Origin of the sequence: Salipiger bermudensis (assembly GCF_017309175.1) — a bacterium.
Lineage (GTDB): Bacteria > Pseudomonadota > Alphaproteobacteria > Rhodobacterales > Rhodobacteraceae > Salipiger > Salipiger bermudensis.
Genome location: NZ_JAEKJV010000022.1, coordinates 1 through 57671, shown reverse-complemented (window position 1 = coordinate 57671; position 57671 = coordinate 1). Strand labels below are relative to the sequence as shown.

The following is a 57671-nucleotide window of genomic DNA, read 5'->3' as shown; positions in this document are numbered from 1 at the left end:
TCGCCCGCCCCAACTGGCGCGCGGCAATGCAGGAGATCATTGCCAAGCTGCAAAGCGATCCCGCATAGTCCCGAAAAACAAGACCGCGTAACGAGGACCGGGCAGAATGAGTGACTATTTCGAGGATATCCGGCGCGCCGTCGCCGATCGCGATGGCGCGGTGGACTATGACGATCTCGCCTTCGGCGTCCTCGCCCGGGTCTGGCGCTCGCCGGTCAGCGAATACAACTTCGGCGCCGTCGACACGATTGACGAGACCGCCTCGGGCTGGATCGACATCTCCGATCCCCTGCGCCAGACCAACCTCGCGGTCTACGAGGGCGACAACGTCTCGTTCTATATCGGGCTGATCAACCGCGAGACCGATGAACCGGTCTATTCCTGGACCCGCACCCTGGGCAAATCCTGGTATGTCGACCACGAGGTCGAGATCGAACTCGACGGCATCGACCAGGGTGAGGCCAAGGACACCGCCTCATGGCGCCTGTTCTACTCTGACTTCTTCCTCCAAGAGAGCGAGCGCTTCGTGGGCGTCGACGGCTATGACAGCTACCTGCTGACCCAGACCCGGCATTCGCTCTACGACTGGGAGATCTGGGATTACGATTTCGGCCATCTCTCGCTGACCTCCTCCTATGCCGGCCCGGGGCAGGCCGAGCCCGAGGAGGGTGAGCGGACCATCGAGACGGTCTACATCACGCCCACTTGGTCCAACCCGTTCTTCAACTTCATCGGCGAGGTCACCTACCCGGCGCTGGTGGCCGGCGAAAACAGCGGCCTCGATCCTGCCGGCCCGATCCCGGCCACCACCGGCTGGGACGAGATCGTCATCGGCACCGGCGAGTTCGACGGCACGATCTCGACCATCGCCAATGCCGCCTTCAACTACATCGACCTGCCCGACGGGGTGTATTACAGCTCGCGCTACTCCGAGGCGGTGGCCCCCGAGGTCTCCGACACTTCCGGCCGCGTGGTGGTGCCCGAATACGAGGTCTTCGCCCGCGCGCCGGGCTATGCCGTTCCGATCGACGCGCTGGCCACTGTCATCGACCCCGACAGCGAGGGCCAGCTCGAGCTCTACGCCGGCTATTACGGCGCCCCCGACCTGCCCGCCTCGGCCTATGGCGAGGTGACCGTCGCGAACGGCATGCTCTACTACCGTCCCGGTCCGGAGTTTGAGCAGATCAATTTCGACTACGTGCAGTTTTACGTCATCGACCAGGACGGCAAGTGGGCGAGTGGCTCCATCGACATCACCTCCTACGAGACGATCCTGGTCGGCTATGGCGGCGACAACCCCTATGGCGACATCAGCTACAGCCATCCAGAGCCCGGCGATGACGATTTCACCGAGTCCATGCTCGACGAGACCTACCGTGGCGGCCAGGGCAAGGATTACCTCAACGGCGGCTGGGGCAACGACACGCTGATCGCTGGCGACGGCAACGACTTCCTGCACGGCGATCTCGGCGGTGACAGCCTCGACGGCTCCTTCGGCCGCGACACGCTGATCGGTGGCGAGGGCGACGACACGCTGCGCGGCGGGCCGGGACAGGACATCGCCTATTTCCTCGACCCGCTGAGCGCGGTCACGGTCGAGCGCTCCGGCGAGGCACTGCTGATCACCTCCTCGGAGGGGGCCGACCTTGTCGGGCCCGATGTCGAGACCCTCGCCTTCGACAGCGGCAGCTGGGAAAGCGTGACGGAATACAGCTTCGCCGAGCTCTACGGCGAGGATGTCACCCCCGAGCCCACCCCGACCGAGACCGTGCGGGTCTATGGCGGCGATGGCGGCGGGCGCATCGTCGGCAGCTCGATCGGCGATTTCCTCTACGGTGACGGGCTGCAGGCGCGCTACTTCATCGACACCGCCAACGCGGTCTACCGGCTCTACCAGGCAACGCTCGACCGTGCCCCCGACACCGGGGGTCATGCCGCCTGGACGACCCGGATCGCGATGAACGAGGCGGCGCTCGAGGACATCGCCAGCGGCTTCGTCAACAGCGCCGAGTTCCAGGCGACCTACGGCGCGCTCGATGACGACGGCTTTGTCGAGCTGCTCTACCAGAACGTGCTCGGCCGCGCCGCCGATGCCGGCGGTCTCGCCAACTGGACCGGGCAACTGGCCCAGGGCACGAGCCGCGCCGAGGTGGTGCTGGGCTTCGCAGAGTCGCCGGAGTTCCGCAGCAGCACCGCCGCCGAGGCCACCGCCTTCGCGGTGCAATCGGACCCGGCGAGCTGGAGCGACGAGGTGTTCCGGCTCTACCAGGCCACGCTCGACCGCACGCCCGACCTCACCGGTTTCGAGCTCTGGTCCGAGCGGCTGAGCGAGGGCCGGCCGCTGGTCGAGGTGATCCGGGGCTTCGTGGGCAGCGCCGAATTCCAGGCCCGCTACGGCGCGCTCGATGACGAGGACTTCGTGAACCTGCTGTATCAGAACGTGCTCGGCCGCGAGGCCGATGCCGGCGGGCTGGCCAACTGGACCGGGCAGCTCGCCGACGGCATGGACCGGGCCGCAGTGGTCATGGGCTTTTCGCAGAGCTCCGAATTCGCCGCCGCCACCGCGCCCGATCTCGCCGCGTGGCTGCACGCGCAGGGCCCCCATGACGAGCTTGCCGGGATCGGCGGCAGCGACCAGATGTTCGGCGGCCGGCTCTCGGACGTGTTCCTGTTCTCGCCGGAGCTGCCGGGCGACACCACGATCCGCGATTTCGAACCCTGGGACGTGCTGAACCTCTCGAGCTTCGGCTATGCCGATGCCGCCGAGGCACGGTCGCATTTCACCGCGACCGAGGACGGGCTGCTGTTCTCCGACCGCGGCGTCGAGCTGCTGGTGCAGAGCCTGCCCGGCGAAGCCCTGCCCGATCTTGCGACGATTTATATCGACATCGGCACCGCGGCCTGATGCGCCCCGGTCGTCCGTCGCCCTGCCCGCTCCAGGCAGGGCGACGGACCGGTCTCAGACCATGATCGAGACGTCCTCCATGGTGGCGAGATCGGTGTTCATGAAGATCACCCGCACGCCCTGGTCGGCGAAGATCACGTCATTGGCGGTCTCGGTCAGGTTGCTTGCCACCGCCGCGGCGCTGCCATAGCCGAAGCCGGTGAACTCGAGGCTGTCCCAGGCGTCGAGCTGCAGCACCCGATCAGAGCCCTTGTCGGCGGCGTCGAACTGGAACGTGTCGGCCAGGAGTCCGCCATGGATCAGGTCGTTGCCGGCCCCGCCGCGGATCGTGTCGCCCTCCTGCGCCGCCATGAAATCGTGGAACGGCTGCGCGGTGTTGGCGATGAACTCGCCGCTCTGGGCAAAGCCACGCACCACCTCTTCGCGGCTCATGCCCTCGGCCAGCTGCGTGTTCCAGTTGGCCAGACCGCCGGCATCCGGGTCGCGGCCCAGGACGTTGTTGTAGAGCAGGGTCACGAAGGCGGCGTTGTTGAGCGCGCCATAGACGTTCTGGAACTCGGCGCTGTTGACGAAGCCGGCGGCGACATCAGTGTAGTCCATGCCTTCACCGAGCCGGCCGGACCAGTTCTCGAGCCCGGTGAGATCCGGGGCCCGGTCGAGCGTGGCCTGGAACAGCCGATAGACATCGTCGGCGAAGGGCGCCGCCTCGGCGGCGACATAGGCGCTGGCGGCGTCGTTGGTGTTGGTCTTGAACTCGGCGCTCTCCGAGAAGCCACGCACCACCACGGCCCGCGAGGTGCCGGTCTCGAGCTGCGCCACCCAGCTGTTGAGCCCGTTGGCATCGGCCTCGCGGTCCAGCACGTTCTGATAGAGCAGGTTGACGAAGGCGGCATTGCCGAGCGCGCCATAGGTGGCTTGGAACTCGGCGCTGTTGACAAAGCCCTCGATGACCTCGAGCAGGTTGGTCTCGCCGCTGGCGAGCTGGCCGCTCCAGTTGTTGTAGCCGGTGCTGTCGGGCGCTCGGTCCAGCGTGGCCTGGAACACCCGGAAGATCCTTGCACCGGTGGCGTCCGAGACATCCTCGACCTCGCCGCCGAGCAGCAGGTCGGCGCCGGGACCACCGTTGATCTCGTCCGCCCCGGCGCCGCCGATGACGGTGTCGTCGCCCGCGCCGCCCAGCACCGTGTCATCGCCCTCGAGCCCGCGGTAGTGGTCGGCCCCGGCCAGCAGGTTGATGCTGTCATTGCCCACCGTGCCGACCAGCACGTCGTCGCCGGTGCTGGGCATCAGCGGCCCGGGCCGGATATAGATGGTCTGATCCGCAACAGAGCCGGCATAGGGCGTGCCGGCAACCGGGGAAAGCGACAGGGTGAAGGCCTCGGTGCCCTCTTCCACCGAGTCTCCCAGCACCTCGATCCCGACCGTCGCCACGCTCTCACCCACGGCAAAGCTGACCTGCGTGTCGAGCAGCCGGAAATCGCTGCCGAGCATCGCCGTCTGGTTGCTGGTGCTGACATTGAAGTCCAGCGCCGCGGTGGCCGGTACGGACAACACGATGGGGATCTCGTAGGTGAAGAAGGACACCCCCTGCTCGCGCAGGATCATCGGCTCGATGCTGGCGATGCGGTTCAGCCCGACCCCGTCATCGTCGAGGATGGTGCCCAGGGCCCGGACCGAGGGCGCCCCGTCCGCCAGGCTGGCATTGCTGACGTTCGACAGCTCGAGAAACACCGTCTCGTCGCGCTCGTCCTCGCTGTCGTAATACTCGGTATGGATCGCCACGCGCTTGTGGGTCTCCCCCGGCGCAAAGGTCAGCGTGCCGGTGTTGTAGCCGTTGTCCAGGCGGTAATCGAGATCATCCTCCTGAGCGGTGCCCAGGATGGTCTGGTAATCCACCGTCACGTCGCGGGTCGCCGCTTCGGAGAGGAACACGTCGAAGAGCAGCGCGCCGCCCTCCACGGTGCTGGCCGGGGTCAGGGTGATCGAGGGCAGCGGCGCGGTGTCATCGTCGAGGATCAGCGCCTCGCCTTCCACCGCAACGCCGTCGAGCTCCGACACCGAAGAGGTGTCGACCCGCAGGCCGAAGCGTTCGGAGAATTCAGCGGCCGTGTCGCCCTCGATCGGCACCGAGACCACCTTGGTCTCTTCGCCCACGGCAAAGCTCACGCTGCCGGTCTGCGCCTCGTAATCCTCGCCCGCCCGGGCGGTGATGTCGAAGGTCTCGTAGGACAGAAGCATCGCGTCTTCCGCCGGTCGCGACAGGCGCAGCTCGAACTCGGCATATTTGGTGCCGTCATCGCCCTCGGTCAGCACCACGTCCGAGACCAGCAGCGCGAGGTTGTTGCCGACGCCGTCATCGTCGAGGATCACCCCGGTGGCCCGCACCTGCGTCTCGCCGCCGGCAAGGCTGGCATTGTCCGACACCCCCGTCAGCCGCAGCACGACGCTCTCGTCGCGCTCATCGACATTGTCGTAATACTCGGTGTTGATGGTAACCATCTTGCGGGTCTCGCCCGGTGCGAAGGTCAGCGTACCGGCGTTGTAGCTGTGCTCCAGCGCGTAATCGAGATCGGCCCTCTGCGCCGTGCCCAGCAGGGTCTGGTAATCCACCGTCACCACCTGGAACGAGCTCTGCGACAGGCTGACCTCGAACAGCAGCGCATCGCCTTCGGTCGCGGTGGCGGCAGACACCGAGACCGAAGGCTGCGGCGCGGTGTCGTCGTCGAGCAGCACGGCCTCGCCGGTCAGTCCCTCGACCCCGACATCGAGCGCGTTCGGCTCGTCGACCACGAGGGCAAAGCGCTCGGTCATCTCCGCCAGCGTGTCGCCGAGCACCGGCACCGAGACGGTCTTGACCAGCTCGCCCGCGGCAAAGCTCACGGTTCCGGTGGTCTGGGTGTAATCGTCCCCGGCGGTGGCCGAGATGTCGCGGGTGCGGTAGCTGACGGTGAAACTCTCGGGCGCCGGACGCGACAGGCGCAGCTCGAACACCGCCGCCTTCTCGCCGCTGTCGCCCTCTGCCAGCGTCACGTCCGAGACCAGCAGCGCCAGATTGCTGCCGTCGCCATCATTGTCGAGGATCACCCCGGTCGCGCTCAGCTGGGTTTCGCCACCGGCGAAGCTGGCATTCTGGCTCAGGTCGCTCAGCCGGACCGAGATGCTCTCGTCGCGCTCGTCGATCGAGTCGTAATACTCCGTGGCGATGACGATGGTCTTGTGGGTCTCGCCCGGGGCGAAGGTCAGCGTGCCACTGTTGTAGCTGTGGGTGAGCGCGTAATCGAGATCGGCGGCCTCGGCGGTGCCGAGGAAGGTCCGGTAGGACAGGCTCACCGCGTCGAAGGTCGACTCGGAGAGCGTCACGTCGAACACCAGCCCGTAACCTTCGGTGCCGTGGGCCGCGCTGATCGTGACCGAGGGTTGCGGCGCGGTGTCATCGTCGCGGATCGTTGCCTCTCCGGCCAGTGCGGCAGGGTCGATATAGGGGGAGAGCGGCGGGTCGACCACCAGCGAGAACTGCTCGCTGGCCTCGGCCTCGGTGTCGCCATAGATCGGCACCCGAACCGTGGCGACCTGGTCTCCGACGGCAAAGGTGTGGCTGCCGATCGTCTCGCCGTAATCCTCGCCGGCGGTGGCCGAGATGTCGCGGGTGCGGTAGTTGACGGTGAAGCTCTCGGTCGCCGGGCGCGACAGGCGCAGCTCGAACTCGGCGTAATTGCTGCTGCCGTCGCCCTCGACGACCGCCGGATCAGAGACGAAAAGGGCCAGGTTGCTGCCGACGCCGTCGTCGTCGAGGATCACCCCGGTCGCGGTCAGGTGATCCGCGCCCCCCAGGAAGCTCGCGTTCGACGACAGAGCGGTCAGCAGCAGCTCGATGCTTTCGTCCCATTCGTCGGCGGAGTCGTAATACTCCGTATCGATCGACACCGTCTTGGTCAGCTCACCGGGTGCGAAGGTCACGGTCCCGGTGTTCCGGCTGTGGTTCAGGCCGTAATCGAGATCCTCGTTCTGCGCGGTTCCGAGACGGGGTTGATAGGACAGCGTGACCGGATCGACAGCCGGCTCGTCCATGGTGATGGTGAATGTGAGCGCGTCACCTTCATCGGCGGTGGCCGGGCTGACGGAAACAATAGGCATGGAAATTCCCCCTCTGAAAAATTCAGTCTGACTGGATACGGTGTCGTGAAATGGTGCGCCAAAACGGCTGACGAAAAATATTACCCAGAGGGAAGCAGATTCCCTTCAAGCTGGCAATGTCGTTCGTAGGGAAATCCTGCAGAAAGACTGAAGCAAATCGGTAACGCCGGGTCCAGAACGCCCGCCATATGCAAAATTCTCCTTTGAGATCACGGCGGACTTGGCTTCCATGCCGGGTGGGGACACTGCCACGCAGCGTGGCAACAGCGCGCCGAAACACGCGCCGACCTTCCGAGAAACGGCAAACGCATACAGACGACTAAAAGGACCCATTATGCTTATCACTTTGTCCGGTGACTCCTACGGCTTTTTCGACAACGCATTCTATAATCTCGACACAGACGATTTCGACGTCGACTTGGTCTCGGCCAGTTCGAGCCGCGTGGTGGTCGAAAACCCCTCGACCGGCGCCGTCACGGCCTTTGTCGGAAGCGGTCTCGTCGCGTCGAGCAACGACGACGACATTCGCGGCACCCTGAGCGCGCTGGAATTTTACGATGCCGATGGCGACCTGGTCGCCAGCATGACCGGTATCAACTGGGAGCTGCGCGCCCTGATCGCGGCGCTGGACGATGCGCTCACGGATGGGGACGACGACGCGCTGATGGCGCTCATCGGACGAAATGGCGAGGTCACGGTCGACGCCACCGCCGCCACCGGCCGAACCGATCTCTATCTCGACAATCTTGATGTGCCGATCACCTTCATCGGCGGCGGTGCGGATGACGAGGTCGCCACCGGCGACGGCTCGGATTTGATCGAGACCGGCGACGGCGACGATTACATCGACCCCGGCGACAACGATGACGAGGACACGGTCGATCCCGGTCTTGGCGACGACACCATCGACGCCTTCAGTATGGATGACGGCTTTCTCAATATCGACCACGCCGAGATGGTTGAGTCCGGTCATGGCATGCGCTTCGACATCGACGGCAATGCCAACACCGCGCTGATCACCAAGACCGGCGGCAACGGCACCACCACAATCTACGATGTCATGAACGCGATGGAGGCCGACGGCCTGGCGCTTTCGGGCACCGCCTCGGACGACACCTTCAACGCCACGGTCAGCAATGATGGCTGGCTGGCGCTGAAAGGCGGCCAGGGCGACGACAGCTTCGTGCTGGGCGAGTCCTTCGGCACCGTGCGGCTCGACTACAAGACCGACAATTCCGGCAACACCCCGACCCGTGGCATCGTCATCGACATGGGCACCGGCATCGTGTCGGAGGACGGTTTTGGCGGGAGCGACACGATCACCACCGCCGCACCCTATGTCGACGAGGTGACCGGGGAGCTCTACTTCTCCGGCAGGATCGAGATCCGCGGCACCGCCCATGCGGACAGCATGACCGGCAGCGCCCGCGACGAACGCTTCATCACCCTGGGCGGCAACGACACGGTGAGCGGTGGCGACGGCTGGGATACGCTACGTTTCGACCGGAGCGGCATGACCGGCGCGGTCGCCGTCGATCTCGAGGACGGCACCGCCATGGGCAGCTGGCAGGGCACCGACTTCCGGCAGACCATCTCCGGGATCGAAGATCTGCGCGGCACCCGCGAGTTTGGCGACAAGCTGTCGGGCAGCGATGCCTCCGAGAGCTTCTTCGGCAATGGCGGTGACGACGCGATCTTCGGTGACGGGTTCGACCCGACCTACGCCATGGACGAGGCGGCATCCGTCTACCGGCTCTACCAGGCGACGCTCGACCGCGCGCCCGACCTCAGGGGCCTGACCAACTGGAGCGAGCGGCTGTTCACCGGCGAGAGTGGCCTGCAGCAAGTTGCGACCGGCTTCGTCAACAGCGCCGAGTTCCAGGCGACCTACGGAGCTCTCGATGACGCAGGCTTCGTCGAGTTGCTCTATCAGAACGTGCTGGGCCGCGCCGCCGATGCCGGCGGCCTCGCCAACTGGACCGGACAACTCGCCGACGGCACCAGCCGGGCCGAGGTGGTGCTGGGCTTCTCGCAGAGCGCCGAGTTCACCGACACCACCGCCGCCGAAGCCCGCGCCTTCGCCAATGCCAGCTCGCAGGCGGGCTGGGGCGACGATGTCTACCGGGTCTACCAGGCGACGCTCGACCGCGCCCCTGACATCACCGGGTTCAGCAACTGGAGCGGTCAGCTCGCAGAGGGCCGTGCCCTCGACACGGTGATCAACGGCTTCGTCAACAGCGCCGAGTTCCAGGCCACCTATGGCGCGCTCGATGACGAAGGCTTCGTCGAGTTGCTCTATCAGAACGTGCTGGGCCGCGCCGCCGATGCCGGCGGGCTCGACAACTGGACCGGACAACTTGCAGAGGGCACCAGCCGGGCCGAAGTGGTGCGCGGCTTCTCTCAGAGCGCCGAGTTCGTCGCTGCCACCGCCGAGGACTTCAAGGACTGGATGCGCGGTCTCGAGCACGACGCCGGCGACCCCTACCACGACTGGCTGAGCGGCGAGACCGGCGACAACGCGCTGGCCGGCGGCCTGTTTGCCGATGTGTTCGACTTCGAGCAGGAAGACGGCGGCAGCCACCTGGTGCTCGATCTCGAGGCCTGGGACTACATCTCGCTGGGCGGGTTCGATTACGGCTCGGCCAGCGCCGCGCTCACCCATATGAGCCAGTCGGGCAGCGATGTGCTGTTCTCCGATCAGGGCGTCGAGATCACTTTCCAGAACACTCGACTCGCCGACATCACCGACGACATGATCATGGTCTGATCACCGGATCGACACACGACCCTGCGCCGGCCTCCCGGTCGGCGCAGACCTTCCTGCCGCCCCTGACCTGTTCCGGCCCGCCCCATCCGCACGCGGGCGCGCGCCGGTGGTTGCACCGGCAGATCTCCCCCCTTCGAGCCCCGACCCGCTTCTCGCCCTGCCCTCCGCTTTGCGGGGAGGGCCGGCCTTCTGCATTCCGGACGGGCGGATCCCGCACAAACAGGGGGCCTGACACGCAACCGGCCCGCGAAACGCGGGCCGGAGCTTCGGATCGGGACCGGCGGCGAGGCTGCCGCCGCGCCGGCTGTCAGGATCAGGACACGTTGTAGAGCACCCGGCGCATCTCGGCCATCGAGGTGTTCAGGAAGGTGATGGTCTGCCCTTGATCGCTGAACACCACGCTGGGCCCAGACTGCACCATATGCGCGATGGCATCGCTGCCGTTCCGGTAGCCGAAGCCCGAGAGTTGCAGCTCGTCCCACGGCTCGAAACCGTGGATCAGGTCGTTGCCTCCCTCGCCTTGGCGGAAGATGAAGATATCCCCGCCGGTATCCGCGTTCATCGTGTCGTTGCCGGCACCGCCCTCGATCACGTCGATCCAAGTCGGTTCGGCGGTGCGCATGAAGGTGTCTAGCGCCGGGGCGGTGTTTATCTTGTACTCCGCCGACTCCGAGAAGCCGACCACGACCTGAGCGCGGCTCATGCCGTTCTCGAGCTGGGTCACCCAGTTGTTGAGCCCGCCGGCGTCGGCGGCGCGACCCAGCACATTCTGGTACAGCAGCTCGACGAACCCTTCGTTGTCGAGCGCACCGTAGGTGGCCTGGAACTCGGCGCTGTTCACAAATCCGTTGGCCACCTGCACCAGAACGAGGTTGTTCTGCAGCCCGGCGGTCCAGCCCATGAAGCCGCCGGCATCCGGTGCCCGGCCAAGGGTGGCACCGTAGAGACGGTAGACCTGGCCGGCGACCTGCTTGTCGTTGGTGTGGACCTCCTGCACGCCGGTGCCCTCGTCATAGATCACGCTGTTGCCGGCGCCGCCGATCAGCAAATGGCTGTCGCTGCCGTCACCGGTGATCACCGCCGCATCCGAGGCCGGGCCGGCATCGCTGTCGACGAGGATGCCATAGGAGCTGGCGAGGTTGCCGAATTCCTGGCTGTAGATGAAGCCGTTCAGCACCTGGGCACGTCTCACGCCGTTGTCGAGCCGCTCGGTCCAGCCAGCCAGGCCGCCGGCATCGGCCGGACGTCCGAAAAAGGCGGCGTAGAGGGTCTCGACATATTCGGTGTTGGTGGTGTTCTGGCTGACGAACTCAGGACTGAAGACGAAGCCTCGGGCCACGTCCGCTCCGGTCCGGATGCCGGTATAGAGCCGGTCGGTCCAGTTGTTGAGGCCGGTCGGGTCGGCCTCGCGGCCAAGGATCGTCTCGTAGAAGCGGCCGACGAAATCCTGGATGTCGTGCAGCGACTGAGCGCCCTGGTAAGCCCCGGTGCGATAGCTGTCGCTGACCACGTCGTAGGGGTTCTCGTAGCGGAAGATCATCGCCTGCTCGCGGTCCGAGGTCGCACCGCCGGAGATCAGGTCGAGCAGGCCGTCGCCGTCGATGTCGCGGGCCACCGGCGAGCCGGTATAGATGTTGTAAACCCGGTCGGAAGCGGTCACGCCGCTGATCTGCTGTCCATTGCTGTTCAGCGCGATCATCTGCGAGCCGATCGAGACCAGGATCTCGAGCCCGCCGTCGCCATTCATATCGACAGCGATCGGCTGGTTGACGATCGGCGAATCCTCGGCGGGGTCGGTCCCGTAGGGTGTGATCTCGGTGTTGAACAGCGCCGCGCCGGAGGATGACCAGGCCTGGACATGGCCCGACATGGTGGCGGCGATGATCTCCTTGCGGCCATCGCCATCGAGGTCGGCGATCAGCGGCGAAGCCAGCACTCGGCCGTCGGTGCCCAGTTCGAAGCGCAGTGTGCCGTCGGAGTTCCAAACCCGGACGTGCTGGCCGCGGCCATCCTGGAAGAAGTCGCCGGTGCCCTGCACGATCTCGAGCGTGCCGTCCTGGTCGAGATCGACCAGCTGCGGCGACGACCACAGCGACTGCTCGTCAAACTGACCACGGAACGCTGCCGAGGTCGAGTTGCCGATCTGGTCGGTCCAGCCCGGCACGATCGGGTTGGTATAGCCGGTCAGAACCTGCAGCATGCCGCCTTGTGTGTTGAGGCCGGCAGCGGCGTTGACGCTGATGTCGGAGGACACGACCAGGTCGAACAGCCCGTCGCCGTCGATGTCGCCGATGCCCGGGGTGGAGCCCGAGGTGTCGTGCAGGTTGAACTCACGCTCGAGCGCTCCGGTGCGACCGTCAAGGATGTAGAGGTAGTGGTCCCACGAGGTAAAGATCACCTCGCGCACCCCGTCGCCGTCGATGTCGAAGATCCGCGGCGTGCCGTAGACCCCATCGGAGCGGTTGTCGTCACCGAAGGTATCGCGGGTCACGAAGGACCACTTGATCGAGCCATCCGCATTGAGAGCGTAGATTCCACCCATGTCGCCGGGCTGGCTCATCACTTCGAACTCGTCGCGTCCGTTGTCGGCCCCGACACCCACCACGATGTCGACAGAGCCGTCGCCGTCAACGTCGGAGAACACCGGGGCGGTGCTGACCGAGCTGGTCTCGTAGCTCTTGCCGGTGGCGGGGTCGATGCCCGGCGCGGCGGCGAAGGTCTGGGTCCACTTGATCGCGCCGGTGTCCTCCAGCACGATCAGGCCCGCCGGCAGGATCTCGTTGCCCTCGGCATCGAGCCTCTTGGTGGTGCCGGCGAAGATCTCGTCCTTGCCGTCATTGTCGATGTCGTAGACCGTGACCGAGGCGTTGTGCACCGGGCCGAAATCCAGCGGCATGCTCCAGGTGTTCACCGGCAGGTCAAGCGACAGGTCGTAGCGCATGGTGTAGCCGTTCGGGGCGCCCTCGGGATAGGCCTCCCAGTTGACCCGCAGGAAATAGTCGCCCTGCTGCAGCGCCGTGTAGCTGAAGCTGTCGGCCGGGCCGCGGATCACCTCGCCCGACGCGGTGTAGAGCGTCAGGTTCAGGTTGGGGACGGTGCCGTCCGGGAAGGCCAGCGAGTCGAGCGAGAAATCCATCACCCCGGGGCCGGTCTCGAAGCGGTACCAGTCGATCCCGGTGCCGCTGCGGGTCTGGGTGCCGGCGCCGATCACGGTGGCGGTCGCCATCGTGTCGTTGCCGTCGGAGGGCTGTTCGACCGGCAGGTCGACGCTCAGCGAATAGTCGAGGGTGACGCCGTTGGGGGCGCCGTCGGGATAGCGCGCCCAGAACACCTTGAGGTAATAGGTGTCGTCGGTGCCCGCGAGGTAGTCGAGCGCCTTCGTCGCCTCGGCCTCGCCTTGCCCCGCGCGCAGCAGCGTGCCATCGGCATTGTGCAAAGTGAAGCTGAGGTTCTGGCCCGCAGTCGGCGTCACCGAGAACGACATGTCACCCGAGGGCGTATCGATCCGGTACCAGTCGACCCCGGTGCCGCTGTGGATCGTGGTGCCTGAGCCGGTGATCGCCGTGGCGGTCTCGAGTGTGTCATTGCCGTCCGAGGCCTCCTCCTCGGGCAGGTCGACATCGAGCGAATAGGTATAGGTCACCCCGTCGGGATGGTTGCCATCCGCATACTGCGCCCAGATGACCTTGAGGTAATAGGTGCCCTCGGAGGCGAGATAGTTGATGTTTTCGGTGGCTCCGTTCGACAGGCCGCCACCGCTCGCAAGCACCGGACCGGTGGGATCGCGGTAGAGCGAGATGTTCATGTCCTGGATACGACCGGCGTATTCCGAGAGCGGCGTCATGTCGATATTGATCTGGCCCGAGACCACCTCGAACTGGAACCAGTCCATTCCCGAGCCGGTCACCTCATGCGCCCCCTCGGCCAGGGTGGCCGCGGTCTGGTAGGTGTCATTGGGTTCGTATGCCGTCGAAAGCGCCGCGTAGTCCGGCTCGAACTCGCCAAAAAGATCGTTCATGAAATGTCTGTCCTGTCCCGGTGCCGCCAGAGATGTCCCGACGCTGCTCGTTTCCCGTCCGGATTTAGCCTCTCGAGCCTTTCCGGTTGGTTTACATTGACTGTATAGAGCGCAACTCGGGCAAGAATCTGACGAAAATAATCAGCCGATAGGGCATATGGGCAACGCCTGCCAGCGTCGGTGTTTCGCAGCGAAACATCGCAGGCGACGTGGCTCAGCTCTCCCGCCGTGGGTACTCGAACAGCTCAAAATCCGTTGCATAGAGCTGCTCGACGATCCGCCGCAGCCCCGGGTCCGCATAGAAATCCTGTCGACTGTCCTTGCGCGAGGAGGCGTTGCGGCGCAGTCCCTCCAGACCTGCGGGCAGCGGCCGGTCGAGACGCGCCGCCACCTCCCTTGCGAAACCGTCCAACTCCTCAGTGCGACCGATCAGATCGGGGCGGTAGATCTTTGGACGGATATGAAGCGCCTGCGGCATCCAGTGAGGATCGAGGCTCTCGGCCCCAAACGCCTCGGCGTAGTCTTTTAGATAATGCAGGAAGCGTGCGAAGCCCTGTGGGGTGCCGGCATCGCGATCCCAGTCCATGCCCGCCAGCGCGTTCATCCGGATGCGCTCGGGCAGGAAGCGCCGATCGTCCAGTTCGTGGCTACGGCAGAGGTAGAAGAAGCCCGACAGCGCCCGCGCATAGGGATCGCGCACCGAGGCCAGCGACAGGCCGGGAAAGTCCAGCACGTCCTCGAGCGCCCCTCCTGCCTGAAACGCATTGCCCCAGAGCCCGGTCTGCGAGGTCAGGAACAGCGCGAAGTCCGGGTGCTGGTTGCCGGTCTCGGTCTGCGCCACGTGGCAGGAGAAGGGCTGGCCGTACTCCAGCTCGAAGAGCAGGTTCAGCACGAAGGTGTTGCCGGATTTTCCGTTGAGCTGGTAGCGCCAGCCGCGGTCGGGCGGAAACCAGATCAGCTGCACGAAGCGCTGCGCCGCCGCCACCGAGCCGAAGGCCCCCGGGCAGGCGGCCATCAAATCCGCCACCGGCGCCGGCGGGGTCTCGATCTGGATCGGCTGGAAAAGCTTGTCCTGCATCAGCCTCTCCCCTGCCCCTTCACCCAGCCGAGGAAGGCCGCGTCGGGGTTGCCGAGGCGCGGGCGGCCGGTGTCTTCCCACCAGGCCTGCCAACGCGCCACCAGCGCGTAGACATCCGCCCCCGGGGCCAGCGCCCGGGCGGCCTCGAGCGTCGCGGGGTCGAGATGTGGCGCGGCGGGGCCCGGGCGGGCCGCCCGCTGCCGCTCGACCACGATCATGTCGTCGGGCGCCTCGCTGAGGCGGTAGTCCGGCAGGTTGGCCTCGGCGATCATCTTGCGCAGCGCGGCGCGGAACACCCGCACCGGGGCGGTGGAGCCCGACTTCTTGTGCAGCGTGCCGACCGAGACCTGCCAGCGCGGCTGGCGGCCGCAATGCTTGCGCGCCAGCTCGTAGATGCGCCGCTCGAGCGGTTTGCGCAGGCGGAAGTAGTCGCGGCTCAGGGTCAGCACCGATTTCGCCAGCACCGCGCGGAACAGCCAGTCCGAGAGCGTCACCGTCACCGAGATCATCCGCCCGCCGCGCGACCGGCGCACGATCTCCCAGCTGTCGATCAGGCCGAAGCCGCGGGTGGTCTCGACGCCGCCGGTGGCAAGGTTGGTGGTGATGCGGGTGCCGGCCAGCCGCTCGAAGGCATCGCGCAGCCTGGCATAGCCGTCGCCGCTGGTGTCGCGGTTGGTGGCGACCAGCAGGTCATGCGCCTTGAGATGCAGCGTGCGCGACACCTCGCGCCCGGCATTGAGCGCCGCCATCAGCTGGCTGACGCAGTAGATCAGGATGTCCTTGTCGTGGATCGTGGCCCGCCCCCGCACCGAGGGCGTGACCTCGATCTCGGTGCCGTTGTGGGCGTAGCTCAGCACCCGCCGGTCGGGCCGGGTCGAGAGCGAGAAGATCGGGTGCTCCATGGTGCCCAGATCGTCCTTGGGCGCGGCATCGAAAATGTCGCAGACAAAGAAATCGGCGGTCGGATGACGGTCGGGCAAAAGCCCTCCGCCGGGGGTGTCTGTCGCTGCGCTCATCGTGCTCTCGTGCCTGCCCTGCCCCCGGTTTTTTCCGCCTGCGCGCTTTCGGGGTTTCAGTGACACCCACCCTATTTTTATCCACAGCCCCCGTCCAGCCCGTCAACGGGGGATCAGAGTCGCCAATGCGTGGGATCAGAGTCGCCTCAACGTGGGATCAGAGTCGGGTGGGGTCGAGTGATGCGGAAATTTACCATTTTCTTCAATCGGATACGCGACACCTTCCCACAGCGTAACGATTCAACTAACAAAAAATAACTGGAGATTTGAGCCACACCGCCCTGTCCCGGCCTTGGGAAGGGCTTCACAACCCTGCGAATCTACTGAGAAAACCAAGGTGCGTTCAGCTTTTCCTTCCATGTTCTGCATTTTTCGGTATCCTGAGAAAAACGGCGAACATGGCAGGCGAGCATCCAGATGAAGACCGATCCCAAGAACGATCTTCCCCCCTATTTCAACATCGATCCAGACACCGCGCTCGGCACCCTTGGCGGCCCCTTCGAAACCGAAGGCTTTGCCCGCATCGCACAGGCCTGCGAGGCCGGGCGCCGCGATCTCGCCGGACGCGGCCTCGAAGAGGATGGCAGGCGTCAGCTGCGGCTGTTCTCGACATGGGAAATTACCCGCTACCTGATCCCCGTCGCGGTCGGGCATTTCCGCCGGGTGCTGAAGCAGAACCCCGAGCTGCCGCAGGGCCGCTCCGAGACCGAGGGCGGCGCCAAGTGGTTCACCCTCGACGAGGTGCTGCGGCTGCGGGCGCATTTCGCGGCCGAAGGATCCAAGGCCAAGAACTACAAACCCTGGCGCCCCGAGGGGCTGCCCGCCAAGATGGTCGCCGTGGCCAATTTCAAGGGCGGCGTGGGCAAGACCTCGACCTGCGCTCACCTCGCCATGTCCGCGGCGCTCGACGGCTACAAGGTGCTGGTGATCGATCTCGACAGCCAGGGCTCGATGACCTCGATCTTCGGCGGCAAGGTCGAGGACGAGTGGCAAACGGTCTTCCCGCTGCTCGCGCGCCATTACGGCCAGCACCTGCGTACGGAGAACCAGCGCCGGCTCGACCGTGGCGAGGCGCCGATCCCGCTCGACGACACGCTGACCGAGGCGCTGGACACGCAGGCCCAAAGGCTGGTTCAGAAGACCCACTGGCCGAACATCGACCTCATCGGCGCACAGCTCAACTTGTACTGGGCCGAGTTTCAAATTCCGGTCTGGCGGATGCAGGCGCGTGGCTGGAAGCTCTGGGACGCGCTCACCGAAAGCCTCGAGGCGGACGGGCTGCTCGACGACTACGACGTGATCTTCCTCGATACCCCTCCGGCCCTTGGCTACCTGACGATCAACGGGCTGGCCGCCGCCGACATCCTGCTGGTTCCGCTCGGCGCCTCGTTCCTCGAGTTCGACAGCACCGGCCGCTTCTTCGACATGCTGCACTCCACCTTCTCCTCGATCGAGGAGGCCGAGAACATGGCCGCCCGCGCCCTGGGCCGCGAGGGCCTGTCGTTCCAGTGGGATGCGGTGCGCGCGGTGATCACCCGCTACGACGGCACCCAGCAGGCGGAGCTTGCGGCGTTGATGCAGGCCTATCTCGGGCCGGTTCTGTCGCCGCACCGTCAGGATTACACCGCGCTCATCGGTCAGGCCGGCGAACAGGTGCGCGGCATCTACGAGGCCGACTATCGCGACTTCAACCGCGAGACCTATGCCCGCGGCCGCGAGACGTTCGATGCTACCTATGCGGCTCTGAAGCAGCTGCTTCTGGGCAGCTGGCGGCGCGACGAGCAGATGGCGGAGGCCGCGGAATGAGACCCTGTTTCGCAGCGAAACATTTCGGCGCGCGGTCGCGTCGGGCTCTTTTAACCCCGGTGCGGTCCTCTGCGGCCACCCCCCGTTTCTGAAAGGACCCCGCGGATGGCCAAGCGCAAGAGACTGTCCCCCCTCGGCCCAGACCCTATGGGCAGCCCCGAGGACACCCCGCTCGAGACCAAGTCGATGTTCACGTCGGCGCCCCGGCGCGCGGCGCCGATTGCCGATGTGGCGGCCGGGGCGGCGGCCACGGCCGCGCTCGAGGAGTTGAGCGAGCGCTGGAGCAGCGCCCGGCTGGACGGGCGCTTGGTGGTGGAGCTGCCGCTCGAGGAGATCGAGCTGACCTATCTCGAACGCGACCGCATGGCCGAGGACGAGGACGAGACGGCGGCGCTGCGCGACAGCCTGCGTGAGCGCGGCCAGCAGACGCCCATCGAGGTGGTCGCCCTGCCCGGCCGTGCCGCCTATGGGCTGCTTTCGGGCTGGCGCCGCTGCCGGGCGCTGGCGGCGCTGCGCGACGAGACCGGCGAGGCGCGGTTCGGCACGGTACTGGCGCTGCTGCGCCGGCCCGAGGACGCCCCCGCCGCTTACCGTGCGATGATCGAAGAGAACGAGATCCGCGCCAATCTCAGCCATTACGAGCGTGCTCGCATCGTGGTGCGGGCGACCGATCGCGGCGTGTTTGCCGATGACGAGGCAGCGCTCTCGGCACTCTTCGCCTCGGTGCCACGGGCGCGGCGCTCGAAGGTCCGCTCCTTCGTCGGGATCGTGCGGGCGCTGGATGGAACGCTGCGCTTCCCCGAGGCGCTGAGCGAGCGCGTCGGGCTGGATCTGGCGCAGGCCCTGCGCGACCGGCCCGAGTTGGTCCGGCAGATTTCTGCTGCTCTGAAAACTGACACACCGCAGGACGCCACCGCCGAACGCGCCGTTCTCAACGGCTTTCTCGAAACCGAAAAACCGGTCGAAGACCCCGCGCCCAAACAGAGCCAAACCACCCCATCAGAGCCGAAACCGTCGCCCGAAATCCTCGGTGAATGGTCCGGTTTGACCCTGCGTCGCCGGGGGGCCCGACTGGAGCTCGACGGGGCGGCGGCGGATGCCGCTTTCGAGGCGGATCTGGCGGCCTGGCTGGCGCAGCGGCTCAGCCGCTGAGGCTGCGCGGCCGGGGTGTTTCGCAGCGAAACATTTTGCCCGCGCGGTGCCGGTTCGCGGGGTCTGGGGAGGTGGCTTGCACAGCCCTGCCCGACCCCGTAAGCCGGATCGGAATTATCTTGGAGACGGTCCCTTGTTGCTCGGTCGGGTCTATCGCATTTTCCTGCGCTACGCGGAGATGAACGTCGCGCTCGACCGTCCCGGCACGCCGCTCGTGGGTCGCGACGGCACGGTCTACGGCGAGATCACCCGCATCGCCCTGCGCCGCCACCGCATCCATGTGGAGGGCTGGGCCGAGGCCGATCGCATCGGCCTGTCGGTGAACCGCACCCGCGCCTGGACCGAACCCGATCTGGCCCGCGCCGGCAGCAGCCAGCGCGGCTTCGCCCTCGACATTCCCTGCGAGACGGGCGCCATCGAGTTGCTGGCCGAGCGCGGCGGCGAGCCCCCCGAGCGCCAGTCCCTGCCCGGCTTTTCCCCTGCGGCGCTGCTGCGTGCACGGCTGCCGATGGCGGCGCGCTACCTGGGCTCGCTGGCGGCGCTGGCACCGGTGATCTACCGCTGGAAATGGCAGGGCGATCTCGGCGCCCGCGAGATTGTCAAGGAACGGCTCGGGCTGGTGCCGCGCTCGGACGCGGTCGAGATGATCCCGGCCCTGCTGCCGGATACGCCCCCTGCCCCGCTGCCCGAGCGCGATGCGACGCTGATCCTGCCGGTCTACAACGCCTTCGACCTGTTGCCCGAGGTGCTGGCGCGGATCGCGGCCCATTCCGGAACCCGCTGGCGGCTTCTGGTGATCGACGACGCCTCGCCGGATCCACAGGTGCGCCCCTTCCTGCGCGACTGGTGCGCCGGGCACTCTCACGTGACGCTGCTCGAGAATGCCGAGAATCTCGGCTTCATCGGCACGGTCAACCGCGGCTTTGCCGAGGCGCTGGCGCAGTGGCCCGACGATCCCGTGGTGCTGATCAATGCCGACGCGCTGGTGCCCGAGGGCTGGCTGCCGCGACTGCTGGCGCCGCTCTCCGAGCCCGACGTGGCCTCGGTCACGCCGATGTCGAACGACGCCGAGATCTTCACCGTGCCGGTGATCTGCCAGCGCAACGATCTTGCGCCCGGAGAGGCCGACGCGCTGGACCGCGTGGCCGCCGGGTTCGACCCGAAAGCCGGGCTTGCGGCGGTGCCCACCGGGGTCGGATTCTGCATGGCGCTGTCGCCGCGCTTCCTGGCGCAACTGCCCGCCTTCGACACCATCTTCGGCCGCGGCTATGGCGAGGAGAACGACTGGTGCCGTAAAGCCGAGGCGCTTGGCGGGCGGCATCTCTGCGCCCCGAACCTTTTTGTCGAGCATCGCGGGGGCCAGTCCTTCGGCAGCGCTGACAAGCAGCGCCTGCTCGAGCGCAACCTGCGCATCCTGTCGGGCCGCTATCCGGGCTATGATGCCGAGGTACAGGAGTTCATCCGCCGCGACCCGCTCAACACGCCGCGCCTGGCGCTGGGGCTGGCGCTGGCGGCGCAGCGCCAAGACGGCCCGGTGCCGGTTTACCTCGCCCATGCCATGGGCGGCGGCGCCGAGAGCTACCTGCAGGACCGCATCGCCGGCGAAGTCGCCGAGGGCGGCTCGGCTCTGGTGCTGCGCGTCGGGCAGGGGCATCGCTGGAAGCTCGAGCTTTACGGCCCCAGCGGCATGACGCAGGGGCTGAGCAACGATTTTGCGCTGATCGAGAGACTGATTGCGCTGCTGCCCGAGCGCCGTATCGTCTATTCCTGCGGCGTCAACGAGCGCGACGCGCTGGAGCTGCCGGACCGGCTCCTGCAGCTCGCGGGGCAGGGCGGGGCGCACCCGCAGCCGGTCGAGGTCCTGCTGCACGATTTCTTCCCGGTGAGCCCGTCCTACACGCTTCTGGGCAGCGATGGTCTCTATCATGGCGTGCCGGTGGCGGGTGGTCCGCTGGCTGAGGATCCAGCGCATGTCTACGAACGCCCCGGTGGCGTGAAAGCGTCGCTCGGCGAGTGGCAGGCGGCCTGGGGCCGGCTGATCTCGGCCGCCGAGCGCGTGGTGGTGTTCTCCGGCTCGAGCCGGGACATCCTGACCGAGGCTTATCCGCAGGCGGCGGGGCGGATCTCGGTCGAGCCGCACGTTTTGCCCGCGCCGCCGCTGCGGATCGCGCCGGGGGCGGGCGCTGAGGGTGCCCTGGTGATCGGCGTGCTGGGCAATATCGGCGTGCAGAAGGGCGCGGCGCTGCTGCAGGATCTGAGCCGCGAGCTGGCCCGGACGGGGGCTGCGCGGCTGGTGGTGCTGGGCCATCTCGATCCGAACTACAAGCTGGCGGCGCCGAGCCTGGTGCATGGCAGCTACGAGCTGCGCGACCTGCCGGGTCTGGTGGCGCGCTACGGCATTTCCGGCTGGTTCATGCCGTCGATCTGGCCCGAGACCTTCTCCTTCACCACCCACGAGATGCTGGCCACCGGCCTGCCGGTCGCCAGCTTCGATCTCGGCGCCCAGGGCGAGGCGGTGGCACGGGCGGTCGCGGCTGGCGCGCCGGGGGCGCTGCTGCCGGTGCCGGAGCGAGCCGGGCTCGATCCGGCGGCGCTGCTGCCGGTGATTGCCTGCGGGACGGGACAGATCAGGGCGGGGGTGCGGCATGGCTGACGATTGCGAGCTGATCCTGCATGTGGGGCTACCCAAGGGGGGCAGCTCTGCGTTGCAGACCGCGCTGAGCATGACCCCGGATCTGACCTCCGCGTCGGGCCGGCAGCTGCGCTACACCGCGCTGCGCCAGCGCGGCGGGCTGACGAGCATCCGCTATGGCGAGGACCTGAGCCGCGACGCCCGGCGGTCGCCCTATGGCTATGTCAGCTGGCCGAACATGAAGGCGGGAGACGCGGCCTCGCCGGTCTTCGAGGCGCTCGGAAAGGTCATGGCGGCGGGCCGGGAAGGCGGGTTCGTGCCTATCGCCTCCTGCGAGGGGTGGGTCAGCCGGCCGCATATCTTTGCCAAACAGCTGCAGATGTGGGGCAACCCAAGGGTTGAGGTGGTGGCTTTTCTGCGCCCGCCGTTGGACTGGGTGAACGCGGCCTATTGGCAATGGGGGATCTGGCATCAGCCCGATCTTGATCTCTGGCTGAAACGCGGCAACTTGCCCTACGAGTTCGGCCCGGCGCTTGAGCACTGGTCGAAAATTCCCAATCTGCGTTTGCGGCTGGGCAATGCGCGGCCCGACGTGGTCGCGAAATTCTCCGAGTTCTATGAGATCAATCTGCCCAATGCCTCGAGCAGCAACACATCATCGCCGCCGGCTCTGATCGGCTTCCTGTTGCGCAACCGGCAGTTCCGGTCTTCGGGGCACGACGCCTCGACCGAATTCGTCTTCCAGCGCTGGTGTCCGCCGGTCGGGGGCCGCAAGCCCTGGGCGATCCGGGTGCGACATGTCTGGCAATTGCGCCCGACGGTGCAGCGCAACCGGGCTGCCCTGCGGCGCATCGCGAGCGAAGCGGAGCTGGCCGACATCTTCTCGGATACGCGCTGGACCGATGAGAAACCCTATCATGCGGCGTTGCGGGAGGGGGGCTCGGCGCTCGATGACCGCACCGAGATGGCGGGTTTGCGGGAGGCGCTGCTGGAGGGGCTGCGCCAGGCCTGCGCCGCGGGGGGGGGGGCGATGCCGGAGGTTCCGGACTGCCCGGCGGAGAGCTCCTCGACACGCGAATGGGACGACATGTTCTGTCCGCTCATGGAGGCGCTTTTGCGGGCCGACCTCGCCGTGCGCGAGGCGCAGGGCGGGCGGGAGCTGCGTGGCCTGAAGGCCCGGATGATGCGCAGCTTTCCGAAGCTGTTCGGAGGCTAGTCAGCGGTGCATCAGCTCGGCGTGGTAGCGCCGCAGCAGCAGAAGTCCGAGGGCAAGACTGACGAGTGAAATCCCCAAGACATAGATTCTGGAGACGTAATAGGCGTCGTATTCAGGGTAGAACCCTTCGCGCATCAACCCGACGACATGGACAAGTGGATTGTACCACAGGTAGCTGCGGTAGGGCTCGGGGATGGTGTCGAAGAGGTAGAAGATGCAGGAGATGATGAACAGCGGTCGGGTGATGATCCCCCAGGCCCGCTGTGCCAGTGGAAACCGGGTGAAAGCGTAACAAGTCAGCGTGCCGAGACCAAGCCCCAGCAGGGCAGCGAGGGCGAAGGACTCGAAGATCAGCGGGAAATCCAGCGTGGTTCGGGTCTCGTAGATCAGCATGATGCCACCGAAGATGATGTAGCTGACCAGAAGCTGGGTCATCACGTCGAGGATGAAACGCCCGAAGATGGCATCGACGAAGGTGACCGTGGGGTAGGCCAGAAGTGGCTTCGAAAAGTTCAGCGCGCTGGCAATCTTTCCCTGCAGACCGACATACATGACGAATGGCAACATGCCGGTGGCGTAGAAGATCGGGAAGTTTTCGCCGAGGCCGGGGCTGCGGAGGAAGGCGGAGAACACCACGGTCATCACCGCAATCCCGCCGATCGGTTCCAGAACCGCCCACAGATAGCCGCCTGGAGATCGGCCGTAGCTGGTGGCCATCTCTCGCAGGATCAGAGCGCCGATGGCGCGGGCGCCGGGGAAGGAGCGCTTGGTGGCCGCGGTGGGGCGCGCCGGTGGGGCGAAATCTTCAGAGCTCATGAAGCCTCGGGAATGTGGTATCTTGTTCCTGTCCGGTGTATTAGCATCCTGCTCTGGCAATTGACATTCCAATGGGGACCGATTGACACAACCCGCCAAGGACAAGGCTGCCGGTCCGGCTCAGGGCCAGCCGCAGGAGGGGCAGGCCGCCGCGCAGCCGCCCAAACCCGCCGGACAGACCGCTCCCGGACAGACAGGCCCCACACAGCCCCGCCCCGCCGGGGTGGCGAATCCGGGCGCTCCGGCACAGCCACGCCCGCATCAGCCGGGACAACCGCAGCCAGGGGGAGCCATTCCCCGGCCTGGCGGACCGAACCAGCCCGGGGGCCCCCAGCAGCCGAAGCACCCTCCCGGCGCGCAACAGCGCCAGCCGGCCGGTGCCGCCCAGCCGAAGCGACGCCACTGGCTGCTTCTGGCCAGTTTCATCGCCTGCGTTATCCTGCCGGCCATCGTCACCGCGCTCTACCTGTGGCTGGTGGCGGCGGACCAGTACGCCTCGCGCGTGGGGTTCACCGTGCGCCAAGAGGAGGCGGCCTCGGCCACCGATCTGCTGGGCGGGTTGTCCAACCTGTCCAATTCCAGTTCGTCCGACACCGACATCCTTTACGAATTCATTCAGAGCCAGAAGCTGGTCAGCGAGATTGACGAGGAGCTTGACCTGCGCACGATCTGGTCGCGTCCCGAATGGGATCCGGTCTTTGCCATCGACCCGGAGGCCTCGATCGAGACGCTCGTCGATTACTGGGAGAATATGGTCAAGATCTCCTACAGTGCGGGTCTGATCGAAGTCGAAGTGCGGGCCTTCCGGCCCGAGGATGCCACCGCGATCGCGCAGCTGCTGCTCGACAAGAGTTCGGACGTGATCAACGAACTCAGTGCCGTGGCGCGCGAGGATTCGATCAGCTACGCCCGCGAGGAGCTGGGCGAGGCGGTCGATCGTCTCAAGGAGGCGCGCGAGACGGTGACTCGGTTCCGCAACGAAAACCAGCTGGTCGACCCTCAGCTCGACCTGCAGAGCCAGGCCGGTCTGCTGGGCAATCTGCAAGCCCAAGAGGCCGAACAGATCATCGAGCTCGACCTGCTGCGCGACACCGCCCAGAGCAATGATCCGCGCGTGGCACAGGCCGAGCGCCGGCTCGAGGTGATCCGAACCCGCATTGCCGCCGAGCGCCAGAAGCTGGGCTTCGACAGCGGTGGCGGCGTCGGCACCGCCTTTGCCGACCTGGTGGGCGAGTACGAGCGCCTGGTGGTCGACCGGGAGTTTGCCGAGCAGTCCTATGTCTCGGCTCTCGCGGCCTATGACAGCGCCCGGGGCGACGCCAAGCGCCAGAACCGCTATCTCGCGGCCTACATGCAGCCGACCGTGGCACAGACCCCGCAATACCCGCAGCGCGGGGTGCTGTTGCTGGTGGTGACGGTGTTCCTGTTCCTTGCCTGGTCGACGGTGACGCTGGTGGCCTACTCGGTCAAGGACCGCCGCTGAGGGCCGGTTTGCAATGATCCGCTTCGAGAACGTCACCAAGACCTTCGTCATGGACGGCAAGCGCAAGACGGTCATGGAGAATGTCTCCATGACCTTCCCCGACGGGCGCTCGGTGGGGCTGCTGGGCCGCAACGGGGCGGGCAAGTCGACCCTGCTTCAGATGATCGCAGGCACCATGCCGCCAACTTCGGGGAAAATCGTCACGACGGGCCGCATCTCATTCCCGGTGGGTTTCGCCGGTTCGTTCCATGGCGAGCTCAGCGGGGCGCAGAACTGCCGCTTCGTGGCACGGATCTACGGCGTGGACACTGACGAGCTCATCGCCTTTGTCGAGGAGTTCGCCGGACTGGGCGTGCATTTCCACCTGCCGCTCAAGACCTATTCCTCGGGGATGAAATCGCGGCTGGCCTTCGGCACCTCGATGGGGATCGCCTTCGACACCTATTTGGTCGATGAAGTGACAGCGGTGGGCGATGCGTCCTTCAGGGCTCGCAGTGACGCTTTGTTCAAGCAGCGCATGCGCAATGCCGGCTCGGTGGTCGTCAGCCATTCGATGAACCAGATCCGCCAGCTTTGTGACGCGGTGGTAATCCTCGAAAATGGGCATCTGGTGTTCCATGACGATGTTGAACGCGGCATCGCCGAACATGAGCAGAATATGAAGCGCCGGGCTTGATTGGAGCCGCGACAGTCTTCAATTGCCTCGTTGCTGCACCCCTCCAATCCTGAGGAGCCGTCCTCGGAGTTGCTTTGTACAAGAACAGGCTCTGTTTCGCAGCGAAACAGGGTCAGACCCGCCCCAGCGCTGCGGCGAGGTATAGGCTGGCGGTGGTGAGCCGGGTCTGGCGGTGCAGACCAAGCTGGTGGAACGCCCGCGGCCGGGTCAGCCCGGGATGGCGCGGGGCGTTGCGCAGATCTGCCAGCAGGGTCTGATGCTCCGGGGTGAGCAAGTCTCGGACCCGCTCCAGTGCGGCGAGATTGGCGCCGAGCCAGTTGGCATAGGTGCGGCCAAGCACCTGCCGCACCCGCTGCAGTCGCGGTGCCAGCCCTTGATGGGCGCCCATGGCGTTGGCGTGGTGCTGGCGGTAGTAGAGCACCTTCTCGCGGTCGATGACGATCTCGCCCCCCGCACCGCTGACCAGCTGGTAGAGCCACCAGTCGTGATAGGGAATGCCCTCGGGCATGCCGGCGCGGCGCACCAGCTCGACGGCGCCGGCGCTCAGCACCGCGCTGTGGCCGCTCACCACGTTCTGGGTCAGCGCGTTGCGGAAGCAGGGGGCGCGGCGCGGCAGGCGCGAGCGGCCGATCACCCGCAGCTGTCGGTCGGTGTGGTGGCTCTGGGCGCCGTAGAGCGCCACCGGTCCGGCATTGTGCAGCGCGCTGAGTGCCAGTCGAAGCTTGCCGGGCAGCCAGACATCGTCCTGGTCCGACAGCGCCACCGGCCCGGCGGGCAGCTCGGGGTGACAAAGCATGGACAGGAAATTGGCGGCGTGACCACGCCGGGGGCCGGAGAGGAGGCGGACCTCGCGGTTCGCCGACTCGCGGTCGCGGAAGGCGGTGATGATGTCGAGCGTGGCGTCGCTGGAGCCGTCGTCGCTGATCCAGAGATCCCAGTGCGGATGGTTCTGCGCCAGGTAGGACTGCAGCTGTTCCTCGAGATGCGCGGCGCCGTTCCAGGTGGCCAGAAGGATGGTGATCCGGGTCTCGGAGGAGACGGGATGGGCGGGCGGCATCGAGAGCTTTCCTGACGGTTCGTTCGGGCCCCAGTGATGCCGGAGCAAAGGCCCCACCGCAACCGTTCGCTCGGGTTTGAGGCAAATGCTGTCGGCATTCCGCATTTCGACCGCAACAGCTGCGCGCCTGCGACTTGGGCCTGCGGCAGTCCGGGCGCGGGGGCGCGATCTGCGGGGAAGCGGATGGGGATCTTGCGCCATGTGGCGACCGGGCTGTCCGGTCCCGAGACGCATATGGCGGCGCTGAGCGGCCTGCTGGTGCAGGACACTGAAGGCGGGCTGCGGCTCTACAGCGCCAGCGGCGCTGGCGGTGGTCTGCTCGTCCGCGATGCCGGGTTGGCGTTGCAGGAGACCGAGAGCTACGGCCCGTCCTCGGGGCTCGATGCGCCGCGCTTTCTGGTGACAACCGAGATCGGCGGGCAGGAAATGCTGCTGGCGCCGGGGCGCTACGGCACCCGGATCGAGGCCTGGGAGCTGGGCGCCGATGGCGAACTCGGAGAGCGGGTGGAGTTCACCCTCGCGGGAGCCGAGCCGCAGGCGCTGCTGGCGCTCGAGACGGTGCAGGTCGCGGGGCAGGGCTACATCGTCACCGCCTCGCGGCAGAGCGCCGGGCTTGAGGTCTGGCAGGCCGACGGCCAGACCCTGCGGGCGCAGCCGCAGGACGTGTTGGCGCAGGCGCCGGGCACCGGGGCGGTGAGCGCCATCGACAGCCTGACGCTGGCCGGCGAGACCCGGGTGCTGGCGCTGTCTTCGAGCCAGAACAGTCTCTATTCCTACGCGCTCGGCGGCGGTGGGCAGCTGACCGACGTGGCCCTGCTCGACCTGCAGGACGGGCTCTACCTCGACACGCCCACGCGGCTCGAGCTCGTCGAGCTGGCCGGGCAGAGCTATGCGCTGATCGGTGCCTCGGGCAATGGCGCGATCGGGGTGGTGGCGCTCGAAGCCGGCGGAAACATGCGGGTGACCGATCTGGTGGGCGACGATCTGCAGACCCGCTTTTCCGGGGTGACGGTGCTCGAAAGCGTCACCGTTGGCGGGCAGGTCTACGTTGTGGCCGGTGGCGGCGATGACGGGCTGAGCCTGATGACGCTGCTGCCCGGTGGTCGGCTGCTGCATCTCGACACGCTGGCCGACGATCTCGACATGGCGCTGAGCAACCCCGCGGCACTGAGCCTCGTGGCGGATGCGACGGGCATCGACATCTTTGTCGCCGGCGGGTGGCCCGAGGGGGAGGAGGGGCAGGGCGACGGGGTCACCCGGCTGCGCGCGGATCTTGGTGAGATCGGCGCGGTGCAGGGGCCGGCGACGGCGGCCCAGACCCTGACAGGCGGCGCCGGGCGCGACCAGATCCATGGCGGCGGCGGTGATGACCGGCTGTCCGGCGGGGCGGGCGACGATGTGCTGATTGACGGTGCCGGGTCGGATGTGCTGACCGGCGGGGCGGGGGCCGACGTGTTCGTCTTCACCGCCGACGGGCAGACCGACCGGATCACCGATTTCGAGCCCGGCACCGACCGGCTCGACCTGTCGGGGCTGGGGCGGTTCTACACCATCGAGGCGCTCGACATCCGCAGCACTGCCACCGGGGCCGAGATCACCGTGGGCGGCGAGACGGTGCGCATCGACAGCGCCGAGGGTACGCCGCTAGAGGCCTCGGACTTCGCCATCGGCGCGTTGCGCGACCTCTGGCACATCGACAGCGCGGCGATCCCGGCGGCGCCGCTGTCGATGACCGGCGGGGCGGGGGCCGATCTGCTGATCGGGCGTGACGGCGCCGACACGCTGGCGGGCGGCGACGGCCATGACGTGCTGCGCGGGGCAGCGGGCGACGACCTGCTGATGGGCGCGGCCCCCGACCCGGTCTTCGATCCGGCCTCGGGGCAGGTCTACCGGCTCTACCGCGCAACGCTCGACCGCGCCCCCGATACCACCGGTCTGCTGAACTGGAGCGGGCGGCTGATCGACGGCGAACGCAGCCTCGTCTCGGTGGCCACCGGCTTCGTCAACAGCGCCGAGTTCCGCGCCACTTACGGCGCGCTCGACAACGAAGGCTTCGTGACGCGGCTCTATGAAAACGTGCTGGGCCGGGCGCCGGATGCGGGCGGGCTTGCCAACTGGACGGCGCGGCTTGAGGACGGGATGAGCCGCGAGCAGGTGGTGCTGGGCTTTTCCGAAAGCGCCGAGTTCCGCGCCGGCACCGCTGCCGAGGCCTCGGCGTTCAGCTGGTCAGGGCTGCAGGCGGACCATGTGGACGAGGTGTTTCGTCTCTATGACGCCACGCTTGGCCGCGCCCCCGACGCGGGCGGGCTGCTGAGCTGGAGCGGGCGGCTGGCCGAGGGACGGGAGCTGGCGGAGGTCGCCACCGGCTTCGTTAACAGCGCCGAGTTCCGCGCCACGTATGGCGCGCTCCACGACGCGGGCTTCGTGACGCTGCTTTATGAAAACGTGTTGGGCCGGGCGCCGGATGCGGGCGGGCTTGCCAACTGGACGGCGCGGCTCGAGGACGGGATGAGCCGCGAGCAGGTGGTGCTGGGCTTTTCCGAAAGCGCCGAGTTTCGTGCCGCCAGCGCGCCGGAGCTGCTGGCCTGGATGCGTGCGCAGGGCATCGATGATGAGCTCGATGGCGGCGCCGGGCGAAACCTGCTGATCGGCGGCGCGATGTCGGATTGCTTTCTGTTCCGGGCCCAGGAGGACGGCCAGCACCAGGTGGCCGATCTCGAACGCTGGGATCTGCTGAGCTTTGAGGGGTTCGGTTATGAGAGCGTCGAGGATCTGCGGGCCCATCTCACAGCTTCAGAGACCGGCGCGGTGTTCGAGGATCAGGGCGTGCGGGTGGTGTTTTCCGGCATCGCTCCACCGGACATTCACGATGATATGGTTCTACTCTGAGGGCAGGTCTCGGTCTCGCCGTTTTTTCCGTGCAGGACGAGCCTGCATAGAACAACCGAGAGGACCGCATGTCGAGCAGCAGCACCCCGACGGCCTTCGAGCAGATGATGCTGGAATATACCAACCGCGCGCGGCTCGATCCGCAAGGTGAGTTCGATGCGCTGATCCTCGATGCCGCGACCGGCACCGCGGTACAAGGCAACATCACCAATGCGGTGGGCTATTTCGGGGTCGATCTGGCGCTGTTCGAAAGCCAGCTTGCGGCGTTCGAGGCGGTGGCGCCGCTGGCTTGGAGCGGGGTGCTGGCCGATGCGGCGGTGGCGCATTCGCAGGCGATGATCGACTATGCTAGGGCCTATCCCGAGCTCGATGCGCAACAGCACCAGCTTCCGGGCGAGGACTCGGTTGGCACCCGGATCACCGATGCCGGTTACTCCTGGTCCTCCTACCGCGAGAACATCTTTGCCTATACAAGGGATCCGCTTCACGCCCATGCCGGGTTCTACATCGACTGGGGCTGGGGTGAGGGCGGTATGCAGGATCCTGCGGGGCACCGGATCAACATCTTGGCGGACGGCGTGACCGAGCTGGGGCTCAGCGCGCTGGCGGCACCTGAGGGGCTGAGCGTGGGGCCGTGGGTGGTGACACAGGATTTCGCCAGCCGCTGGGATTACCAGCCGCAGCTGGTGGGCGTGGTGATCGACGACGCCGATGGCGACCGGTTCTACGACATGGGCGAGGGGCTGGGCGGCATCACCGTCACCGCCACCGGATCCCGTGGCACCTATACCACCACCACCTGGGCGGCGGGCGGCTACCAGATGGAGTTGCCGTCCGGCCGCTACGACGTGGTCTTCACCGGCGCCAGGATCGAGGGCGAGATCGTTCACGAGGTGACCATGGGCTCAGAGAACCTCAAGCTCGACGGCATCGCCGGGGATGCGACCGAGGTGGTGATCGAGACGGTGATCTATGGCACCGGGGCGGATGACGTGCTCACGGCGCTTGATGGCCATGATCAGAGCCTGATCGGCAGCGGTGGTTCCGACACGCTGGAGGGCAGCGACGGTGACAACCTGCTGATCGGTGATCGGCTCGAGGCGGCGTCCGCGCCGGAACTCGCGGGGCAGGTCTATCGTCTCTATCTCGCCACGCTGGGGCGCGAACCCGACGCCACCGGGCACGACGCTTGGACCGAGCGGCTGCTGACCGGAGAGCAGAGCCTGACGCAGGTGGTGACCGGCTTCGTCAACAGTGCCGAGTTCCGCGCCACCTATGGGCCGCTCGACGACGCGGCCTTCGTCGCCCTGCTTTACGAGAACGTTCTGGGCCGGGCGCCCGATGCCGTCGGGCTCGACAACTGGGTAGCGCAGCTCGTGGTGGGCATCAGCCGCGAGCAGGTGGTGCTGGGTTTCTCGCAGAGCCTGGAGCTGATCTCCTCGACCAGAGCAGAGGCGCAGCGCTTTGCCGCCGCGCATTCCGAAGCCGGCTGGGGCGACGATGTGTTCCGCCTCTACCAAGCGACGCTGGATCGCGCCCCGGACCTGACCGGTTTCGGGAGGTGGAGCGCCGAGCTGGCCGGCGGGGCGGAGTATGCCGATGTGGCGGCGGGCTTCGTGGAGAGCCCGGAGTTTCGCGCCACGTACGGTGCGCTCGACGACGAGGGCTTCGTGACGCTGCTCTACGAGAACGTACTGGGACGGGCGGCCGATGCCACCGGCCTGGTCAAGTGGACCGGCCAGCTCGAGGCCGGCACGAGCAGGGTCGCGGTGGTCGAGGGCTTTGCCCAGAGCGCGGAGTTCATCGCCGCGACCACATCGGATTACGAGCAGTGGATGCGCGATCAGGGCACCGATGACAGGCTCTCTTCCGGTGGCGGCAGCGATGTGATGATCGGCGGCACCGGCGCGGATGTGTTCGTGCTGGCCGCCGGCGAGACGGTGACGGTGGTCGATCTCGATCCATGGGATACGCTGGAGCTGACGGGCTTCGGGTTTGCCGGCAGCGCCGACGCGATCGCAGCCTTCGAGACCGTGGGCGCCGACCTGGTGCTGAGCGAGGCGGGCTCGGATCTGATGTTGGAGGGGGCCGCCTCGGCGGGGGTGAGCGACGAGCAGATCCTTCTGGCCTGACCGGAGGGCGTGCGGGCCACGTCGCGTTGCGGCGGCGGCGCGCGTTCCTGCAGGACATCGGTAAGGGGCAGTGCCTACCGTCGCGCCGGTCTTTCGGTGCGCGGGGAGCTTTGCATGTCCGATCTTTCACCCAACCTGTCACTGCCCTACCTGGCGCCGGCGCAGGCTCAGAAACACGTCACCCATAACGAGGCGCTGGGGCTGCTCGATGCAGTGGTGCAGCTGGCGGTGCAGAGCCGCAACCAGACCGAGCCGCCGACCGATCCGGCCCCGGGTGCGCGCTACATCGTGCCGCCGGGGGCCACCGGCGCCTGGTCGGGGCAGGAGGGCATGTTGGCGCTCTGGGATGGCAGCGCCTGGCGCCTGCTGGCGCCGGCCCCGGGCTGGCGCGCGCGGTTGCTCGACGAGGGCGGCGAGGTGGTCTGGCAGGACGATGCCTGGCAGGTGCCGGTGACGCCGCTTCTGGGAGTGAACGCTGCCGCCGACCCGGTGAACCGGCTGGCGGTCGCCGCGCCGGCGACGCTGCTCAGCCACGAGGGGGGTGGGCATCGGCTCAAGATCAACAAGGCACAGCCCGGCGATACCGCCAGCCTGCTGTTCCAGACCGGCTGGTCGGGCCGGGCCGAGATGGGCTGCGCCGGCGAGGAGGATTTCTCGATCAAGGTCTCGGCCGACGGCACGGGATGGCAGACGGCGCTGCGCATCGCGCGGGCCAGTGGCCGGGTGACGCTGCCGGAAGGGGCGGAGGTCGAGGCGCCGCTCACCGGCGCGGGCGTGGTGGGGACGGTGTCGCAGCTGGCGGGACAGTCCACCGGGGCGCTGCTCGGGCGCGGCGAAAGCGCGTCCGGAAGCTGGTTGCGGCTCGCCGACGGCACGCAATTGTGCTGGCACAGTGTCGATTCAAGCGTTGCCGGGGTGGTGAGCTGGACCTTCCCGGTGGCGTTTTCCGCCGCCCCCGTGGTGCAGGCGGGCGGCATGGCGGGCAGCCCGCACCTGGTGTCGGCCGGGGCGGTGAGCGCCACCGGGGCGGAGTTGTCTGCCTGGGATCTCGCCGGGGGCCGCGCTGCGATCGGTTGCGGGCTGTTCGCGGCGGGGCGCTGGTACTGAGCGTTTCGGGCCGGGACAGGCTCTGATCGCCGACGCCCGCAGGGGCGCCGGCGGGTCCGTGTCAGCCGCGCGGCTGCTCGTAGATCACCGCGACCAGCCCGTTGCCCTCGAGCGCGTCGGGCTCTTCCGCCGCCGGCATCTGCCAGCAGAACAGGCTCTGTGTCTCGGGCCATGTTTCGGGCTCGACGGTGCGGAAGATCAGCTCGCCCTGCATGTCGATCTCGCGCGTGTCGGAGGACAGCACGAGCTGGCGCAGCTGCCGCGGCGGAATGCCCTCGCCGAAGGCGATCTGCGTCGACACCGGGGGCAGGGCCTCTCCGGCGCCGGTCTCGATCTCGATCGCCGGGCCGGAGCCCGAGGTGACGATGATCGCCGCGAGGGCGCGCCCGGATCCGCTGACCCGCGGCGTCAGGCCGAAGGGCTCGTAAGACACCGCGATCTGGTTGCCCTTGAAGGTGGCGCTCGGGGCGTTGTCGTTGGGGATCGTCACATGCAGGTTCAGCGGGTCGAAATGCCGGGCCCGTTCGGGGTTCTGCACCGGCGGACGGGCCTGGCGGTGCAGCACCATGACGTGCTCGGCGATCCGCATGGGCAGCTCGGTATCGACCCGGTAGCGGCTGTTTTCCGAGTACCATTCGGCCGGCTTGTACTGGCCGCGGGCCAGCACCGGCAGCAGCTGCTGCACGTCGAGAACCGGCACCTGGTAGGCGGCGAAGAGCCGCTTCAGCGCCGGAATATAAGGATCGTCCATGAGGTTGAGCTGGGCGCAGTTGCGCATCAGCACGGGCACCAGCGGGCGGCGCTCGCGGATACAGACCTGGATCAGCCATTCGACGTGGTAGAGCAGGCTCTCGAGCGACTGGCCATCGCTGTGATGGTTGTACTCGTTGATGCCGTACTCCCAGAACACCGCCGCCTCGGGCGGGCGTTTGGCCCAGCTCAGCAGCCGGTACAGCCCCATCGCGGTGGTGCTGGCGCCGAGCGACAGGTTGGTGATGTCGACGAGGCTGTCGAAATTGCGCCGCAGCAGGTTGACCCAGCCGCCGGCGAGAATCGAGTTGGGCCCGCCCAGCACCATCGCCGGCAGGCGCTCGGGCGGGCGCGCCTCGAGCGGCATGGAGGCGTTGACATGGGTGAGCTGCGGGCGGCAGCGTGCCAGGATGTCGAGCGGCACGCCAAGCTCCTTGAAGAGCGTCATCTCGGCCACTGCGGGCTTGGCGAATTCCTCCTCGAAGGAGCAGGCCACGAGCCGGCCACTGCCGCCGGAGCCGGCTTCGACGGCCTCTTCCAGCCGGGCGCGGAACGCCGGCCAGTTCACGTCGGGGGAGTACTTGTCGATGAAGCTCCAGTAGTCTTCGGACAGGCAACCCTGCTTGAACATCTGGTTGTGCACCGATTTCAGCCAGGGCTCGGCCTCGCGCTCGAACACCACGAAGACCGGGTCGAACTCGGCGAAGGCCTCGGCCATGATGCGGACGATCTCGGGCGCGCGCGGGTAGATCCCGGTCTCGCGGTAATGCTGGGTCAGCGAGCCCAGCGGCAGGCCGGGAAGCCCCTCGTCGGTGACGCAGATCACCGATTGCGGCACGTCGCGGAACGCCGCCGCCCATTCGTCGGCCCGCTCACGGAACTTGGCCGGCCCGATCAGGCCCATGGTCAGCGAGTGGGCGGCGAATTTCAGCGGGTTCGAGCTGCCGTCGGCGAGGTTGTAGCAGGCCATGTGCTCGGAGAGCTGCTCGGAATGGTCGAGCAACCAGCGCTGCAGCGAGCTGCTGCCGGTCTTGTGGTAGCCCAGGTGGACGACCAGGCGCTTCTTGGCGGGGGATTGTTCCATGGCACTCATGCTTTGGGCTGCTGCAGGTCCGCGAGGATCTCGCGCAGGCGGCCGCCATAGCGCTTGGCGATGGCCTTGGCCGAGAAGTTCTCGCGGATGTGGTCATAGGCGGCGAGGGCCTTGGCCCGGCGCGCCTCGGGGTCGTCATAGGCGGCGCGCATCTGCCGCGCGGCGTCCTCGACATAGGGCTCGGCCCAGACCGCCCCCTTGCGCACGAAGATGTAGTCGCCGGGCCGCAGCTCGCTTTCCTCGTAATCGACCATCCAGGCGGTGTCTTCGGTGCAGAAGTCCATGTTGCCGGAATAGGCGGTGCAGATCACCGGCACCTTCAGCGCCATCGCCTCGATCATGCCGAAGCCCCAGCCCTCGGACTTGTGCAGCGAGATGTAGCAGTCGGAGCCGGCCTTGAGCTGCAGCAGGTCGCGGTAGCTCAGGGTTTCGTTCATCACCACGATGCGGGGATCGCTGCTCATGATCGCATCGACCTTGTCCCACAGGTTCACCTGCACCGGGTCGAACACGCTGTCGCGGTTCTGGGTCTTCACCACGAGCCGCGCGTTGGGCACGCCCTCGAAGGCCTTCTGGAACGCCTTGAGCACCGAGACCGGGTTCTTGCGCTGCACGAAGGAGAAGCTGTCGAAGGCCACCAGGCAGACATAGTGACTGTCGTCGAAGCGGAAGCGGCGATTGACGAAGGCGCGCGAGGCCTCGCGGGTGATGTCGGGATGCTCTTCGAAGCACATGCCCACATTGACCACCGGCTTGCCCTTGGCGTCAGGCTGATAGATCTGCACGCCGTACTCGGTCGAGACCCAGATCTCGTCGAGCATTTCCATGCCGAGGTAGTGGCAGTAGGCGGGCTTGTCGAGCTCCCAGAAGAAGTAGCCGATGTTGTAGCGGCCCGAGAACACGTCGGGCTGGTAGGCGTAGGCCAGCGGGGTGGATTCTGCGTTCAGGTGGATCAGGTTGATCTTGGCCGGGCCGTACTCCTCGATCAGCGTGTCCGAGGAGAAGCCCTCCGGCGCCGGGTTGTCGAGGTCGAAATCGACGCCGCGGATATTGAGCCCGGTCTCGCGCAGGATCGCCGCCGACAGGCGGGTGGCCTGCCCCAGGCCAGAGGCCTTGGCGAGGGGCCCGATGAGCTGCACGTCGACCTCGTCGCGGGTCTGGTCGGGCTCGGGCAGGGCGGCGGCCTCGTAGCGGTGGCCATCCTGGTCGCGGGTCAGGAAGGAATAGCTGTCGAGATCGAAGAACGCCTTGCGCAGCGCCGCGGCATAGCGCGCGCGCGGCAGGGCGACCTCGGCCGGAAGCGCGGCGGTATCATCTTTGTCGGCGTCGGTCTCGTCCGCGTCTGCGCGGACGCGGGCATCGGCCCCGAGCAGGCCATTGACGAAGGTCTCGAGATCCGAGGCGCCGCCGGGGTTGTCCTCGTTGGGGGCCAGCAGCGCGGCGATCTGGGTGCGCGGCACGTAGCGCAGCAGGTCCGGACGCTGCGCTGCGTGCAGCAGGATCGCCAGCATCAGGGTCTTGCGTCCCTCGGCCGAGCCGGGATCGAGGAAGTGCAGCTTGGGGCTGTCGAGGAAGTAGCGCTCGGTGAAGTAGCTCAGCGGGAAGGCGTCGAGCCGGCGCGAGGGGTGCACGCCGCGCAGCGCGTCGGCGTAGCGATCGGGCACGAGGCAATCCTCGAAATACATGTGTGTCACGTCCTGGTGGACCCACCAGAACAGGAGGTCCATGTAGCGGTCGCGGTTGTTGAGATCGAGCCGGCCCATCAGGTCGGTGCGGCCCGACAGGCGCCACCACATGATCCGGCTGAGCGTGAAGCTCTGCCCGGCCATCACCAGCGGCGCGTTGAGATAGTCGAGCTGCTCGGACGAGAGCGGGATACGGCGCTTTTCCTGGCCGCGATAGGCGGTGAGATACCAGTAGAGGAAGCGGTCCTCGCTCTCGAGCCCCTTCTCCACGAGGTAGTGCTCGTCCATGCGGTAGCGGTAGCGCACATAGTCGAGATAGGCCGGCTGGCCGCTCTCGGGGATGTCGGGGATCAGCCGCTCCTCGGTGAACATCCGGTGATGCCGGCTGAGCGGCGGCTGCTGCACCGGCGGCAGCGCGCCCTCGGGCACCGGGGTTTCCTCGAGCAGCTCGAGCAGCGCGGTGAGCTCCTTCTCCAGCGCGAAGCGGCAGCGGGTCACCAGATCGGCGCGGATGCCGGGATTGTGCGCGTCGGCGCGGATCTCCAGCGTGCCCAGCTCGACGCCGCCGGCCCCCTCGGTGCGGATGCTGACCATGCCGCCGGCCTGTTCGATCTTCTGGTAGATCGCATCGGAGAGGCCGAACTGGAAGCCGCAGGCGGCCTCGCCGCCGGTGGCGGCGCGCACGTCCTCGCGCACCGCGTCGGCGATGCCGGCATCCAGAAGCGTGTCTCCGGCGTAGATCGCCACCGGCACCCGGCCGGTATTGCCCTCACGGCGGATCACCCAGCCCCGGATCACCCCCTCGTCGGAGAGCCCGTCCACATTGCCCCGGAAGGCGCCGTGATACTGGTGGCCATTGAGGTCGAGCGGGCCTTTCAGCACGCGCCGCGCCGCCGAGCGCAGCTTCGATTTCAGCGGAACGCCGGAGATGCTCATCTGGATATCCTGTCTGCTGGCAAGGGCCTGGGGCGATCAGCCCAGGGCGTCGAAGTCGGACTTGGCCATCATGCTGGCCAAGCTGCGGATATCGACCTTGGGCTCCCAGCCGAGCTGGGTGCGGGCCTTGCTGGCGTCGCCGATCAGCAGATCGACCTCGGCGGGGCGGTAGAACTTGGGGTTCACCTTCATCACCAGCTTGCCGGTCTTGCGGTCGGTCGCGGTCTCGTTCTCGGCCTCGCCGGTCCACTCGAGATCCATGCCCAGCTCTTCGGCGGCGAAGGTGAAGAAGTCGCGGATCGTGGTGGTCACGCCGGTGGCGAGCACGTAGTCGTCGGCGTCATCCTGCTGCAGCATGCGCCACATGCCCTCGACATAGTCACCGGCAAAGCCCCAGTCGCGCCTGGCGTCCATGTTGCCGAGCTCCACCGGCGCGTCGCCGCCGCGTGCCAGCTGGGCGAGGCCGAGGGTGATCTTGCGGGTGACGAATTCCTTGCCGCGCAGCGGGCTCTCGTGGTTGAACAGGATCCCCGAGGAGGCGTGCAGGCCAAAGCTCTCGCGGTAGTTCATGGTGATGTAGTGACCATAGACCTTGGCGACGCCGTAGGGCGAGCGCGGGTAGAGACGGGTGGTCTCCTTCTGCGGCACTTCCTGCACCAGGCCGAACATCTCCGAGGTCGAGGCCTGGTAGAAACGGACGTTGGGGCGCAGGGTGCGCAGGGTGTCGAGGATGCGCACCACCGCCATGCCGTCGGCATCGGCGGTGTAGACCGGCAGCTCCCACGACGCGCCGACGAAGCTCTGGGCGGCAAGGTTGTAGAACTCGTCCATCTCCACCGCCTGAATGGTGCGGAAGATGTTGTTCTGTTCGGTCAGGTCGAACTCGTGCAGCGTCACCTTGTCGGCGATCCCCAGCAGGTCGAGCCGGACGGTCTCGGGCTGCGAGATCCGCCGCACCCCGCCATGCACCTCGTAGCCTTTCTCGAGCAGAAGCTTGGCGAGATAGGCGCCGTCCTGTCCGGTGATGCCGGTGATGAATGCTGTTTTCATTGAGGGGTATTCCTTTTTCGAAATTCGGCGCCGGCCAAGGGTGCGCAGGGTGCCCTGTAGGGGCGGTCAGATGTTGCTGAGGTGATATCCCCGCTTGCGGCCCGCGCGCAATCGCGTGTCCGGAGTATCAGGCAGATGTTGGCCAAGTGTTGCCACATGATTGATCATGCGTTGGCCCACTGCACCGGGATGTCGGTGTCGATCTGGTTGTAGCCCCAGGCGCTGCGCAGCTGCTGGCGGAAGCGGTTGGGCTTGGCAGGCAGGCGCAGCCCGTCCTTCGGCGTCAGCTCGAGCCCGGTCGGGGCGAGCACGTCGCGCCAGAAATCCGGCATGATGACATCGTCGCCGACATTGATGCCTTCGAGGCCGACCGAGAAGCTGTCATGCGAGAAGCCGGGGATCAGGTAATGCCCCTGCTTGCCGAAATAGCGCCCTTCGAGCACGCAGCTCGAGGACAGCGCAGCCACGCCCTTGAGGTTGCCATGTGACACCAGCCGGTAGAAATTGTCGGTGCTGAGCGCGGCATTGGGCAGGGCGCGCAGGAGCTTGTCGCGCACCTGCGGTTGCGGCTCGAGCGGGTGCTCCTTGATCAGCACATGGGTATAGTCCTGGGCGATCTCCTCGAGCCGCTCCACATGGTCGAGCGCGGTGACGAAACGACCGTTCTCGATCACCACCTTGTCGTAGCTGGTCTGCAGGATCACCAGCAGCGTGTCGGGCCGTGGCGGGTGTGGGTTGGTCTTGGCGACATTGGAAGACAGCACGCCCGCCTGCAGGCGGATCAGGGCATCGGGGACACCGAAGCCGCGGATCGCCTCGGTGATCTCCGGGCTCGAGGACGAGACCTCGAACAGCAGATCGTCCATGAAACGGACCGGCGAGAGCGAGCAGTCGATGAAGCCGATGCCGTGCCGGCGCAGGAAATGCGACAGGTAGGGGGGCAGCTCGAAGCCGATCACAAAGCTGTCTTCGAAGAAGCGCAGCAGCAGCGCTTCCACCGCCTCGGGCAGTGTCTCGGCGGCGAACACCTGCGGCCAGTTCCAGATCGAGGGCTTGAGCCAGAACGACTGGTAGATCGCGGCAACGGTGTCGCGATCGAGCCGGGCGCCATTGAGCCAGTTGTTATCCCAGTGCACGGTTTCGCAGGGCAGGCCGGTGGCCATGCGCAGCGGGGTCTCGAGCAATTGGGCCAGCCAGCGGATGTTCTCGTGCTGGGTGGGGCGCAGCTCTGCCACCGAGGGGCGCAGGAAATCGCCGGAGAAGACAATGCGTCTGACGGTGCCGCTCATGCCGCGTCCTCCCCGAGCTTGCGGGACCGGACGGCGCGCAGGATCTGCGCGAAGGCCGGCAGCCAGGCTTCGCTGTTCTCGGCCCGCAGATTGGCGATCAGCTCACGGGCCAGCGCGTCGCGCATCTCAGGCGCCTCGAGAAGCTGGCCGATGCGATAGGCGAAGAGCTCCTTGTCATTGGCGACCAGCGCATCGGGGATCAGGTGGCGCATGCCGCGGGCTCCCTCGTCGGTGGTCAGGATCGGCACGCCATAGCAGATCGCCTCGAGGGTCTTGGTCTTGACCCCGCCACCGGCATAGGTCGGGTTCAGGGCCAGCGCGACGCGGGCGTAGATCGGCACGATGTCCTCGACATTCTCGTGCCGCACCACGGTGGTGTTGAACGGGGTGATGTCGGGCACGGTGACGTTGCCGACGATGTTCAGGGTCAGGCGCCCGGGCACCAGCGGCAGCACCTCGCGCAGGAGGTAGTCGAGCGTAAGGTCGTTCACGTCGCTTTTGGCTGCGATGAAGAGCAGTTCGCGGTTCTGACCGCGTGGGCCGTAGATCTCGCGCAGCGGCGCGAGATCGCGCACCGGCAGGCGGAAGGGCGTGGTGACCACGGGGCGCGCGGTGATCGGGGCGAACTCCGCGTGATCTTCGTCCGACATGGCGAGCACGATGTCGTATCGGTCGAGCTCGGCCCCTTCCTGCTCGGGGGACATGTTGAAGGTGGGCGTCATGCCATGCCGGGCGAAAGAGCGGGTGCGCTGCGACTGGCAGTCATGGGTGTCGATGATGCGTACGATGTCGGGGCTCAGGTGGTCGATCATCCAATTTCGGTTGAAATAGGGGGTGAGCACCGCGTCGAACCCGCCACTCTCGACAAGGTGCTTGACGGTGCGCACGGAGATCTGGCGGTCGGGACGCACGCCGGGGATCTCTCCCGCTCCGAGTTCGAGATGGATCTCCTTGAGCATACTGCGGTCGATGAGCTCATAGGGGGCGTCCTCGCGGAAGCCCTCGTAGCGGTCCGGCATGGTGACGGTGCTGATGACCGTAAGGTCGCAGACCTTGGCAAGCGACTGGCACAGGCTCTCGTAGCGGATGGCCGTGCCGACCTTGGCCTCCCAGTAGGGAAAATCGACAAGGGCGGCGAGTTTCATGCCGCCCCCTGAGCCTCGGGGCCTGCGGGACGGCAGACGAAGCGCGAGACGTTGACGCCGAGCATCCGCGTGTCCTGCGAGTTGGGTTGGCGGAAATCGCTCATGGTGAATTCGACCGGCAGGTAGTTGGCGGATTTCAGTGCCGCGCCGGACAGCGTCAGCCGGGCGGTGAAATGCTGCGGCGATGTGGTGCCGGTCTCGATCTCGGCCACGGTCTCGCCGGCGCGGATCTTCAGTTCCTCAAGCTGCTCGGGTTCGAGCGCGTAGCCCTCGATCTCGAGCCTCTGATCCACCGTGCCCAGATGGGGCACACAGGCGAGCGAGACATCACCGGGGCGCATCCAGCGGTGGGCTGCGCCGTTCTCGTTGATTTCCGCCGGATACCAGCCATGGGCGAGGATGGCCGGCTCGAAGCTGAAGCTCTTCGGCGAGGTGGTGATGGTCTCGAGGCGCTCGCCATAGGCCGAGATCGCCAGCGGGTCCTCGTAGATCCGGGCCGGGTCGCGCTCGAAGCGGTTCTCCATCTCGACGCGCATCAGGTAGACCTGCGCCTGCAGCTGCGAGATGCGCTTGTTGACCTGCTCGTACAGTTGGGCCGGGGACAGATCCGAGCCAATGGCGTTGGCCTGTTCGAAGACGGAGGCGATATAGGCCGGCACGTTTGCCAGAGCGGCCATGTCGAGCTCGGTGCCCACGTGGTGGCGCGTCCGGTCGAGTTGCATCAGCAGGCTCACCTGTTCGGCGATCTTGGCCGTTTCGTCTTGGCTCATGGTCTGTCCTTGGTTGGTCGTTCTGTCGGAGGGCCGGCGTTCAGGCCGAATCTCAGGCCGAAAACGGCAGCACCGATTCCTGGGATTTGCTCAGGTCGTCGAGGGCGCGCAGCTGGCCGATCAGCTTGCCCATCAGGTCGACGGGGATCATGTTCGGGCCGTCGGACGGCGCGTTGTCGGGATCCTCGTGGGTCTCGATGAAGAGCCCGGAAACGCCCACCGCCACGGCGGCGCGGGCCAGCACCGGCGCGAACTCGCGCTGGCCGCCAGAGGTCGTGCCCTGGCCGCCGGGCTGCTGCACCGAGTGGGTGGCATCGAACACCACCGGATAGCCGGTCTGGGCCATGATCGGCAGGCCGCGGAAATCACTGACCAGGGTGTTGTAGCCGAAGGAGGTGCCGCGGTCGCAGAGCATGATGTCCTCGTTTCCGGTCGAGGCGATCTTGGCGGCGACGTTCTTCATGTCCCAGGGTGCGAGGAACTGGCCCTTCTTGACGTTGATGGCGCAGCCGGTCTTGCCGGCGGCGAGCAGCAGGTCGGTCTGGCGGCACAGGAAGGCGGGGATCTGGATGATGTCCACCGCCTCGCCGGCCGGAGCGCATTGCGCAGCGTCATGCACGTCGGTCAGCACTGGTACGCCGAACTCGTCGCGGATCTTGGACAGGATGCTCAGCCCTTCTTCCATGCCGAGCCCGCGCTGGGTGGAGATCGAGGAACGGTTGGCCTTGTCGTAGCTGGCCTTGAAAACGAACTTCGTCCCGGTGGGGGCGCAGGCCTCGGCGATCTTCTCGGCCATCATCCGGGCGTGGTCGAGGCTCTCGAGCTGGCAGGGGCCGGTGATCAGGAAGAACGGATTCTGTCCGCCGACGTGAATGTCGCGAATGGTGATGGTCTTGGTCATGGGAGCCCCAGTCAGTCTCGGAAGGATCGGCTTTGATTGGCAAAGTCATGAAGCGGTGGCCGAGCTGTGTCCAGCCCCGCCACCGGTGAAATCGGTGACGCGCTCAGAGCGCTTCGAGCGCCGCTTCGATGCGCGGCACATCGGTGGGGTTGTTGAGCTCCCAGAACACCCGACCACGGGCCGAGACCTCGACGCAACGCACCGGAATGCCGGCATGCAGGAAGCGCAGCTGCTCGAGCCCCTCGAGGTTTTCGAGCTGGCAGGCCGGGCGCGAGACGTAGTCGCGCAGCGCATCGGGCCGGTAGGCATAGACGCCGACATGGTGGAACACCGGGATCGGGTCGGGCAGCTTGCCCGGGTCGATATAGGGCAGCACTTCCTTGGAGAAGTAGAGCCCGCGCATCTCGGCATCGAACACCACGGTGGTGCCGCCGACGCGGCCGTTCTTGCGGTCCTCGACGAAGGCTTCATAGGTGTCGCGGTCGCAGCGCAGCACCGGCGTGGCCATCGACATGTCGGGCTCGGCCTTCATCGCGGCGATCAGGTCTTCGACGAACCAAGGCGGGGTCAGCGGTGCGTCGCCCTGGAAGTTCACCACCAGGTCGGGCTCGGTGCCGAGCTTGGCCAGCGCGTCGGCACAGCGCGCGGTGCCGTTCTCGCAGCTTTCCGCGGTCATCACGACCTCGCCGCCGAAACCGCGCACCGCCTCGGCGATGCGCTCGTCATCGGTGGCGACATAGACGGCATCGATGCCGGCTATCTGGCTGGCGGCTTCCCAGCTCATCTGGATCAGGGTCTTTTCGCTGCCATCGGGCTGGCGCAGGGTCGCAAGCGGCTTGCCCGGGTAACGGGTCGAGGCGTATCGGGCGGGGATGAAGATGACGGTGCTCATAGGGGCCTCACATCACGCCGGCGCGGAGGAAATCGTGCATGTGCAGCACGCCGACAGGGGTGTCGTTCTGATCCAGCACCAGGAGGGCGCTGACCTTGCGTTCGTTGAGCAGGGCCAGCGCCTCCGCTGCGAGGTAGTCCGCGGGCACCGTGACCGGCGTGCGGTTGGCGATCTCCGAAGGGGTGCTCTGCATCAGGGTGTCCATGTTGCGGCGCAGGTCGCCGTCGGTGATCACGCCGAAGAGCCGTCCGTCGCGGACCAGAACGGCGATGCCGAAGCCCTTGGAGGTCATGGTCAGAAGCACGTCATGCATCGAGGCGTCGTGATCCAGCACCGGCATGGTGTCGCCGGTATGCATCAGGTCGGAGACCTTGCGCATCTGGGCGCCGAGCTTGCCGCCGGGGTGGAAGATGCCGAAATCATCAGCCTGGAACCCGCGCCGTTCCATCAGCGCAACCGCGAGCGCATCGCCGAGGGCGAGCGTCAGCGTGGTCGAGGTGGTGGGCGCCTTGCCGATCGGGCAGGCCTCGGGTTTCTTCGGCAGCAGCAAGCGGAAATCCGCGGCATTTGCGAGCGTGCTGTCGGGGTTCGAGGTGATGGCGATCATCGGGATCGAGAAGCGCTGGGTGTGATAGACCATGTCGCGCAATTCCGAGGTCTCGCCGGAGTTGGAGATCAGGATCACCACGTCCTGCCGGGTGACCATGCCGAGATCGCCGTGGCTGGCTTCGCTGGCATGCACGAAGAACGACGTGGTGCCGGTCGAGGCCAGCGTCGCCGCGATCTTGCGCCCGATATGACCCGACTTGCCGATGCCGCAGACGATCACCCGGCCTTCGGTCTCGAGGATCTTGTCGATGGCGGGCGCGAAGTCGGCCGGCAGGTTGTCGGCCATGTAGGCGACGGCGTCCGCCTCGGTCCTGAGGACGCGCCGGGCGGCTGCAAGGGAGGCATCGAGAACGGTGGTATCAGAGGTCATGGGTGAGAAAACCTGGTATGTATTCGTCGGGCAATCGTGTTTCCGGGAGAACGGCGCAAAGCCTGTTTCTGCAGGTGCACAAATGGGTATCACAGGCATTTTATGATGACCACAGCCTCACGTTGCAATCTCGCCGCCCGGGCGCGCGGTGGCGAGGTCGTGCGCGGCCCTTCGCCGGTCGGCGGCAAAGGGCATGATCTGGCGGCCAGCTGTGGCGTTGAGGCCCGCATGCCAGCCTTTGTAAGCTACTCGGTGCCGAGCGGTTCTGGCGGACCGGAGAAGCTGCTATGGGAGGGCTGTTCCGGGGGCGCCAAGTCCCGACAGTGCAAAGAGGACGGCACGTGCAGATCGACAAAACAGCCCTGCCGGGGGTTCTTATCCTGACACCCAGGCGCCACGGCGACAACCGCGGCTTCTTTTCCGAAAGCTGGAACAAGGCGCGCATGGCCGAGCACGGGCTCGACTATGATTTCGTGCAGGACAACCACTCGCTCAGCGCCACGCCGGGCACCGTGCGAGGGCTGCACTTCCAAAGCCCGCCGCATGCCCAGGACAAGCTGGTGCGCTGCGGCAAGGGGCGGCTCTTCGACGTGGCCGTCGACATCCGCAAGGGCAGCCCGACCTACGGTCAATGGGTGGGCGAGGAGTTGAGCTTCGAAAACGGTCGCCAGCTGTTGGTGCCTGCGGGCTTCCTGCACGGCTTCGCCACGCTCGAGCCCGACACCGAGATCATCTACAAATGCACCGATTACTACGCCCCCGAATGCGACGGCGCGGTGCGCTTCGACGATCCCGATATCGGCATCGACTGGGGTATCGACACCTCCGAGGCGGTGCTGTCGGAGAAGGACGCCGTGGCGCCCTTCCTGAAGGCTTTCGACAGCCCCTTCACCTTTGAGGGAGCCGCCGCATGAAGCTCCTCGTCACCGGCGGCGCAGGCTTCATCGGGTCGGCCGTGGTGCGGCTGGCCGTCTCGCGCGGCCACGAGGTCGTCAACCTCGACGCGCTGACCTATGCCGCCTGCCTCGACAACGTCGCCCCCGTGGCCGACAGCCCGCTCTACGCCTTCGAGCAGGCCGACATCCGTGACCGGGCCGCGCTCGACCGGATTTTTGCCGCCCACAAGCCCGACGCGGTGATGCATCTCGCCGCCGAGAGCCATGTCGATCGCTCGATCGACGGGCCCGGCGATTTCATCGAGACCAACATCACCGGCACTTACAACATGCTGGAAGCCGCCCGCGCCTACTGGGTGTCGCAGGGCAAGCCCGAGAGCTTCCGCTTCCACCACATCTCCACCGACGAGGTGTTCGGCTCGCTGTCCTCCGACCCGGAGGTGATGTTCACCGAGGACACGCCCTACGACCCGCGCTCGCCCTACTCGGCGTCGAAGGCCAGCTCCGACCACTTGGTGCGCGCCTGGCACGAGACCTACGGGCTGCCGGTGGTGCTGACCAACTGCTCGAACAATTACGGCCCCTATCACTTCCCCGAAAAGCTGATCCCGGTGGTCATCCTGAACGCGCTCGCCGGAAAGCCGCTGCCGATCTACGGGACAGGCTCCAACATCCGCGACTGGCTCTATGTCGAAGACCACGCCGACGCGCTGCTTCTGGTGGTCGAGAAGGGCGAACTGGGCCGCAGCTACAACATCGGCGGCGAGAACGAGCGCACCAATCTCGAGCTGGTCAGGACGCTCTGCACCATCCTCGACACCAAACGCCCGAAAGAGGCCGGCTCCTATGCCGACCAGATCAGTTTCGTCACCGACCGCCCGGGCCATGATGCGCGCTACGCCATCGACCCCTCGCGCATCCGCGACGAGCTCGGCTGGCGGCCCTCGGTGACGGTGGAAGAGGGACTGGAAAAGACCGTGCAATGGTATCTCGACAACGAGGCCTGGTGGCGCCCGCTGCAGGCGCGCCACGGCGTCGGTGAACGACTTGGGGCAGGAGGATGACGATGCAACGCAAGGGGATCATTCTGGCCGGGGGCACCGGCACACGGCTCTACCCGCTGACACAGGCGGTCTCGAAGCAGCTGATGCCGGTCTATGACAAGCCGATGCTCTACTATCCATTGAGCGTGCTGATGCTGGCGCAGATCCGCGATATCGCGATCATCACCACGCCCCAGGATCAGGACCAGTTCCGGAGACTCTTGGGCGATGGCAGCCAGTGGGGGCTGCGCTTCACCTACCTTGAGCAGCCATCCCCCGACGGGCTGGCGCAGGCCTACCTGCTGGCGGAAGAGTTCCTTGACGGTGCTCCCAGCGCGATGGTGCTTGGCGACAACATCTTCTACGGCCACGGCCTGCCGGACATGTTGCACGCGGCCTCGGCGCGGGAGGCTGGTGGTACGGTCTTTGCCTACCATGTCCACGATCCGCAGCGCTACGGCGTGGTGGCGATGGACGACGCCGGCCGCGCCACCGCGATCATCGAGAAGCCCGAGACGCCGCCATCGAACTTCGCGGTGACGGGGCTTTATTTCCTCGATGGCGAGGCGCCGGCCCGAGCCCGGACGATCACCCCCTCGGCACGGGGCGAGCTGGAGATCACCTCGCTGCTTGAGACTTATCTTGTGGAGGGGGCGCTGGACGTGGCCCGGATGGGTCGTGGCTATGCTTGGCTCGACACCGGCACCCATGGCTCACTGCTCGATGCTGGCAACTTCGTGCGCACGCTGCAGTCCCGACAGGGGCTGCAGTGCGGCTGTCCGGAAGAGATCGCTTATGAGCAGGGATGGCTCAATCAATCAGAATTGCTGGCGCAGGCCGAGCTTTACAAAAAAACAGATTATGGAGCGTACCTAAGTAGATTGGCAGGCCGATGAGCTGACGGCGGACCGTAGGTCGCGCGTCATCGTTAGGCATTGTAGCGCAGTCTCGACGAGAGGTCTGTGGTGAGGCAAGCTTTGCGCGACATCTCGGGAGGGTGGCCTGTACATGATGGATTGCAAGAGGGTCAGCCGGCATCTAAGGCTGTAGAGCACTCAGGAGATCGTCATCGTGAAAACTATCTATTTACATATCGGCTTTCATAAAACTGGGTCTACGACGCTACAAACATTTTTATATCAGCATGAAAAGTCCTTGCTTGATCAAGGTCTTTATATCCCACTTGCGTGTCGGCAGCGCCGTTCATCAATTATCCATTCGAACCTGAGTTGGGATTTGCTTGGAAGTAATAGCTTTGATGCATCCCTCGGAACTGCAGAGGATCTCCGCCAAGAGGTTCAGAACTGTAACACAGAGAAAATTCTTATCACAGACGAGGGGCTGTCCCGGATCCGTACTCCCCAAACTCTTCTTAACCTCTTTCCAGGTATGGTCTGTCATGTGATCGCATATACGCGGGACCCTCATAGTGCTGCAGCGTCCTTCTACAGTGAAACGTTGAAGTTTGGATCAAGCAAGCCTTTCAGTTTGTGGTTGCAATCAGGTAATCGTGAGTTTGCCGATCATAATAGACTTCTGGAGCGGTGGCGTCGCTCTGATGCGAATCTAAGCTCTACCGGTTTAGATGAACCGGATGTGAAATCAGGGGGGCTTGTTTCGCACTTCTGTAAGCAGGTTGGGGTTGCTCCTCCAGAAGCTAATGCCCCCATTTCAAACAGTCGAATCTCGTATCAAGAAGCTATCGCACTCTACTACTGTAACGGCATCTTGGAACTTCTCGCAGATGAGATACCTCCAGCTCAGAGGATAAAGCTTCATGATCGTATTCGGCGGCTCATACGTAAGGAAATGAAGGAGAACCTAATTCCCTATGGGTTGACTGAATCTCAAATGGATATGCTGGAGGAAGCATTTGGACCGGCTAAAATGAGGATTTTCAGTTCTGACGCTGATTTCGAGCTTCCTTTGGAGGTGTGTGATCGCATACGCGTAATAGTAAAGAACCAAATTTTCGATGAGATCCTCCAGAAAAGCGCTGCTGGCTTGGAAACATTTCAGCCTAGCCCGCGCCCGTAGAACCCCAATTTTTCATGCAAGTAGGGCTAGGTGTTCGGTCCCGGCATTTTGTGGATCAGGTTCAAGATGAATCTGTCCGGCTCTGAAGTCCAGATCTCTTGACATACCTCTCTACGTCGGCCTTCTGTCGCACCACTCAGCAGAAGGGATCGCCCATGAAAATCGCAATGATCGGCACCGGCTATGTGGGGCTCGTCTCGGGCGTCTGCTTCTCGGATTTCGGCCATGAGGTGGTTTGCGTCGACAAGGATCCGCGCAAGATCGAGATGCTCGAGCGCGGCGAAGTGCCGATCTACGAGCCGGGGCTCGACACGCTCATGGCCAAGAACGTAGAGGCCGGGCGGCTCAGCTTCACGCTTGACCTGAACGCCGCCGTCGACGGCGCCGATGCGGTGTTCATTGCCGTCGGCACGCCGACCCGCCGCGGTGACGGCCATGCCGACCTCACCTACGTGATGGCCGCCGCTGAGGAGATCGCGCGGGCCGCCGATCACTACGTGGTGGTGGTGACCAAGTCGACCGTTCCCGTTGGGACCAATCGCAAGGTGCAGGAGGTGGTCGCGGCGGCGAACCCGGAGCTCGATTTCGATGTGGCCTCGAACCCGGAATTCCTGCGCGAGGGCGCGGCGATCGACGACTTCATGAAGCCTGACCGCGTGGTCGTGGGGGTCGAGAGCGACCGCGCCGCCAAGGTGATGGAAGACATCTACCGTCCGCTCTACCTGCGCGATTTCCCGATCATCACCACTGATCTCGAATCCGCCGAGATGATCAAATACGCCGCCAACGCCTTTCTGGCGACCAAGATCACCTTCATCAACGAGATCGCCGCGCTGTGCGAAAAGGTCGGCGCCGACGTCAAGCAGGTCTCCAAGGGGATGGGGCTGGACGGGCGCATCGGCAACAAGTTCCTGCATGCGGGACCGGGCTATGGCGGCTCGTGCTTCCCCAAGGACACCAAGGCTTTGGCCCGCATCGGACAGGATCACGCCTCGCCGGTGTCGATCGTCGAGACCGTGATCAAGGTCAACGAGGAGACCAAGCGGCGGATGATCGACAAGCTGCTCGATTTGTGTGGGGGCTCGTTCAACGGCAAGCGCGTGGCGGTGCTGGGAGTGACCTTCAAGCCCAACACCGACGACATGCGCGACGCCCCGGCACTGACCATCGTACCGGCATTGGTGGGCGGCGGGGCGCAGGTCTCGGTGGTCGACCCGCAGGGGCGACGCGAGGGCGAGGCGCTGCTGCCGGGCGTGCGCTGGGAGGATGATCCCTACGCCGCGACCGAGGGCGCCGATCTGTTGCTGATCCTCACCGAGTGGAATGAGTTCCGTGCTCTCGATCTTGGTCGGATCGCCAGCAGCATGTCCAAGGCGCGGCTCGCCGACCTGCGCAACATCTATTCCGCCTCCGATGCCGAGGCCGCGGGCTTTGTTGCCTATGACAGCATCGGTCGGACAGGCTACGGACTCTGAGATCGCGCCGGTCCGGCAGAGAGATCAGCCGGGCCGGATCGCCGGGGTGCCATCGAACAGGTTCCAAGCGGCCTCGGGGTCACTGCCGCTGGCCACAAGACAGCGCCCGTTGCTGCTGTCGAAGACCGCCTTGCCGGGGCTTTTCCCGCGCATGTTGACTGGATGCGATCGGTCGGCCAGCGCATCGGCGGCAACGGGTGGGAAAACCACACCACCTTCGGCCTGCAGCGGACCAGCCACCTGCAGCCCACCACCCACACGTAGCGCTGCCCCTGATCCATCGGTCCGAGCCAGCGCAAGCCGCAGGCTGTCGTCGCCATCGCTTAGCCTGAGCGCAGCCTCCGGCCCGTCTTGATCTGTATTGCCTTGCAGGTGCAACAGATCCTGCGGTGGCCGGCCGCGATAGCCTTCGGTGTCGGGGCCTATCGCGAGCGCCGGTGCGGGCAGGTAATTGGTGTCCGTCCCGTCCTCGCGAGTATAGTAGCGGATGCGGGGGGAGCGCAGCGTCCAGTAGCCTTCGAACCAGCCATCGCCGGTCCCGGCCATGGCCGTGGGGCGGGGAATGAAGCCCATGAATGGGGCGAAATCCACCCCGCTGGAAGAGCGCTCGGTGATCATGCCGTAGCGCCATTCCAGCCAGCGGTTGCCGCCTGCCGGATGCGCAGCATGGCGGTTCTGATGGTATTGCGGCGAGACGATCCAAGTCATGCCACGGTCATGGCCGCGGGTCGCTCCGGCCTCGCAAAGCAGGTCGAGGATGATTTCCCGGCCATCATGAATGAACCCCGCGATGGTCCCAGGATGCTGGATCCGCCCCTGAATATCGGCCTCGGCGCAGCGCCAACCACTGATCTCGAAGCCGCCTATGGCGCCGTTGGTCACCGGGTTCTCGAGCGCGTCCTTGTCGTTTGCCGCATGCCCGCTCGGGACCAGAAGTCCTCCGATCTGGCAGTCGCGTAGCACGATATGGCTGTTTGCCCCTCCGGCGGTGGTGGGCACCACGGCGTCGAACCTGTCCGTGTCGAACCCGCTCAGCCCGGAGAGGCGGATCCGCTCTTCGCCCTGAACCGTGACTTTGGCGACACCCGTATAGGTGTAACTCTTCCCGCCCGATGTGCTGGTTCCCTTCGCGGTTAGTCGAAATTTGTTCAGCCCCTCGGTCAGCGTGAAGGGGTGATCATTGGCCCAAGGCAGGTCGACATGCGTGGCGCTCCAGTCAAGGATCACGAACCTGTCCGGTCCACGCAGCCCGAACCCTCGCATGCCCTGGAAATTGCAGCGCACCAGCGTGGTTTCGTACGGCGCGGTGTAGTCGGAATAGTCGCCATCGGTGTCAATAGCCGCGTTGAGATAGCCGTAGCGCCGGAAATGTCCCACGGTCTGCAGGTCCACAAGCGTGGTGTTGCGGGCTCCGATCTGCAGGATGCCGATATCGTACTGACCGACGATCCGGTTGGCCTTGTCGTCGTTGTACCCGTCGAGCCCGTGCGGGCCGCCACTGTCGGCGACCACCCGAAACCCTTCCAGATGCGCCCCGCTGCCGCCTTCGATGACAATGCCCACGACCAGATCCGCGGGCGTCGCGGCGCCGTCAGTGGCGTCGGCATTCACCAGCGAGACCAACTCCCAATCTGTCTCGGCGAGCCCTTCGCGCGGAGAGGTGAACTGCCGTGCGGCGCCGCAGGCCTTCATTGAGGAAATTCCGTACAGGTGTAGGGGCGTGAAAGCCTCTCCAGTCATGACGATCTGGGTCGGGGCGGGTGTTTGTTCCTGATTGCGGAATCGCGCCGCGACATGCTGCACTGCGCTGATACCTTGGCCAAGCACCTTCAGACCGGTGAGGTCGATCCGGTCGGCGATGAAGATCGACCCTGCGGGTAGATGCAGCGGCACGTTGGCATCGCGGCAGTACTCTGCCGCTTGGTTCAGCCGCGCTGCGTTCTCCTTAGCGGCCGCCCGCTCATTAGGGGCCACGCCCCAGTGCAATGCTGACACATCACTAAACGGGAGCAAATCGGGCAGATCAGGGATGGAGGTTGTGTCAGGAGAGCTGATGTAAGTGACCTTTCCGTCGGTCAGGATGATGCCCAGACGCCTGGCTGTACCACGCATCTCAGCAGCCATTGCCGAGCGGGAAGCAAACATTCTTTGTAGATCCGTCTCGCTTGCACCGCTGTTCGCCCGCAGTGCCGGTAGTGTAAGGCTTGCCGCAAGCAGATGTCGTCGCTTCAAGTCCATAACGCCTCTCGGTCCAACGTTTGTCGACCATGTGAGCCCAAGTGAGGTCACAGGTAAAGCGTCGCGCTTAGCGAGCCGCCCGGATCTTACGGGGTGGCGTTGCAGTGCAGTTATGTTTGCGGTCTCGACAAGCTCCCACACGGCAGGTTGTCGAAGTGATCTGCGTTGCAATCTGGACAGCCTTCACCCATGGTACGCAAACCACAAGATCCGGATCTCTCGAGGAAATGATGACTAAGCTAAGTGTGCTTCTGCCAGTGCGCGACAATGGGAATATTGATATTGTTGAGCGTCTCTCATGGAGAAAAGGGAGGGTGGAAGAATTTCCTGATATTGAATTTATTGCAGTGGACGATGGAAGTCCAGAGCCCGATAATATTCGAGAGGCGTGCCTATCTCTCGGTATAAGGTATGTCCGATTGGAAACTAGAGACGCCCCATTCTCCCTAGCAAGGTCTCGAAATGCAGGTATAAAGCATTCATCTGGAGAATATATATACTTTGAGGACCTCGACTTCCTTCATAAGGCTGATTTTTATGGGCGTTTGCTGGATCTAATAGAAGACAATTTCCTTGATAGGATTCCCTTTAACTTTTTGAGCGTACCCACGCTTTTCCTGAAGGAGGAGGCCTCTAAAGAACTTATGTCGTCTCCAAACTTCGATAAATGCTTTGATCGGTTTGTGGCCCGTCTTCCTTTCATCGACACTGATTCTGAAAATGATCTTTGTGATATTTACGCTCCAGTTGGATCAAACATATTCCTGAAAAGAGAAACCTGTTTCCACGTGGGTCTCTTTGATGAGTATTTCAATTCTTGGGGTGGCGAGGATCGTGAATTTGTCTTTCGTCTTCTGCATCACAACTCAAAGGTACTTCGCCCTCTGCAAATGCATGTGACCAAGAGTTGGAAGCTTCATAGAACAAGTGCTTATGAAGGTTGGCGCTCACTTTATCGTCTCCATGGGGAAGTATTGGCGGATATGGGTCTTTATGCGATGCATATTTATCACCCTGAAAATCCATGGAAGAGCAAGTTCTCCAGAGAGCAGAACTTTAGGTATTGTAACGACAAAATTGCAGCAATTGGAAGCGCTGGACGTGTCAAGATCGAACCAGTGCCGACTTCGGGCGACAAAGTTAACATCTTTATTGGCCATAACATTATTTTCAACAACGATGAAGTGATAAATGTTTTGGGCAACGTCGAAATTGTGCCTATGAACGATCAAATGGATCCAGTCGAATTTTCTAAGAATATTCTGGAGCGAGATCCAAGAAGCGTTTTTTTTCAAAATCCTTATGGACGCCCTTGGTTGAAGGCCGTTTGGGATGATTTGAAGTCTCGCGGTATTAGATGCGTTTGTGCTGAGCGCGGGGCGTTTCCAGGAACCATATACTTTGACGATGATTTCTGCGGCGAAAGCGCATCATACGAAAAGGATCTCTGGAAGGATAGTGATCCCGTAGATACATATAGCTTCATATCCTCTCTCAGGTCTCAAAATAATGCGCTTGAACCACAAGGTCGCGGTGACTTTTCTTCTTTCCGTGAGAAGGTTCGAGGGCAAGAAAAAAGAAATGTTCTAGTACTTTTGCAAAGCGTTACTGACGCGACAACTTTGCATTTTACTGGAGATCTACCGAGTTACAAAGACTTCATTGACGGAATTCGGAGTTTGGAAGGTGTCGAGGGGATAAATCTTCTCATCAAGAATCACCCTCTGAATAAATATAACCCGTTGGATGGGGTTGGAGTAGATGTCTCTGACTTGAATATATATGATCTCTTTGACGTTGCGGACAGCTGTATTACTCTGAATTCTGGCGCTGGTCTTCTGGCGCTTGGCGCGGGTGTTCCGGTCATAGCGATGGGTAAGTGTTTCTACGCTCAGGAAGAGCTTGCAATCTCTTGCTCTGATATTGATAGAGTTCAACGTCTGATTACGTCCAACCTCAGTGCAAACCGGGTCGAGGTCGGTAGGTTCTATGGCTACCTGCTAAATGAATTTTATTCATTTGCCGATTGGATATATGGGGCGCGAGATAACGGTCCGCAGGCCAACATGTCTCTTATGTCACGCCTAGTATATCGCTCGATAAAAATTGCGGGATTCGAAGATCGAGAGCTGCGTCCGAAAATGACAGCCTCAGATCTCTGCATGGTGCCATATCAGCTATTTATGTTTCAAAATAAGGAGAAGTTTAGAGGCGAAGTGCGCCAATCTGAGGTGGAAAAAGTTGTAAAGGCAGTGGTTCCTCTTAAAGCAGACTTTGCGGATGATCTTGTCGAAGAGGGCGCTGATTATGAACGGCGTCTCGAAGCTGCTTCGGTGGCCTTTTATCAAGGTTTACATGGCAAAGCCGGAGATCTGTTTTTGGAGCTTTCCGAGCAAGTTCTGAAGCCAGGTACGCTACGCGCAGCGGCAGAAGCCTACGTCTGCGCAGGCCGAGTTGATCGAGGTATTGCTCTCTACGAGCGCGCTGCCGAACTGGCACCTGGTCATGGTCGTATCATCTCAAGGCTTCAGGAACTTAAAGAGGATCGGCATGACAAACTTTTGAGTGCAAATTGCTACCGCATTGCGCGTCCGCGTCGTCCTATGTCGATCTTCTGAAGCGGGTGTAAAAATCTCTGAACCTACTTCTGGTGCGCTACCTATTGGCGCTCCAGAATGCGTCTTCATCATACGTGCTACTTCTGAAAGATATGTTTGAGCTTATTTTGCTTCTACCTATACGGTTGCAGGAGGCTGACCTTGATTTCTAGCTATGGAACAAGAGTGTCACGTTTCTCTTGAATGCTTAGTCGAAGTGATAGATGATGATGCAAAGAAGAGGTGTGTGATGCCTTTTCAGCTTCCCGTGGACTAAAGATACAGGTTCAAGAAGATTTTCTACCCTGCCGCAGGCCGATACCAAGAAAATCTTCTTCTCAAAAACTACAAAAGGCTCAAGAATGCTTCACTTTCTACATCACCATGATCGCGTTAATGTCGGAGATGTTCTTTCTGGTCCGTATCATTACTTTGATTTAGGTGCTTATGAGAAATTGTCTTGGGATGTTGAGATTCTGAAGAAAGGTGTCGCCAATGTCCAGTATGGCGACAATGTAATTATGGGCGGCGGCATTTTCTTCGCTGAGAAGAAGCCAAATTTAGAAACCTTGGTTAAGAAGGCAAATAATTTCATCGGATGGGGTATCGGGATGGATCCACGAATGGATCTTTCAAAATTCTCAGATAAGTTCTCTCTTCTTGGAACGCGAGAGAGAAAAAGCGATCTCATTGATGAAGAGAGAATATTCTACGTTCCGTGCGTTTCTTGCATGCAAGATGCATTCGCGCCTAAAGCCGGTAGGTTTGGGGAAGATGTCGAAGAAGAATCTAAATTTGATGTGGCGCTTCATACGAACGGTGGATTTAACGAGAAAGATGTGGTAAGAAAATTTCAGAAATTAGAGGCTTACAGAACTAAAACAACAAGTGACTTTCCAAAAACTATTGAGAACCTCAGGCAGGCCGATTGTGTTGTGACAAATTCTTACCACGGTGCTTATTGGGGGTCCCTTCTTGGTAAGAAGGTTGTCTGCTTAAACACGGAGGTTCCCAAATGGGGGGGGCTCCATGATAACGTTAAATTTACTACAGTGGATAACGTCGACGAGGCGATTTCTTCTGCTGAAGCTATACCCGCTAGTTATCTCGATGATTGCCGGCGCAGAAATGTTGATTTCTTTCAAAGGGTGAAAAGTGCACTGGAGCATAATTCCGTATAAGGAATTCATTTCGTGAAGCTAGACCAAGTTGTATCGACCCAGCGGAATCCGCTCAGGTTAGGCCGCTAATGTGAATGCCTCGGCAGGCGTGCGCATGGCAAGCGCCTGATGAGGGCGGCGGTTATTGTAGAAGGCAATCCAATCGCCGATAACGCGCATCGCGTGTTGGATGCTTTCGAAGCGGTGGCGATGCACGCACTGCTCCTTCAGGGTCCGGATGAAGCGCTCGACCATGCCGTTCTGCTGCGGGCAGTACGGGGTGATGAACTCCTGCTTCAGCCCGTAGCTGCGGACAATGGCCGTGAAGTGGTGGCTGGTGAAGACCAGGCCCTTGTCTGGCCTCAGTAGGAACTCCTCCTCGACCCGGCCCAGGGTGCCGAACCTCGCGATCAGCGCATGCTCAAGGGCGGCGCTGGCCGTCGTAGCCTTGCCGGATTTCGACAGGTGCCAGCCCAGCAGCTCGCGGGTATGGCAGTCGATCACCAAGGCCAGCGAGGCCCAGCCGTCCTTGCCGGTCCAGATGCGGGCGAGATCGGTCGACCACCTCTCGTTCGGTGCAGCTGCGACAGACGGAACCGCCTAGATGCGGGGGCGCATGCCCACGGCGCGCTTGCGAACCTGCCAGCCCTTGATCTGGAAGATCCTCTGCACCGTGTTCTTGTAAAAGCCCAGGAGCCAGACCACGGTCCGATAGCCAAAGGACGGCTGCTCCTCGATCATCTTCTTGATCGGCTCGGCGAAGCGGGGATCGACCTTCGGCGCGGCTTTCACCGGCTTGTAGTAGACCGTGCGCCGGGGAATGCCGAACCACGTGCAGAGCTTGGCGATCGACACTGCGACACCCTCCGCCAAGAGGCCCTGCTGGATGCGACGGATCAATTCCCGTCCTGCGCATCCAGCAGGGCCTGAAGCTTTTTTCGGGCCCGCAGCTCCAGCATGGCCTCGCCGTAGGCTTCCTGAAGGTCCCGGAGTTGCTTCTCGTATTGCTCGCGGATGTCGAGCGGGTTGGTGCGCAGCGAGTTCTCCATCCCCCGCTTGGCGTCTTCAACCCAGCCCTCGATCTCGGAGGGTGTGAGGTCGAATGATCGACTTGCCTCCGACACGGTCGTTTTGCCCTAAATGATCTCGATCACCAGAGCCGTCTTCCGCTTCGCCGTCCAACGCTTGATGCTGTCGTCCATCGTCATACTCATCGCTACGTTCTCCCTTGTAGCGTGAGCAGGAATTCAGTGGGTCGATACAGCGAGGCCATCGGCCCGGCCCTCGGGGCCATAGACCCAGGCGTAGATTGTCTCGTGACTGATGCGGGCGTCCAAGCCCTCGAACCCGAGGCGGCCTGCGATCTGCTCTGGTGACCACCCGGCCTTCAGCCGGTCAACAATGGCCTGCCGAAGAGCTTCGAGCCTCAGCAGCTTGCGCCGCCGCGCACGCCTGGCCAACGCCTCCTTCTGAGCGACCATCCCGTAGTACCCGTTCAGTTCCGGCAATTCTTCATCAGAGAAGGCGTTCCGCTTGATCTCGCGGTAGACCGTCGAGCGATGCCTGCCGATGGCCTCCGCGATTTTGCGTACTGAAGTCTTGACATTCAGCATATCTTCAATCCGGCGTCTTTCGCGCAGGTTCAGTTCGATGTGGGCCAATCTCATTCTCCTTGCTTTCCAGCAAGATAGAGCATCTGTCGCAACGCAGTTTAGAATGTGCCCCGCTGTACAACCATGTTGCAACCAAGTAGAAATGTCACCGGGCTTGCAAAGCAGAAGTGTCACTCTGAGTGCTGTCGGCAGCAAAGCCTGACAGGGCGTAGACCTCAATTATCGCAGCCCTGGCTGG

Annotated in this window: 37 protein-coding genes and 2 pseudogenes (1 of these 39 running past the window's edge); 19 read left to right on the top strand and 20 right to left on the bottom strand. The window is 64.6% G+C overall.

Going from position 1 to position 57671, the window contains the following annotated elements:
* Together rfbD and JF542_RS22040 are read left to right on the top strand one after the other, a co-directional pair.
* On the top strand, positions 1-68 hold the 3' end of the coding sequence (rfbD, locus tag JF542_RS22045; protein ID WP_207077446.1) for a dTDP-4-dehydrorhamnose reductase. It extends 790 nt beyond the left edge of the window; only the last 68 of its 858 coding nucleotides appear in the window; its start codon lies beyond the left edge, outside the window; it ends in the stop codon at positions 66-68.
* A gap of 38 nt (positions 69-106) precedes the next feature.
* Positions 107-2905: a DUF4214 domain-containing protein gene (locus tag JF542_RS22040; RefSeq protein ID WP_207077445.1), complete on the top strand. Its 2799-nt coding sequence runs from the start codon at positions 107-109 to the stop codon at positions 2903-2905.
* 54 nt (positions 2906-2959) lie between these two features.
* Here the strand turns inward: JF542_RS22040 and JF542_RS22035 are convergent, their stop codons facing one another.
* Positions 2960-7039 (bottom strand): Calx-beta domain-containing protein, encoded by a 4080-nt coding sequence (locus JF542_RS22035; RefSeq protein ID WP_207077444.1) that lies wholly within the window; start codon positions 7037-7039, stop codon positions 2960-2962.
* A 334-nt stretch (positions 7040-7373) separates the two neighbouring features.
* Between JF542_RS22035 and JF542_RS22030 the strand changes: the two genes are divergently transcribed.
* Positions 7374-9806 carry a DUF4214 domain-containing protein gene (locus JF542_RS22030; protein WP_207077443.1) on the top strand — a complete coding sequence of 811 codons (2433 nt, stop codon included), beginning with the start codon at positions 7374-7376 and terminating at the stop codon, positions 9804-9806.
* Between the two features lie 313 nt (positions 9807-10119).
* Here the strand turns inward: JF542_RS22030 and JF542_RS22025 are convergent, their stop codons facing one another.
* The 3 genes from JF542_RS22025 to JF542_RS22015 form a co-directional block, all read right to left on the bottom strand.
* Positions 10120-13824 (bottom strand): DUF4214 domain-containing protein, encoded by a 3705-nt coding sequence (locus tag JF542_RS22025; RefSeq protein WP_207077442.1) that lies wholly within the window; start codon positions 13822-13824, stop codon positions 10120-10122.
* Positions 13825-14038: 214 nt separating this feature from the next.
* The gene (locus JF542_RS22020; RefSeq protein ID WP_207077441.1) at positions 14039-14902 is read right to left on the bottom strand and encodes a sulfotransferase family 2 domain-containing protein; all 864 of its coding nucleotides are present in this window, start codon (positions 14900-14902) and stop codon (positions 14039-14041) included.
* Positions 14902-15918 carry a replication initiator protein A gene (locus tag JF542_RS22015; RefSeq protein WP_207077440.1) on the bottom strand — a complete coding sequence of 339 codons (1017 nt, stop codon included), beginning with the start codon at positions 15916-15918 and terminating at the stop codon, positions 14902-14904. The genes JF542_RS22020 and JF542_RS22015 overlap by 1 nt, the downstream gene beginning before the upstream one ends.
* 417 nt (positions 15919-16335) lie before the next feature.
* Between JF542_RS22015 and JF542_RS22010 the strand changes: the two genes are divergently transcribed.
* From JF542_RS22010 to JF542_RS21995, 4 genes are all read left to right on the top strand, one after another.
* A complete protein-coding gene (locus JF542_RS22010; RefSeq protein ID WP_207077439.1) occupies positions 16336-17724 on the top strand; it encodes an AAA family ATPase in 1389 nt (462 codons plus the stop codon).
* Between the two features lie 105 nt (positions 17725-17829).
* The gene (locus JF542_RS22005) at positions 17830-18876 is read left to right on the top strand and encodes a ParB N-terminal domain-containing protein (RefSeq protein WP_207077438.1); all 1047 of its coding nucleotides are present in this window, start codon (positions 17830-17832) and stop codon (positions 18874-18876) included.
* A gap of 133 nt (positions 18877-19009) precedes the next feature.
* A complete protein-coding gene (locus tag JF542_RS22000) occupies positions 19010-21529 on the top strand; it encodes a glycosyltransferase (protein ID WP_207077437.1) in 2520 nt (839 codons plus the stop codon).
* Positions 21522-22724: a hypothetical protein gene (locus JF542_RS21995; protein ID WP_207077436.1), complete on the top strand. Its 1203-nt coding sequence runs from the start codon at positions 21522-21524 to the stop codon at positions 22722-22724. Before JF542_RS22000 ends, JF542_RS21995 begins: the two co-directional genes overlap by 8 nt.
* Here JF542_RS21995 and JF542_RS21990 read toward each other — a convergent pair whose 3' ends face one another.
* Positions 22725-23540, bottom strand: a complete 816-nt coding sequence (locus JF542_RS21990) for an ABC transporter permease (RefSeq protein ID WP_207077435.1) — start codon at positions 23538-23540, stop codon at positions 22725-22727.
* Positions 23541-23622: 82 nt separating this feature from the next.
* On the opposite strand from JF542_RS21990, the gene JF542_RS21985 reads away from it, so the two are divergent.
* Both JF542_RS21985 and JF542_RS21980 read left to right on the top strand, forming a co-directional pair.
* A complete protein-coding gene (locus JF542_RS21985) occupies positions 23623-25023 on the top strand; it encodes a KpsE/RkpR family capsule polysaccharide export protein (RefSeq protein ID WP_242533888.1) in 1401 nt (466 codons plus the stop codon).
* Between the two features lie 13 nt (positions 25024-25036).
* Positions 25037-25699, top strand: coding sequence for an ABC transporter ATP-binding protein (locus tag JF542_RS21980; RefSeq protein WP_207077434.1), 663 nt, complete (start codon positions 25037-25039; stop codon positions 25697-25699).
* A 112-nt stretch (positions 25700-25811) separates the two neighbouring features.
* Here JF542_RS21980 and JF542_RS21975 read toward each other — a convergent pair whose 3' ends face one another.
* Positions 25812-26756 carry a glycosyltransferase gene (locus tag JF542_RS21975; RefSeq protein WP_207077433.1) on the bottom strand — a complete coding sequence of 315 codons (945 nt, stop codon included), beginning with the start codon at positions 26754-26756 and terminating at the stop codon, positions 25812-25814.
* Positions 26757-26939: 183 nt separating this feature from the next.
* On the opposite strand from JF542_RS21975, the gene JF542_RS21970 reads away from it, so the two are divergent.
* The 3 genes from JF542_RS21970 (at position 26940) to JF542_RS21960 (ending at position 32884) form a co-directional block, all read left to right on the top strand.
* Positions 26940-29645: a DUF4214 domain-containing protein gene (locus JF542_RS21970; RefSeq protein ID WP_207077432.1), complete on the top strand. Its 2706-nt coding sequence runs from the start codon at positions 26940-26942 to the stop codon at positions 29643-29645.
* A 68-nt stretch (positions 29646-29713) separates the two neighbouring features.
* Positions 29714-31777 carry a DUF4214 domain-containing protein gene (locus JF542_RS21965; protein WP_207077431.1) on the top strand — a complete coding sequence of 688 codons (2064 nt, stop codon included), beginning with the start codon at positions 29714-29716 and terminating at the stop codon, positions 31775-31777.
* 114 nt (positions 31778-31891) lie between these two features.
* Complete coding sequence (locus JF542_RS21960) at positions 31892-32884, top strand: DUF2793 domain-containing protein (RefSeq protein ID WP_207077430.1); 993 nt, start codon at positions 31892-31894, stop codon at positions 32882-32884.
* A gap of 61 nt (positions 32885-32945) precedes the next feature.
* Here the strand turns inward: JF542_RS21960 and JF542_RS21955 are convergent, their stop codons facing one another.
* The 9 genes from JF542_RS21955 to JF542_RS21915 all read right to left on the bottom strand — a co-directional run bounded on the left by JF542_RS21955 (position 32946) and on the right by JF542_RS21915 (position 44374).
* Positions 32946-34718: an SGNH/GDSL hydrolase family protein gene (locus tag JF542_RS21955; RefSeq protein ID WP_207077429.1), complete on the bottom strand. Its 1773-nt coding sequence runs from the start codon at positions 34716-34718 to the stop codon at positions 32946-32948.
* 5 nt (positions 34719-34723) lie between these two features.
* Complete coding sequence (locus JF542_RS21950; RefSeq protein WP_207077428.1) at positions 34724-37348, bottom strand: glycosyltransferase; 2625 nt, start codon at positions 37346-37348, stop codon at positions 34724-34726.
* A 36-nt stretch (positions 37349-37384) separates the two neighbouring features.
* Entirely contained in the window at positions 37385-38398 is a 1014-nt protein-coding gene (gene gmd, locus JF542_RS21945; protein WP_207077427.1) for a GDP-mannose 4,6-dehydratase, read from the bottom strand.
* A 164-nt stretch (positions 38399-38562) separates the two neighbouring features.
* On the bottom strand, positions 38563-39687 hold the full coding sequence (locus JF542_RS21940) for a hypothetical protein (RefSeq protein ID WP_207077426.1): 1125 nt from the start codon (positions 39685-39687) through the stop codon (positions 38563-38565).
* Positions 39684-40832, bottom strand: coding sequence for a glycosyltransferase family 4 protein (locus tag JF542_RS21935; RefSeq protein WP_207077425.1), 1149 nt, complete (start codon positions 40830-40832; stop codon positions 39684-39686). Before JF542_RS21935 ends, JF542_RS21940 begins: the two co-directional genes overlap by 4 nt.
* Entirely contained in the window at positions 40829-41602 is a 774-nt protein-coding gene (locus JF542_RS21930; RefSeq protein ID WP_207077424.1) for a hypothetical protein, read from the bottom strand. The genes JF542_RS21935 and JF542_RS21930 overlap by 4 nt, the downstream gene beginning before the upstream one ends.
* Positions 41603-41654: 52 nt before the next feature.
* Entirely contained in the window at positions 41655-42503 is an 849-nt protein-coding gene (gene kdsA, locus JF542_RS21925) for a 3-deoxy-8-phosphooctulonate synthase (RefSeq protein ID WP_207077423.1), read from the bottom strand.
* Between the two features lie 103 nt (positions 42504-42606).
* Positions 42607-43395 (bottom strand): 3-deoxy-manno-octulosonate cytidylyltransferase, encoded by a 789-nt coding sequence (locus JF542_RS21920; protein WP_207077422.1) that lies wholly within the window; start codon positions 43393-43395, stop codon positions 42607-42609.
* Positions 43396-43402: 7 nt separating this feature from the next.
* The gene (locus JF542_RS21915) at positions 43403-44374 is read right to left on the bottom strand and encodes a KpsF/GutQ family sugar-phosphate isomerase (RefSeq protein WP_207077421.1); all 972 of its coding nucleotides are present in this window, start codon (positions 44372-44374) and stop codon (positions 43403-43405) included.
* Positions 44375-44715: 341 nt separating this feature from the next.
* Here JF542_RS21915 and rfbC point away from each other — a divergent pair, with 341 nt between their 5' ends.
* The 5 genes from rfbC to JF542_RS21890 all read left to right on the top strand — a co-directional run bounded on the left by rfbC (position 44716) and on the right by JF542_RS21890 (position 49825).
* Positions 44716-45288, top strand: coding sequence for a dTDP-4-dehydrorhamnose 3,5-epimerase (rfbC, locus tag JF542_RS21910; RefSeq protein WP_340689177.1), 573 nt, complete (start codon positions 44716-44718; stop codon positions 45286-45288).
* Positions 45285-46334: a dTDP-glucose 4,6-dehydratase gene (gene rfbB / locus JF542_RS21905; RefSeq protein ID WP_207077419.1), complete on the top strand. Its 1050-nt coding sequence runs from the start codon at positions 45285-45287 to the stop codon at positions 46332-46334. The genes rfbC and rfbB overlap by 4 nt, the downstream gene beginning before the upstream one ends.
* Before the next feature lie 2 nt (positions 46335-46336).
* Positions 46337-47209: a glucose-1-phosphate thymidylyltransferase RfbA gene (gene rfbA / locus JF542_RS21900; RefSeq protein WP_423734657.1), complete on the top strand. Its 873-nt coding sequence runs from the start codon at positions 46337-46339 to the stop codon at positions 47207-47209.
* Between the two features lie 175 nt (positions 47210-47384).
* Entirely contained in the window at positions 47385-48350 is a 966-nt protein-coding gene (locus JF542_RS21895; protein WP_207077417.1) for a hypothetical protein, read from the top strand.
* A gap of 155 nt (positions 48351-48505) precedes the next feature.
* The gene (locus JF542_RS21890) at positions 48506-49825 is read left to right on the top strand and encodes a UDP-glucose dehydrogenase family protein (protein WP_207077416.1); all 1320 of its coding nucleotides are present in this window, start codon (positions 48506-48508) and stop codon (positions 49823-49825) included.
* A 24-nt stretch (positions 49826-49849) separates the two neighbouring features.
* Here the strand turns inward: JF542_RS21890 and JF542_RS21885 are convergent, their stop codons facing one another.
* A complete protein-coding gene (locus JF542_RS21885) occupies positions 49850-51970 on the bottom strand; it encodes a hypothetical protein (RefSeq protein ID WP_207077415.1) in 2121 nt (706 codons plus the stop codon).
* A gap of 323 nt (positions 51971-52293) precedes the next feature.
* On the opposite strand from JF542_RS21885, the gene JF542_RS21880 reads away from it, so the two are divergent.
* Together JF542_RS21880 and JF542_RS21875 are read left to right on the top strand one after the other, a co-directional pair.
* On the top strand, positions 52294-54681 hold the full coding sequence (locus JF542_RS21880; protein WP_207077414.1) for a glycosyltransferase: 2388 nt from the start codon (positions 52294-52296) through the stop codon (positions 54679-54681).
* Positions 54682-55022: 341 nt separating this feature from the next.
* Positions 55023-55841, top strand: coding sequence for a polysaccharide pyruvyl transferase family protein (locus tag JF542_RS21875; RefSeq protein WP_207077413.1), 819 nt, complete (start codon positions 55023-55025; stop codon positions 55839-55841).
* Between the two features lie 57 nt (positions 55842-55898).
* Here the strand turns inward: JF542_RS21875 and JF542_RS21870 are convergent.
* The 4 genes and pseudogenes from JF542_RS21870 to JF542_RS21855 all read right to left on the bottom strand — a co-directional run.
* Positions 55899-56393, bottom strand: a pseudogene (locus JF542_RS21870) (IS3 family transposase); the annotation flags it as partial.
* Positions 56394-56420: 27 nt separating this feature from the next.
* A complete protein-coding gene (locus JF542_RS21865) occupies positions 56421-56720 on the bottom strand; it encodes a hypothetical protein (protein WP_207077412.1) in 300 nt (99 codons plus the stop codon).
* Complete coding sequence (locus JF542_RS21860; protein WP_242533887.1) at positions 56717-56944, bottom strand: transposase; 228 nt, start codon at positions 56942-56944, stop codon at positions 56717-56719. Before JF542_RS21860 ends, JF542_RS21865 begins: the two co-directional genes overlap by 4 nt.
* Positions 56945-57082: 138 nt before the next feature.
* Positions 57083-57481: pseudogene (locus tag JF542_RS21855) on the bottom strand (transposase); the annotation flags it as partial.
* Positions 57482-57671: the final 190 nt, after the last annotated feature.

Bases quoted from the DNA above. Each gene is read 5' to 3' on its own strand.
- JF542_RS21950 (WP_207077428.1), bottom strand. From the start codon at position 37,348: ATGAGCATCTCCGGCGTTCCGCTGAAATCGAAGCTGCGCTCGGCGGCG.
- JF542_RS21875 (WP_207077413.1), top strand. From the start codon at position 55,023: ATGCTTCACTTTCTACATCACCATGATCGCGTTAATGTCGGAGATGTT.
- gmd (WP_207077427.1), bottom strand. From the start codon at position 38,398: ATGAAAACAGCATTCATCACCGGCATCACCGGACAGGACGGCGCCTAT.
- JF542_RS21940 (WP_207077426.1), bottom strand. From the start codon at position 39,687: ATGAGCGGCACCGTCAGACGCATTGTCTTCTCCGGCGATTTCCTGCGC.
- JF542_RS22025 (WP_207077442.1), bottom strand. From the start codon at position 13,824: ATGAACGATCTTTTTGGCGAGTTCGAGCCGGACTACGCGGCGCTTTCG.
- JF542_RS21995 (WP_207077436.1), top strand. From the start codon at position 21,522: ATGGCTGACGATTGCGAGCTGATCCTGCATGTGGGGCTACCCAAGGGG.
- JF542_RS22030 (WP_207077443.1), top strand. From the start codon at position 7,374: ATGCTTATCACTTTGTCCGGTGACTCCTACGGCTTTTTCGACAACGCA.
- JF542_RS22005 (WP_207077438.1), top strand. From the start codon at position 17,830: ATGGCCAAGCGCAAGAGACTGTCCCCCCTCGGCCCAGACCCTATGGGC.
- JF542_RS21965 (WP_207077431.1), top strand. From the start codon at position 29,714: ATGTCGAGCAGCAGCACCCCGACGGCCTTCGAGCAGATGATGCTGGAA.
- JF542_RS21970 (WP_207077432.1), top strand. From the start codon at position 26,940: ATGGGGATCTTGCGCCATGTGGCGACCGGGCTGTCCGGTCCCGAGACG.
- JF542_RS21955 (WP_207077429.1), bottom strand. From the start codon at position 34,718: ATGGAACAATCCCCCGCCAAGAAGCGCCTGGTCGTCCACCTGGGCTAC.
- JF542_RS22040 (WP_207077445.1), top strand. From the start codon at position 107: ATGAGTGACTATTTCGAGGATATCCGGCGCGCCGTCGCCGATCGCGAT.
- JF542_RS21980 (WP_207077434.1), top strand. From the start codon at position 25,037: ATGATCCGCTTCGAGAACGTCACCAAGACCTTCGTCATGGACGGCAAG.
- JF542_RS21930 (WP_207077424.1), bottom strand. From the start codon at position 41,602: ATGAGCCAAGACGAAACGGCCAAGATCGCCGAACAGGTGAGCCTGCTG.
- JF542_RS21920 (WP_207077422.1), bottom strand. From the start codon at position 43,395: ATGAGCACCGTCATCTTCATCCCCGCCCGATACGCCTCGACCCGTTAC.
- JF542_RS21935 (WP_207077425.1), bottom strand. From the start codon at position 40,832: ATGAAACTCGCCGCCCTTGTCGATTTTCCCTACTGGGAGGCCAAGGTC.
- JF542_RS22020 (WP_207077441.1), bottom strand. From the start codon at position 14,902: ATGCAGGACAAGCTTTTCCAGCCGATCCAGATCGAGACCCCGCCGGCG.
- JF542_RS21975 (WP_207077433.1), bottom strand. From the start codon at position 26,756: ATGCCGCCCGCCCATCCCGTCTCCTCCGAGACCCGGATCACCATCCTT.
- rfbA (WP_423734657.1), top strand. From the start codon at position 46,337: ATGCAACGCAAGGGGATCATTCTGGCCGGGGGCACCGGCACACGGCTC.
- JF542_RS21885 (WP_207077415.1), bottom strand. From the start codon at position 51,970: ATGTTTGCTTCCCGCTCGGCAATGGCTGCTGAGATGCGTGGTACAGCC.
- JF542_RS21990 (WP_207077435.1), bottom strand. From the start codon at position 23,540: ATGAGCTCTGAAGATTTCGCCCCACCGGCGCGCCCCACCGCGGCCACC.
- JF542_RS22010 (WP_207077439.1), top strand. From the start codon at position 16,336: ATGAAGACCGATCCCAAGAACGATCTTCCCCCCTATTTCAACATCGAT.
- JF542_RS22015 (WP_207077440.1), bottom strand. From the start codon at position 15,918: ATGAGCGCAGCGACAGACACCCCCGGCGGAGGGCTTTTGCCCGACCGT.
- JF542_RS21915 (WP_207077421.1), bottom strand. From the start codon at position 44,374: ATGACCTCTGATACCACCGTTCTCGATGCCTCCCTTGCAGCCGCCCGG.
- JF542_RS22035 (WP_207077444.1), bottom strand. From the start codon at position 7,039: ATGCCTATTGTTTCCGTCAGCCCGGCCACCGCCGATGAAGGTGACGCG.
- rfbB (WP_207077419.1), top strand. From the start codon at position 45,285: ATGAAGCTCCTCGTCACCGGCGGCGCAGGCTTCATCGGGTCGGCCGTG.
- JF542_RS21890 (WP_207077416.1), top strand. From the start codon at position 48,506: ATGAAAATCGCAATGATCGGCACCGGCTATGTGGGGCTCGTCTCGGGC.
- JF542_RS21960 (WP_207077430.1), top strand. From the start codon at position 31,892: ATGTCCGATCTTTCACCCAACCTGTCACTGCCCTACCTGGCGCCGGCG.
- JF542_RS21880 (WP_207077414.1), top strand. From the start codon at position 52,294: ATGACTAAGCTAAGTGTGCTTCTGCCAGTGCGCGACAATGGGAATATT.
- kdsA (WP_207077423.1), bottom strand. From the start codon at position 42,503: ATGACCAAGACCATCACCATTCGCGACATTCACGTCGGCGGACAGAAT.